Origin of the sequence: Thauera sp. 28 (assembly GCF_000310145.2) — a bacterium.
GTDB lineage: Bacteria > Pseudomonadota > Gammaproteobacteria > Burkholderiales > Rhodocyclaceae > Thauera > Thauera mechernichensis.
Genome location: NZ_AMXA01000012.1, coordinates 55,667 through 111,558, shown reverse-complemented (window position 1 = coordinate 111,558; position 55,892 = coordinate 55,667). Strand labels below are relative to the sequence as shown.

The following is a 55,892-nucleotide window of genomic DNA, read 5'->3' as shown; positions in this document are numbered from 1 at the left end:
CTGGTGCCAGAACTGCGCGCCTTCGCCCGGGCGGTGCAGCCCGACCAGAGTCTCGCCCGCCTCCACCGAGGGCAGTGCGCGCGCCAGGGCCTGGGCCCAGCGTGCCAGCTGCGCTTCATCCTCATAGCCGAGGCGACGCATCTCCCCCAGGCTGAGTTCGACCAGGCGCGCGGACGACACCGCCCGTGCGTAGCGGATCGACAACGCATGGTCCGCAGCCAGCACCTGCGCCACCTCGGCCTCGTCGTCCACTGGCTCGGCGGCTGCATCGGGCATCGCCCACAGCGCCGCATCGTAGAGCTTGAGGCCGAACCAGCGCAGCTCACCCTCGCCCACGCGCTGAAGGCCGCCCTGAAGCGCCGGCGGCAGCTCACGCGCGAAGGACGGCGCGGCAACGAGCAAGGCGCCGGCGAGCAGCAGGGGCGCCAGCCAAGGATCGAGTGCAGCGCGCGGGCGTGGCATCAGCGCCTCCCGCCCCCTGCATCCGCATGCGCGAACACATAGTGGTGGACGTCGATGTCGCCCGTCTCGAAGCCGGCCTCGCAATAGGACAGGTAGAAGCGCCACATGCGCATGAAGCGCTCGGGAAAGCCCTGCGCACGTACCGCAGCTGCCTGCGCCTCGAAGCTGCGCTGCCAATGCGCGAGCGTGCGCGCATAGTCGCGACCGAAGGCGAAGTCGCCGACGATGCCAAGCCCGGCGCGTTGCGCCTGCTGCGCCACCCTGCTCGGGCTGGGCAGCATGCCGCCGGGGAAGACGTGGCGCTGGATGAAGTCGGTGCCGCGCCGGTAACGAGCGAACAGTGCGTCGGCGATGGTGATGGCCTGCACCACACAGCGCCCACCCGGCTTGAGCAGCGCACCGAGCTGGCCGAAGTAGGTGGGCCAGAAGCGCTCGCCGACCGCCTCGATCATCTCGATCGACACGATGTGGTCATACTGGCCGCGCACGTCGCGGTAGTCGCACAGTTCGAAGTCCGCGCGGTCGGCAAAACCGCCGCGCTCGGCGCGCGCGCGCGCGAAGGCGAGCTGGGACGGCGACAGCGTGATGCCGAGCACCTTGCAGCCGAACTCTGTGGCGGCGACCTCGGCAAAGCCGCCCCAGCCGCAGCCGACCTCGAGGATCGTCTGCCCCGGCTGGGCGCCGAGCTCGCCGAGGATGCGGCGGTACTTGCGCAGCTGGGCATCGACCAAGGACTCATCGGGGGTCGCGAAGACCGCGGCCGAATAGGTCATCGTCGGGTCCAGCCAGAGCGCGTAGAAGTCGTTGCCGAGGTCGTAGTGGGCCTCGATGTTGCGCCGCGAGCCGGTGCGGGTGTTGGCGCGCAGCAGATGCTGCAGACGGTGGCCAAGCAGGCGGAACATGCGGCCGTAGATGGCGCCATGCAGCTGGTCGCGGTTGGCCGACAGCAGGCGCAACAGGCCGGTGAGGTCCTCGGTGTCCCACAGGCCGTCCATCCAGGCTTCGCCGAAGCCGATGTCGCCGCGCGCGAGCGCCTCGTCGAACACGGCGTGGTCACGCACCCGCAGGTGGGCCACGAGCGGACCGTGGCCAGCGCGCAGGCGCAGGCCGTCGGGCAGTTCGACGGCGAGCGCGCCACCCTGCAGGCGGTCGAGCATCTCCAGGGCGAGCCGGGTGGCGCGCGGGCGGCGACCGAGGCGCACGCTGGCCAGCGGCTGCAGGGCATGGTCGAGTGCGTTCATCAGGTGGTCTCCTCAAGCGGTGGCGCGGGCTTGCGATGGAAGCTCACCCGACGCAGGGCCAGGCGCAAGGCCTGCCAATGGATGCGGGCGACGACGCCCAGGGTCATGAAGGGTTGGCGGACCAGCCACTTGCGCATCGCGGAGCCGTCGAGCGCCTGGGCGCGACCGGACAGGCGGGTGCTCAGGCGCAGCGCGCCCTCGTCCCACAGGTCGACCGACACCGCGTGCACCTCGCCCTGGCGCTCGAAGCGGAAGCGGTACTCGCCGCGCACCGGGAAGAAGGGCGAGACGTGGAAGCACTTGCGCGCGCGCAACTCGTCGCCCGCCGCAATCGGGCGCAGGTCGGGGTGGTGCACCAGGTAGTTGTGACGCTCGCCGAAGGTGTTGTTGACCTCGGCAAGCACGACACGCAGGTTGCGCGCGTGGTCATGGCAGAACCAGAAACTGACCGGGTTGAAAACGAAGCCGAAGATGCGCGGCATGGTCTGCAGCACCACCTCGCCGTCGCACAGCTCGCCCAGGCCATGCCGGTCGAGCACGCCGCGAATCCATGGCAGCAGCGGGCTACCGTCGCGGGCGCCGTGGTCGCGGCTGTATATGGCGAACACGTTGGGGCGGTCGATGCCGAGCAGGGGCACCTGCAAGGTGTCGAGCCTGCCCAGCGGCAGGCGCAGGAAGGCTGTGGGGTAGATGAAGCGGTTGTGCGCCTGGACGTGGCGCTCATGCATCACCGCACCGAAGCATACGGCGGCGTTCATCAGGCCGCGAGCTCCAGCGCAGGCTCGACGGCCGTGACACGACCGCGCCGCCATGGCACCTCGACGCCCATTGCCTCGGCAACGGCCACCGCCGACTTGAGGCCATCTTCATGGAAACCGTAACCGGTCCAGGCCCCGGCGAACCAGCTGCGGTTGTTGCCCTGGATGGCCGGCAGCGCGGCCTGGGCGTCGATCGCGCCCTGGTCGAACACCGGGTGGGCGTAGTGGAAGCGGCCGATGACACGCTCACTGTCCGGCTCGAGGAAGGGGTTGAGCGACACCACCACCGGCGTCTCAAAGGGCAGCGGCTGCAGGCGGTTGATGAGATAGCTCACCGACACCGGGCGGTCGTCGGGCTCGCCCTCGCCGGACAGGTAGTTCCACGCCGACCACACCTTGCGCCGCTGCGGCAGCAGCGCGGGGTCGGTATGCAGAATGGCAAGGTTGTCCTGGTAGCGCACCGCGCCGAGGATGCGGCGTTCCTGCTCGCTCGCCCCCTCGCCCAGGATGGCGAGCGTCTGGTCGCTGTGACAGGCGAACACGACCTCGTCGAAGCGCTCGACGCCGGCACGCGTATGCACGCGCACGCCCAGCGCGTCGCGCTCGACGCGCAGCACCGGGTGGCCAACGCGCACATCGTCCAGGCGACCGAGCATGCGGCGCACGTAGCTGCGCCCACCGCCTTCGACCGTGAGCCAGCGCGGACGGTCGAGGACCTGCAGCAGGCCATGGTTGTGGCAGAACTGGACGAAGGTGGCGAGCGGGTAGTCGAGCATGGTGCGCGTCGGACACGACCAGATCGCGGCCGCCATCGGTAGCAGGTACCAGTCGCAAAAGGCCTGGCCGTAGCCCTCGAGCTCAAGATAGTCACCGAGCGAGATCGCCGGCATCCCACCTGCGGCCGCCAGACGCGTCGTCTCGCGGTTGAAGCGCATGATGTCGCGCACCATGCCCAGGAAGGCGGGGCGCAGCAGGTTGGCGCGCTGCGCAAACACCGTGTCCAGGTTGGTACCCGCCCACTCCAGCCCGGGGCCGGCGAGGCTGACGCCGAAGCTCATCTCGGTTTCCACCGCCTCGACGCCGAGCAGTGCGAAGAGCGCGCACAGGTTCGGGTAGGTGCGGCGGTTGAAGACCAGGAAACCGGTATCGACCGGATGGGTGCGCCCCTCGAGGGTGACGTCCACCGTGTTGGTGTGGCCGCCGACGTAGTCGCCCGCTTCGAACAGCGTCACGCGGTCGCGCTGTGCCAGCAGCCAGGCCGTGCCGAGGCCGGCGATGCCGCCGCCGACCACCGCCACCCGGCGCGTGTCACCCGCACCCAGGCGCTCGAGCTCACCCATCTTCATGACGTCACTCCGCCGCGTTCTCGCCCTCGATCAGGGCGTACGCGGAATGGTTGTGGATCGACTCGAAGTTCTCGGACTGCACCGACCACGCGGCGATGCGGGCGTCGGCGCGCAGGCGCAGTGCGATGTCGCGCACCAGATCCTCGACGAACTTGGGGTTGTCATAGGCGCGCTCGGTGACCCACTTCTCATCCGGGCGCTTGAGCAGGCCGAAGACCTCGCAAGACGCCTCCTCCTCGGCCATGCGCACCAGTGCGTCGATATCCAGGTCGCCACGCAGGCGAGCCTTGAGCGTGATGTGGGAGCGCTGGTTGTGCGCGCCATAGGCGGAGATCTTCTTCGAGCACGGGCACAGGCTGGTCACCGGCACGGTCACTTCGAGCGTCGTGGCCACCACGCCATCCTCCACGCGCTCGACCACCACGCAGGCGTCCATGTCGAGCAGGCTGGCCACGCCCGAGACCGGCGCGAGCTTGTTGATGAACCAGGGAAAGCGCGCCTCGATGCGCCCGCTGTCCGCCTCCAGGCGCACCAGCATGTCGGCGAACAGGCGACGCAGACCGGCGAGGTCGAGCGCCTCGCGCTCGGCCTCGAGCAGTTCGACGAAGCGCGACATGTGCGTGCCCTTGACGTCGGCCGGCAGGCCAACCGTCATCTCCAGCGTGACCACGGTGTGTTGCACCGAACCCGCACTATCGCGCAGGGACATCGGGTAGCGCAGGCCGCGCACGCCCACGCGCTGGATCGGGAGGGCGCGGTGGTCGGCACTGGCCTGCACGTCGGGCAGAAAGAACTTGTCAGGGGCGTTCATGAGCGTTCCTTGTGGCGGATGGCGCCGGGGTTGGCGATGGGGAGGGCGTCGGGTTGCGCGCTGGGCAGTGCAAGCGGTGCCGCGCGCACGGGCAGATCCGGGCGATGCATGAAGATGAGCAGATCGATCGGCACCGCCCTGGCGCCCTTTACGGGCATCGGCGCGCCGTCCTGGGTCACCACAGCGACCATGACCGGTGCCACCGCCAACGGCGCGCCCGGCGCGAGCCGCTCGGCTTGGGCGACATGAGGCAGCAGCGAACAGACGGCTGCGACCGACAGACCGCCGAGCCAGCGTGGGAGCGTCTTCTCGTTCATAGCTATGTCCTGGACAGAAGTAAGCGACGATCAAACGATAGGCCAGCCCATCGTAGATGTCAATGTTTTGTCCTGGACAAATAGAGTAAAGAACACAAGAACAAGTGCCCCAAGCCGCCCGGCGCGATGCTGCGCCGCGCTGTCCCCCGAGCAGCGCCGGCCAGCACGGGACGCCCTCGGCGGAACAAAGTCGCACCACAACCGGGGCTTGCGGTATTACGCTTGCGGTTCGCCGACACAAGATACGTAATCAAAGCGCGGAGACAGCCCCTGGATACCAACCCCATCAGCACCTTCGAGGTCGTCGCCGGCCTGCTCGGCGGCATCGGCCTGTTCCTGCTCGGCATGCACATGCTCACCGAAGGCCTCAAGCTGGCCGCGGGCCGCGCGCTCGAGGGCATGCTCGAGCGCGGCACGGCGACGCCGCTGCGCGGGCTGGCGGCAGGCATGACCATGACGGCCCTGGTGCAGTCCTCCACCGCCGTGACCGTTGCCAGCATCGGTTTCGTCAACACCGGCCTGCTGTCGCTCAAGAACGCGATCTGGGTGATCTTCGGCTCCAACGTCGGCACCACGCTCAATGCCTGGCTGGTAGCCGCGCTCGGCTTCAGCTTCAAGATCGACGCCTTCGCCCTGCCCTTCGTCGGCATCGGCGCCGCGCTCATGCTGGCCGGACGCAGCCTGCGCATGCGCGCACTGGGCCAGGCACTGGCCGGCTTCGGCGTGTTGTTCCTCGGCATCGACGTGCTCAAGGACACCTTTTCCGGCTTCGGCGCCGCGCTCAACCTGCAGGACTACATCAGCCCGGGGGTGATGGGCTGGATCATCCTGGTCGGCATCGGCACCTTGCTCACCGTGCTGATGCAGGCCTCGGGCGCAGTGATCGCGATCATCATCACCGCCGCTCAGGGCGGGCTGATGTCGGTGGAAGCGGCTTGCGCGATGGTCATCGGCACCAACATCGGCACCACCTCCACCGCCATCCTGTCGGCCATCGGCGCCACCTCCAATGCGCGCCGCCTGGCCGCCGCGCACGTGATGTTCAACCTCGTCACCGGCACCGTGGCGCTGCTGCTGCTGCCGCTGCTGATCACGCTGCTGGGCATGACGAGAGAATGGATGGAGCAGCCCGCCACGCCGGCGGTCACGATCGCCATGTTCCACACCCTGTTCAACCTGCTCGGCGTGCTGCTGATGGTGCCGCTGGCCGGCGGCATGCTGCGCCTGCTGTCGAGCCGTTTCCGCAGCCGCGAGGAAGAGATCGCCCGCCCACGCCACCTCGATGCCAACTCGCTCGCGGTGCCCGACCTGGCATTACGCGCACTCCGCCTGGAGCTGGGGCGCACGCAGAGTTTTGCGGTGACCGCGTTGACCGCGAGCACGCGTACGCCACCCGACGAACCCTGGATCGAACGCCAGGCCGGCGCACTCGACGCCCTCGGCCCTGCAATCGCCGCCTATGTGCGCAAGCTCAGCGTGGCAAGCCTGCCGCCCGCGCTGGTCGAGGCGCTTGCGCACAGCCTGCGCACACTGCAGTACCAGCAGAGCGCAGTCGGCGCCGCACGCCAGGCTTGCAGCCTGGGCACGGTACTGGGCCCGCCGTCCGAGCCCGAGCTGGTGGCTGCCGCCGATGCCTTCCGCCAGGCCGCGGCCAACCTGGCTGCCAGCGCAGACGCGAGCCAGACCGATTTCAACGCGGTCCGCGTGGAGCAGTTGCTGCTCGATACCGAGAACCGCTACCAGGCGCTCAAGGAGGCGCTGCTGCTGCAGGGCGCGCACGCGCGGCTGGACATCAACACCATGCAGGAGTGGCTGCGGCTGGCGAGCCTGCAGCGCCGGGCAGCGGAACAGGTCGCCAAGGGGGCACGCATGCTCGCAGTGCTCGATGGCGACCTGCTGCCGCACCAGGTCGAAGACGGTCCGGACACCGACAACGACGGTAACGGCGAGCCGGCACGCGTCCCCGCATAACGGCCGGCACCAGGGGAGCGGCTGCGCGCGCCTTCAGCTGTGTTGCGCGCGCCACTGCTGCAGCGCGGCCAGCGTACCGTCGAGATCGCCGACGACGCGGACGCCCGGCAGGCGCTTCTGTTTGTCGCGCACTGCGGCCCCGCCGGCCCAGATATCCACCGTCGTCGGCAGCATTTCGCGCAGCGCCAGCAAGCCCTCGATGGCCTGGCGCGCCGGGTAGGCAATGCTGAAGGACAGGCCGACGATGTCGAAGCCGCCCGCCACCGCCGCACTGCGGATGTCGGCAAGCGGCGTGCGCGTGCCGAGCGAGACACAGCAGGCGCCCTCGGGTACGAGCATGGCTTCGGCCATCAGCAGGCCGAGCACATGCTCCTCCTCGGGGAAGGTGGTGAGCAGCACACGCGGCCGGCCACCGCTTGCCGCCTGGGCACCAATCGCGCCGCGCAGCACGTTCTGCACCTGCTCGGTAAACAGGTGCTCCTCGGGGACGTCGACCTCGCCGCGCATCCAGGCCTCGCCCACTGCGGCCGCGAGCGGCGCGACCGTGTCGGCCACGAAACGCTGCAGGCCTTGCTTCATCAGCGCATGGCGCAAGGCCTGCGCAAGTTCGACGCTGCGATGCAGGCGCACGAGCTCGAGCAGGCTGCCGTCGCAGCCGGGCGCTGCCGCACTCGTGGCAAGGCACTCGTCGAGCATGCGCGCGAGTTCGTCCGCGCTCGCCCCCACGATGCGCGCAGGCCGTCGTCCGTGGTCTAGCAAACGACGGATCAGGCGCAGCTTATCGACCTGCTCGGGCGCGTACAGACGCTCGCCGTTGGCGTCACGCGCCGGCGTCGGAAAGCCGTAGCGTCGCTCCCACACCCGCAAGGTATCCTTCGCAATGCCGGTGTCGCGCTCGACGGCAGCGATGTTATGGACGGGTTCGAAACGGGCGATGTCGTTCATGGGCGGGCCGGACGTCCAGACTGGAACCTCGGGACGGGTTCCATCAGTGATGCGAATGTTAGGCAGCCCCCTCCGCTTTGTCCAGGACAAACTTAGATTTCGTCCACCCAACTCCCCTTCTCCCACCCCCCGTAGGAGCGACGCCAGTCGCGAGGGGTTGAAAGCGACAGGGCTCATCGCAAGCCCCGCAAAGCTCGCGGCTGGCGCCGCTCCTACGGCGGACTGACGTGCGCGGCGCTTCTCCTGTAGGAGCGACGCCAGTCGCGAGGGGTTGAAAGCGACAGGGCTCGTCGCAAGCCCCGCAAAGCTCGCGGCTGGCGCCGCCCCTACGGCGGACTGATGTGCGCGGCGCTTCTCCTGTAGGAGCGACGCCAGTTGCGAGGGGTTGAAAGCGACAGGGCTCGTCGCAAGCCCCGCAAAGCTCGCGGCTGACGCCGCTCCTACGGCGGACCGATGTGCGCGGCGCTTCTCCTGTAGGAGCGACGCCAGTCGCGAGGGGTTGAAGGCGACAGGGCTCGTCGCAAGCCCCGCAAAGCTCGCGGCTGGCGCCGCTCCTACGGCGGACCGATGTACGCGGCGCCTCTCCTGTAGGAGCGACGCCAGTCGCGAGGGGTTGAAGGCAATCGCGCCCAACCGTCTGCCCGGTCAGCGGCGCGGAGGCTAAAATGGCAGGATGCTCGAAGACCTCCCCTCCCAGCCGGCACGGACGCAGGCCCCAGCGCTGACGGCATCCGCCCCCGGTCATGATGACCCGTCACCCGCGCACCGCATCCTCGAGCACGTCTTCGGCTACCCCGCTTTCCGCGGCGAGCAGCAGGCCATCGTCGAGCATGTCGCCGCAGGCGGCGATGCGCTGGTGCTGATGCCCACCGGTGGCGGCAAGTCGCTGTGCTACCAGATCCCGGCACTGCTGCGCACCGGCACGGCAATCGTGGTGTCGCCGCTGATCGCGCTCATGCAGGACCAGGTCAGCGCGCTGGTCGAAGCCGGCGTCAACGCCGCCTTCCTCAATTCCAGCCTGGATATGGAGCGCGCCCGCGCAGTTGAGCGCGCGCTGTGGGACGGCACGCTCGAGCTGCTCTATGTCGCCCCCGAGCGGCTGATGACGCCGCGCTTCCTCGACCAGCTCGACCACCTGCGCGACACCGGCCGGCTGGCGCTGTTCGCCATCGACGAAGCGCACTGCGTGTCGCAGTGGGGCCACGACTTCCGCCCCGAGTACCTGCAGCTCTCGATCCTGCCCGAGCGCTACCCGTCGATCCCGCGCATCGCGCTCACCGCCACCGCCGACCGCCAGACCCGCGAGGAGATCGCCGAGCGCCTCAACCTGCGGCATGCGCGCCGCTTCGTCTCCAGCTTCGACCGCCCCAACATCCGCTACACCATCGTCGACAAGGACGACGCGCGCCGCCAGCTGCTCGCCTTCATCCGCGAGGAATGCCCGTCTGAAGCCGGCATCGTGTACTGCCTGTCGCGCCGCAAGGTCGAGGAAACGGCCGCCTGGCTGCAGGAACAGGGACTCAACGCCCTGCCCTACCACGCCGGCATGACCCAGGAGACGCGTGCCGAACACCAGACCCGCTTCCTGCGCGAGGACGGCCTGATCATGGTGGCGACGATCGCCTTCGGCATGGGCATCGACAAGCCCGACGTGCGCTTCGTGGCGCATCTGGATCTGCCGCGCTCGATCGAGGGCTACTACCAGGAAACCGGCCGCGCGGGGCGCGATGGCCTGCCCGCGCAGGCGTGGATGGCGTGGGGCGCACAGGACGTGGTGCAGCAGCGGCGCATGATCGACGAATCGGAGGCAAGCGAGGAATTCAAGCGCCTGGCGCGCAACCGCCTCGACGTGCTGGTCGGCCTGGTCGAGGCCACCACCTGCCGCCGTCAGCACCTGCTTGCCTACTTCGGCGAGGAGTCGGGCCCCTGCGGCAACTGCGACAACTGCCTCAATCCACCGCAGACCTGGGACGCCACCGAGGCCGCGCGCAAGGCGCTGTCCTGCGTATACCGCACCGGCCAGCGTTACGGCGCCGGCCACCTGATCGACGTGCTGCGCGGCGAACTCACCGACAAGGTGATCGAACGCGGCCACCAGGACATCACCACCTTCGGCATCGGCAGCGAGCTCGACGAGAAGCGCTGGCGCACACTCTTCCGCCAGCTGGTGGCGCGCGAGTTCGTCGCCGTCGACCACGAGCGCTACAACGCCCTGCGCCTCACCGACGCCGCCCGCCCGCTGCTGCGCGGCGAGGCCGAGTTCCACCTGCGCCTCGAGCGCGAACGCAGCCGCAGCCGCGCCAAGCGGCGCAGTGCCGCCCACCTCGAGATTCCCGACGGCATCCCCACCACCCTCTTCGATCGCCTGCGCGCCTGGCGCTTCGCCACCGCGAAGGAGCGCAACGTGCCCGCCTACGTGGTGTTCCAGGACGCCACCCTGCGCGAGATCGCCATCACCCGCCCACGCACCCTGACCGAACTCGGTCGCATCAGCGGCGTCGGCGATCGCAAGCTGGAGCACTACGGCGCGGCAATCCTCGAGCTCGTCACCGAGGCGGGCTGAGGCGGATCACGCCCCCGATCGGCCGGACCAAGCGGTCGGACCGGCGATTACAGGTAGTGGTCGGCCAGCAGCACCAGAAACAGCAACATCAGGTGGGTGATCGAGAAGCGGAAGGTTCGGATCGCGGTGTCGGCGCGCGGCGCGAACTTGAGCCGCCAGGCGTGGCGCAGGAACTGCAGGTTCAGCACCAGACTGCCCACCAGGTAGAACAGCCCGCTCATGCCGACCAGGTAAGGCAACAGGCTCACCGCCAGCAGCAGCACGGTATAGAGCAGTACCAGCGTGCGGGTGAAGGCGATGCCATGGGTCACCGGCAACATCGGCAGGCCGGCGCGACGGTAATCCTCCACGCGGTGGATGGCCAGCGCCCAGAAGTGCGGCGGCGTCCAGGTGAAGATGATCATCATCAGCAGCAGGGCTTCGGCGCCCACACTGCCGGTCATCGCCGTCCACCCCAGCACCGGGGGCAGCGCCCCTGCCACACCGCCGATCACGATGTTCTGCGGCGTCGCGCGCTTGAGGAACACGGTGTAGACCACCGCATAGCCGAACAGGCCGGCGAGCGTCAGCCACGCGGTCAGCGCATTGACCGCCACCAGCAGCAGGGCAAAGCCCGCGCCGGCAAGCGCAAATGCAAAGCTCACCGCCTGCACGCTGCTCAAACGCCCGGCCGGTAGAGGACGCATCCGCGTGCGCGCCATGCGGGCATCGATCTTCTGGTCGAGCACGTGGTTGAAGGCCGCCGCCGCACCCGACACCATGGCGATGCCCAGGCTCGCCAGCGCCATCAAGGCAAGATCGGGCAGCCCGGCGCTGGCAAGCATCATGCCCACCCAGGCCGTGAGCACCAGCAGCGCCACCACCCGCGGCTTGGTGAGCTGCCAGAACGCACGCCCGAGCGTGAGCGCCTCGCCCACGCTGGCTGCCACCGTCGGAATCCGCTTGTAGCCGTCCATGTCCGTACCCCCTGGCTCTGACACCCTGTATCTGATACCGATAGGCCGCCCCGTGCGCAACACCCGGCTCGGTGGCTAGCGCAGCTTCATCGGGCCTTGAACCGCCACCCCATAGGCCGCCCCCGGTCTTGCACGCCCTCGCGCATGCAAGGCCTGGCCCGACTGCACATGCAACTGGCGGACCAGCAGCACGAGCGCGGCAAGCAGGCATGCCGCTGTCATATTGTGGGCAACCGCATTGAAGAGCGGCACCTGCCCGACCACGTTGATCAAGCCAAGCGTCACCTGCAACACCAGCAATACCCCCACTGCCGCGGCAAGCCCGCGAAGGCGCGCACTCATGGCTCGGCGCATGCACAACAGCACCAGGCCGGCCAGCACGGCAGTGACGACCAGAGCCCCCATGCGATGCAACACATGAATGCTCATTCGCGCCTCGTAGGGCAGCACGCCATACTCATAGGTCTCATGTCCCAGCGGCAGGCTGAAAGCTGCGCGCAACGAGAACTGCGCATGCCAGCCGCCTTCGCAGAAGGGCAGCTGGTAGCACACAGCCGCGGCGTAGTTGGCCGAGGTCCAACCGCCAAGCGCAATCTGCGCCAGCAGCACGGCAAGGCCCAGCCAGGCGAGCGGCAGCAGACGGGTCAGCCGGGGCTCGACAGGGTCGGCAGGTCCGGCAGGGTCGCGGCCAAGCTCGACGCGCAGCAGCACCAGCATCGACAGCAGCGCGAAGCCGCCGAACAGGTGCGCCACCACCACCACTGGCATCAGGTTCATGGTGACCGTCCACATGCCGAGCGCGGCCTGGAACATCACCAGCGCCAGCAGCGCCGCGCTCAGGCCCCGGGCGCGACGCAGGCGCTGGGCGAGGATGAAGACCGCCAGCACGCACAGGCCGAGCAGGCCCGCGATGTAGCGGTGCATCATCTCATTGCGGGCCTTGAAGGGGTCTATCTGGGCGTCCGGAAAACGTGCCTGCGCGGCCTCGATGTGAACGTCCTTCACCGGAGGGGTGAGGCGGCCGTAGCAGCCCGGCCAGTCCGGACAGCCCAGGCCGGCATCGGTGAGTCGGGTGTAGGCGCCGAGCGCGATCACCATCAGGGTCAGCGCGAGAGTGAGATTGACCATCCAGGTGAAGCGCCTCATACCCCGCTCCTGTCGTAGTTGAGCAGACGCAGCAGGTCGCTACGGATGTCGGCGGCGACCTGGACCGCATGCGCCGGGTCACCGTCCACTGCATAGCGCAGCAAGGCCAGGCCCGCTCGATTGACGATCACGATGTGGCGCATGAGCGCGGCATCGGCGAGCGCTGCGGCCTCCCAGCGTACGCTCGGGAAGCGCTCGAGCACGGCCGGACTGGCGGCGGCGACAACAACCGGACGCACCTGTTCCTGCTTGCGGCCGAGCCCCGCATGCAGTTGCTGCAGGATGTGCAGGGCCGCTTCGACGGCGGCCTCGCAGGCGGCGTCACAGTCGCTTGGCTGCACGTAGGCCAGGCGCCAGTGGGCATCGCCCCCCGGCGATGCCGGCAGCACCTGCACCTCGTGGTCCAGCCATTGGCCGCGATTGCTGGCGTGGCCGGCAAACCAGCCCTGCGTCAGCGCCAGCCAGGCTGCGGCGAGCGGCAACAGCGCACAGAGCAGGAACAGGGCCAGGAACTTACGGCTGCTCATGCGGGCGCTCCTTGCACTGCCCCGCCGCCAGCGCGACAACGATCACCGCCAATGCCAGCAGCGCCCACTGCAGGGCATAGGCGCGATGGCGCTCGGCGGGCAGCACCACCGGCCGGTAGTGGATGTGAAAGGGCGAGCCCTGCTGCTGATGCACCAGACCTCTCACGAGCGCTACCGGCACCAGGGGAGAGAGCGCGTCCACATCGACCTGCTGTATGCGCATCGGCCAGCTGCCGCGGTCCTCGAGGTTGGTGCCGAGCAGCAGTCCCCCCACGTCGGTGCGGAAGATGCCCTGCACGCGCAGTTGCGTGGGGATGGCCGGCAATGGCAGGACATCGCGTGCGGCCGGCGCCTCTATCCAGCCGAGGTTGAGCAGCACGGCCAGCCCCGCAGCGCGCGGGTCGCTGCGATCGGCGACCGCAATCAGCACGTCGTAGCCGGCGCGCCCGTCGACGATGCGGTTGTCGATCAGCCACACGGCGGGCGCCAGCCAGCGCGCCTCGAAGTCTACCTGCAGGCCGTCGACCGCGCCCTCGCCCGCCCCAACGCCGGCCTGCACCAGATGCGCCAGCCGCGTCAGGCCGACCGCGCCCTGCGCCTGCCACGCCGCGATGCGCGCCAGCGTCTGCGTCTTCTCGGTAGCGCGCTGGAGCTGCCACATGGACAGGCTCGCCAGCAGCGCACTTGCCGCCAGGCTGACCAGGGCCCACTGCCAGCGAATGGTCCAGCGGCGCCCGAAGGCTGTTATCTTCATCGCCATCCCGCCTGCGGAGCCTCGCCATGTTCATCAAGATCCTGCTCGTCATCCTGCTCGCCGTGGTGATCGTCAGCCTGTTCCAGGCGCTCTACGTGATGCTGAAGAACGATGGCTCGCACACCCGCATGTCGCGCTATCTCGCCCGTCGCGTGTACTTCTCGGTGGCGGTGATGGCACTGCTGGTGGTGTTGCTCGCCACCGGGGTGCTGACCACCAATCCACGCCCCTACTGAACGCCGCCCCGCCATCCGGCGCCCGTTCAGAGCACGTACACGAAGATGAACAGGTTCAGCCACACCACGTCCACGAAGTGCCAGTACCAGGCCGCGGCCTGAAACCCGAAGTGCTTGTCGGCGGTGAAGTGGTCCTTGATCACGATGCGCAGCCAGATCACCAGCAGCAGGATGGCGCCGATGGTGACGTGCAGGCCGTGAAAGCCGGTGAGCAGAAAGAAGGTGTTGCCATAGATGCCCGAGTCCAGGCGCAGGCCAAGGTCGCGGTAGGCGTGCACGTACTCGTAGACCTGGAAGCCGAGGAACACCGCACCGAGCACGATGGTGAGCCCGAGAAAGACCTTCAGGCGCGCTCGGTTGCCGAGCTCGATGGCGGTGTGCGCGACCTGCAGCGTCACCGAGGAAGCGAGCAGTATCAGCGTGTTGATGAGCGGGATGCCCGACCAGGGCATAGGCTGCGTCTCGGTGCCACCCGGCGTCTTCAGCACCGGCCACACCGCGTCGAACTGCGGCCACAGCAGTTCGCCGGTCATCGCATTGTTGCCTGCTCCGCCCAGCCAGGGGACCGCGATCACGCGTGCGTAGAAGAGCGCGCCGAAGAAGGCGAGGAAGAACATCACCTCGGAAAAGATGAACCACGCCATGCACTGGCGGAAGGAACGGTCGAGCTGGTCGCTGTACAGGCCGCTGGTCGATTCGCGGATGACGGTGCCGAACCAGCCGAACAGCATGACCACCAGCAGCGCGATGCCAGCCCAGAAGATATAGACGCCATTGCCACCCTCGGGCTTGCCCGCCTGCGTCACCCACGATGCGGCCCCGTAGCCCACCAGCAACAGCGCGACCGCGCCGAAGATCGGCCAGCCGCTGTCGTGCGGCACGTAATACCTCTGATGCGTGGTACTCATGCTCATGCCTCCATTTGTGCGTGGGCCGCGGTGCGTGCGAGCCCGCCCGGATACGGACGCTCAGCGGCTGGCGGTGTGGGCGCTCTTGTACAGGCGATAAGACAAAGTCATGTTCCGAAAACGCTCGGGCAGTGCAGGATCGATGTAGAACTGCACCGGCATGGATCGCGTCTCGCCGGCGGCCAGTGCCTGCTCCTCGAAGCAGAAGCATTCGATCTTCTTGAAGTAGCGCGCAGCCTCGCCGGGTGATACCGAGGGCACGGCGGTCGCGACCAGGGCTTCGCCGCTGCGGTTCGCGACCTCGAACTCGACGATCTGCAGGTCACCCGGGTGGATCCTTACGCGCTCGGTCAGCGGCACGAAGGTCCACGGCATGTCGGCATCACTGCGCGCAAGGAACTCGACGCTGACCTCGCGCGACAGATCTACACCGGCGGGCTGCGCCGCGGCCACGCCCTCGGTCTTGCCATTGATGCCGGTGATGCGACAGAACACGTCGTACAGCGGCACCATCGCAAAGCCGAAGCCGAACATCGCGACGCACACCAGCAGCAGGCGCCGTACCAGGCTTGCGTTGCTCGTCATGATCCTTGCTCCTTGCTACTGGCGCCACACGCTCACTTGACGACCGGCGGCGTTTCGAAGGTGTGGTATGGCGCCGGCGAGGGGATCTCCCACTCCAGCCCCTGGGCACCCTCCCAAACCCGGTCGCTGGCCTTGTCGCCGACACCGCGCATGCAGCGCACCACGCCCCATACGAAGAGCAGCTGCGACAGGCCGAACAGCAGGCCACCGATGCTCATCAGGGCGTTGAGGTCGGCAAACTGCAGGGCGTAGTCGGGAATCCGGCGTGGCATGCCGGCCAGGCCAACGAAGTGCATCGGGAAGAACAGGATGTTGACCGACACCAGCGAGCACCAGAAGTGGGTCTGTGCCAGGCGCTCGCTGTACATCACGCCGGTCCATTTCGGCAGCCAGTAATAGACGCCGGCGATGATTCCGAACACCGCGCCGGTCACCAGCACGTAGTGGAAGTGGGCGACGACGAAATAGGTGTCCTGGTACTGGAAGTCGGCCGGCGTGATGGCCAGCATCAGGCCGGACAGGCCGCCGATGGTGAACAGCACGATGAAGGCGAGCGCAAACATCATCGGCACTTCGAAGGTCATCGAGCCGCGCCACATGGTCGCCACCCAGTTGAACACCTTCACCCCGGTGGGCACGGCGATCAGCATGGTGGCATACATGAAGAACAGCTCGGCCGCCACCGGCATGCCCACCGTGAACATGTGGTGGCCCCACACCAGGAAGGACAGGATGGCGATGCTGGCGGTGGCCACCACCATCGACTCGTAGCCGAACAGCGGCTTGCGTGCGAAGGTGGGGATGATTGCCGAGATGATGCCGAAAGCCGGCAGGATCATGATGTACACCTCGGGGTGGCCGAAGAACCAGAAGATGTGCTGGAACATCACCGGATCGCCGCCGCCTGCCGCATCGAAGAAGCTGGTGCCGAAATACTTGTCGGTCAGCACCATCGTCACCACGCCGGCCAGCACCGGCATCACCGCGATGAGCAGGAAGGCGGTGATGAGCCAGGTCCACACGAATAGCGGCAGTTTCATCCAGGTCATGCCCGGTGCGCGCATGTTGAAGATGGTGACGATGATGTTGATCGCGCCCATGATCGAGGACACGCCCATCAGATGCACCGCCAGCACGAAGAAGGCGGTGGAGTCGCTGCTGTAGGTGGTCGACAGCGGCGCGTAGAAGGTCCATCCGGCCGCCGGGGCACCCCCCTCCATGAACAGCGTGGACAGCAGGATGGCGAAGGCGCAGGGCAGGATCCAGAAGCTCCAGTTGTTGACCCGCGGCAGCGCCATGTCGGGCGCGCCGATCATCAGCGGCACCATCCAGTTGGCCAGCCCGACGAAGGCCGGCATCACCGCACCGAACACCATCACCAGCCCATGCACGGTGGTCATCTGGTTGAAAAAGTGCGGATCGACGAACTGCAGCCCGGGCTGGAACAGCTCGGCGCGGATCACCATCGCCAGGCTGCCGCCGATGAACAGCATCGCCAGCGAGAACAGCAGGTAGAGCGTACCGATGTCCTTGTGGTTGGTGCTGTAGAGCCAGCGCGTGATGCCGCGCGGCTTGTGCTCGTGGTCCAGATGCTCGCCGGGGTGCAGGGCACCGGTCTGTTCTGTGCTCATCGCTCACTCCCCTCCCTGGATCGCGGCGGCCACGTCGGCCGGCTGCACCATGTCTCCGGTGTCGTTGCCCCAGGCGTTGCGCTCGTAGGTGATCACGGCCGCCAACTCGCTGGTGCTCAACTGGCGGGCGAAGGCCTGCATCGCCGTACCCGCCTTGCCAAATACGACAATGCGGATGTGACCGGGAATGTCGGCGGTAACCATGGCGCTGCCCTTGAGGCCCGGGAACACGCCAGGCAGGCCCTCGCCGGAAGCCTGATGGCAGACGGCGCAGGCCGTGCCGTAGACCTTCTCGCCGAGCGTCATCAACTCGTCCATGCTCATCGGCGTCGCTGCCGCATCGGCCGTGCGCGCCGCCTCCTGCAGCGCGACCTGCTCGGCCGCCCAGGCTTCGAAGTCGGCCTCGCTCTTGACCTCGACCGCCACCGGCATGAAACCGTGGTCACGCCCGCACAGCTCAGCACACTTGCCGTAGTAGAGGCCGGGCTTGTCGACCCGCGTCCAGGTCTCGTTGATGAAGCCGGGGATCGCGTCCTTCTTGATCGCGAAATCGGGCACCCACCAGGAGTGGATCACGTCGTCGGCGGTGAGCAGGAAGCGCACCTTCTTGCCGGTGGGGATGACCAGCGGCTTGTCGACCTCGAGCAGGTAGAGCGCGTCCTTTTCCGCCTCGTTGGAGATCTGCGCCCGCGGGGTGGCGAGGACCGAGAAATACTCGATCGGGTAATCGAGATACTTGTAGTGCCACTTCCATTGCGAGCCGGTGACCAGCACGGTCAGATCGGACTCGGAAGCATCCTCCATCGCGATCAGGGCCTGCGTGGCCGGAATGGCCATGACGACGAGGATCACCACCGGAATCGCGGTCCACAGCAATTCGATCTTCATGCTGCCGTGGAACTGCGCAGGGACAGCGCCGGCCGACTTGCGATGGCGCACGATGGACCAGAACATCAGCCCGAACACGATGATGGCGATCACCACGCAAATGTAGAAGATCGTCATGTGCAGGCCATACACGCGCTGGCTGATCTCGGTCACGCCACGCGTCATGTTGTATCTGCTTTCCTGGGCAATTGCCGCCTGGCACAAGAACATGAACAAACCGCCAAGGCACAGCCGCGAATACCTTGCCGAATACAACGCGCTCAGGATGTGGTGTCTCACTGCACGACTCCTAATTATCGTTTGGGAGCTTGGCAACCCTGTAGGCGGAGGTCTGATGCAAAGGCCTTGGCGGACGCGTCGTGCACGCGGCCTGACGATTCACTATATGCAGGGAATCGGGAAACGCAAGAATCAGCGAGAACCTTAAGGAGAATTAGTCCAAGTTGAGAAAAAGCACAAAATCAATGGGCTACGGTCAATTGGGGATTACCTGCATGAGGCTGGTGCTCCGATGCTGCGACATCGCACCGCCCGGCTCGACTGATGGCATCAAAAATGGCGTGTGTCGGCTTTTTTTACACCCCGCACATGGCTGGATCATGGCGTTTGGCGATGAATGCGCGCGCACCCGCAAGAAGGGCGCGACCGTCAAGTTCCAGATCCGGCAGTCGGCGAATCATCCGTGACACACATCACAAATGAATGAGGGAACTGGGCGCTGTGTGAGCGCAAGAACACCCTGAAGAACGTCTCGCCGCGACGGAATCCTGCCTGGCACGGCTATTGCTTAGAGTCCTGCACTTAAAAACCGCTGCCTCGAAATCAGCAAAAAGCACAGCAGCCTTCTCCGCTGCTGGTCTGAACAGCCTCTGACGGAACGAAAGAAATGCTCAAGAAACTCGCGATTGCCCTTACCGCATCCATTGCCCTCGCCAGCAGCGCCAATGCTGCAGTGATCAACACCTTCAGCAATCTCGCAGCCTTCAGCGCAGCGGCAGGCACGACCGCGCTGGAAGACTTCAACGATAGCGCACTCGGGCGCTTCAGCTATGGCGTCGCCTACGACTTCGACGGTTTCACGCTGACTGCGGCAGCGAACCCGCGCGGCACGGGCCCCGGCGTCGGGATCGGGAACACGGCACGAAGCACGATCGACAACACGGCAAGACTGATCTGGGGCTCTCAGACCTTCGGCGCCAATGGCAGCGGCTGGGGTCCCCAGATCGAATTCATCTTCGACGCCCCGACCTACGCCTTCGGCTTCGACTGGCGCGACACGGACTCGACGGACTCCTACAAGCTGACCGTACTCGGCGTCGATTTCGGTGGCGCTACCACCGGTGGGCTCTTCCCGCGCAATGGCACGAGCACCTCCGGCTTCTTCGGCCTCGTAAGCGACACCGCATTCAGCTCGGTGCTGTTGCAGCAGGTTGCTCGAGGCGGCGTCCTCGACGATATGTCCATCGACAACGTGCGCTTCACCCCAGCGCCTGCCAGCGCGGTGCCCGAACCCACGGTACTCGCCCTGCTCAGCCTGGGCCTGCTCGGTCTTGGCGCGGTCCGCCGCAAGCAGCGCACCGCCTGAAGCTGAGTGCAAGCCACGAAAACGGCGACCCGCGGGTCGCCGTTTTCGTGCCAGCGCAGGCCCGGCTCAGCGCTTGAAGCGCTCCTCGGCAATTGCGTCAGCCACCTCGCCGGTCGGACGCTCCTCCTTGCGCGCGCGCTCGAAGACTTCCATGAGGTTGTCATGAATACCCTCAATGTGCTTGAGCAATGCGGCGCGATCGAAGCCGATGCGCTCGTGATAGACGTCGATGATGCCGCCGGCATTGATGACGTAATCTGGCGCGTACAGGATGCCACGCTTCATCAGTTCGACGCCGTGGCGCGGCTCGGCGAGCTGGTTGTTCGAGGCGCCCGCGACGACCTTCGCCTTCAACTGCGGAATGGTGCTGTCGTTGAGGATGGCGCCCAGCGCGCACGGTGCGAACACGTCGACGTCGAGGCCGAAGATCTCATCCGGCGCAACCACGGTCGCGCCCAGTTCCTTGCCCGCCTGCAGCAGCGGCTCGCGGTGGATGTCGGTGACCCACAGCTGGGCACCAGCCGCCTTGAGCTGGCGAGCGAGGTCGAAACCGACATTGCCGACACCCTGCACGGCGACGCGCAGGCCCTCGAGCGAATCGCGCCCGAGCTTCTCCTTCACCGCCGCCTTGATGCCGATGAAGGTCCCGTAGGCGGTGGCGGGCGAAGGATCCCCGCTGCGCGTGCCTTCGTCGGAGGGCTTGTCGTGAATGCCGGCCACATGCTGGGTAAATTGCGTCATGTACTTCATGTCGGCGACGCTGGTGCCGGAGTCCTCGGCGGCGATGTAGCGCCCGTTCAGCTGTTCGAGCGCGCGGGCGAAGGCGGCAAGCAGCTCGGGCGTCTTCTGCGTGCGCGGGTTGCCGATGATCACAGACTTGCCGCCACCGAGCTTCAGGTTGGCCATCGCCGACTTGTAGGTCATGCCGCGCGACAAGCGCAGCACGTCGCGGATCGCCTCCTCCTCGGAGGCGTAGGGCCACATGCGGCAACCTCCGAGCGCAGGGCCGAGGTTGGAATTGTGAACGGCGATGATCGCCTTCAGTCCGCTCTTGTCGTCGCTGACGAACACCACCTGCTCGTGGTCGGCGAAGTCGCTCAGGGAAAATACGGCCATGTTGTGTCTCCTTCCTTTTGGGAACGTGGGGATGAGCCGTCCCGCCGGCACCGCTCGTGGCGGGCCGGTGAGGCGGCGGGGGTAAGAAACGGGAGCGGGCTCAGCCCGGGATGATTGCGATCGTCTTGCGCACCTTGGTCGCCACCGGCGCGCTCACCGGGCGGCGGTGGCGGAAATCCTCGAGCAGCGCTGCCTGGCGCTTGCGGGCGCTGGCGACATAGCGCTCGCGGACATGACCAAAGCCGCGGACCTGGTCCGGAATGGCCGCCAGCTCGATGGCAGCCTCGACGTTGGCCTGGTCGAGATTGACCAGGATCTCCTCGACGATGCGCTCGTAGTCGGCGATCAGCTCGCGATCGAGCTTGCGGTCGTGGCTGCGCGCGAAGGGATCGAGCATCGAGCCGCGCAGATGGCGGAACTTTGCCAGCACACGCATCGCCTTGAGCATCCACGGGCCGTAGGCCTTTTTCTTGAGCTCGCCGGTCTGGGCATCCTTGTCTGCCATGGTCGGCGGTGCAAGGTGGAAGACGAGCTTGTAGTCGCCCTCGAACTGCTCGTCGACACGCTTGAGGAAGTCGCTGTCGGTGTAGAGGCGCGCCACCTCGTACTCGTCCTTGTAGGCAAGCAGCTTGTGATAGCCGCGTGCCACCGCCTCGGTGAGCAGGCTGATGCCGGGAGCAACCCTCGCCTCGGCAGCACGCACGCGCTCGACCAGCCTGGTGTAGCGCGTGGCGTAGGCCGCATCCTGGTAGTCGTTCAGATGCGCCTTGCGGCGGGCGATGACCTCATCGACGCTGGTCGACAGGCGGTGGTGCTCCGGCGTCCCAAGCTGCGGCTTGGCGGCCTCGACCACTGCCTTGAGATCCACCGCGGCACGGCGCCCCCACAGGAAGGCAGCCTTGTTGGCGTCGACCGCGGCGCCGTTGATCTCGATCGCGCGCTCGATCGCCTGCCGCGACAACGGCACCAGGCCGCGCTGCCAGGCAAAGCCAAGCATGAACAGGTTGGTCGCGATCGAGTCGCCCAGCAGGTCGGTCGCGAGCTTGGTGGCGTCGAGGAACTCGGCCTTGTCCGCACCCACCGCATCGACGATCTGCGCTTCCATAGGCTGCGCAGGGAACTGCGGATCCGGGTTGGCCCCGACGTCGCCACTGCGCGCCTGGGCGGCAAAACCACGCACGAACTCGCTGGTGTTGGTCTGGTCGCGGTTGATGACGACGCGCGTGAGCCTCTTCTGCATCTTGGCCAGCGACTCATCGCTGGCCGCCACCACCAGGTCGCAGCCAATCACTGCGTTGGCCTCGCCGGCGGCGACGCGCGCGGCGTGGAGCTGGTCCTGGCGGTCGGCGATGCGCACATGCGACCACACCGCGCCGCCCTTCTGCGCCAGGCCCGCCATGTCGAGTACGGAGATGCCCTTGCCCTCCAGGTGGGCGGCCATGCCGAGCAGGGCGCCGATGGTGACCACGCCGGTGCCGCCCACGCCGGTGATGAGGATGCCCCAGGGCGCGGCGGTATCGGGCAACTGCGGCTCGGGCAGATCGGCTGCCAGTCGACCGGGCGCGCTCGCGCCACTCGCCTTGCCACGCCTGAGCGCGCCGCCTTCGACGGTGACGAAGCTGGGGCAGAAGCCCTTCACGCAGGAATAGTCCTTGTTGCACGACGACTGGTCGATGAAGCGCTTGCGGCCGAACTCGGTCTCCACCGCACCCACCGACATGCAGTTCGACTTGTCGCTGCAATCGCCACAGCCCTCGCACACGAGGTCGTTGATGACCACCCGCTTGGCCGGGTCGGGGAACTTGCCGCGCTTGCGGCGACGGCGCTTTTCGGCTGCGCAGGTCTGGTCATAGATGATCGCTGTCACGGCCGGCACCGTGCGCAGCTCACGCTGCACGGCGTCGAGCTCGTCGCGGTGACGCACGCCGACGCCGTGCGGCAGGTCGGCCGGACCATAGGCACGCGGCGTGCCGTCATTGACCACCACCACCGTGCCCACACCTTCGGCCAGCAGCTGGCGGGCGATGATCGGCACCGACAGCGTGCCGTCGTGCGGCTGGCCGCCGGTCATCGCGACTGCATCGTTGTAGAGGATCTTGTAGGTGATGTTCACCTTGGCCGCCACCGCCGCACGGATGGCGAGGATGCCCGAGTGCATGTAAGTGCCATCACCCAGGTTGGCGAACACGTGCGGTGTGGCGGTGAAAGGCGCCTGGCCGATCCAGGGCACGCCCTCGCCGCCCATCTGGCAGAAGGTCTGGGTGTGCTCGGGCGACAGCCAGGTCGCCATGTAGTGGCAGCCGATACCGGCGATGGCGCGCGAACCTTCCGGCACCTTGGTCGAGCTGTTGTGCGGACAGCCCGAGCAGTAGTGCGGCACGCGCTGGATGGACAGCCGCGGCTTGGCAAGCGCCGCCTCCTTGGCCTCGATGAAGGCGAGCCGCGCCTTGATGCGGTCGGAGGTGTAGAAGCGCGCGATGCGGCCGGCGATGGCACGGGCGATCATCGCCGGGGTGAGCTCGCCGGCAGCGGGCAACAGCCATTCGCTGTGCGGCAGGGCCCACTCGCCCTTGTCATCGAACTTGCCGATCACGCGCGGGCGCACCTCGTCCTTCCAGTTGTAGAGTTCCTCCTTGAGTTGGTACTCGAGGAACTGGCGCTTTTCCTCGATCACCAGGATCTCATCCAGCCCTTCGGCGAACTTGCGCACGCCTTCGGCCTCCAGCGGCCACACCATGCCGACCTTGTACAGGCGCAGGCCGATGGCGGCCGCCTTCGCCTCGTCGATGCCGAGGTCGTCCAGCGCCTGGCGCACATCGAGGTAGCTCTTGCCGCTGGTGATGATGCCGAGCTTCGCGTTCGGGCTGTCGATGATGGTGCGGTTGAGCTGGTTGAGCCTGCAGTAGGCGAGCGCAGCATAGAGCTTGTGATGCAGCAGGCGCTTCTCCTGCACCAGCGGCGGGTCGGGCCAGCGCAGGTTGAGCCCGTCCTCGGGCAGCGGAAAGTCCGCGGCAGTCGGGATCAGCGTCTGCACCTGGAACGGATCGACATTGACCGACGAGGACGTTTCCACCGTGTCGGTCAACGCCTTGAACGCCACCCAGCAGCCCGAATAGCGCGACAGCGCAAAGCCGTGCAGGCCGTACTCCAGGTACTCCTGGATACCGGCCGGCGCCAGCACCGGCATCATCAGGCCCTTGAACACATGCTCGGTCTGGTGCGGCAGCGTGGAAGACTTGGCGGCATGGTCGTCACCGGCGATCACCAGCACGCCGCCGTGCTTCGAGGTGCCGGCAGCATTGGCGTGGCGGAAAACATCGCCCGTGCGGTCGACGCCAGGGCCCTTGCCGTACCAGATCGAGAATACGCCGTCGAACTTGGCATTCGGATCCAGGTTGACCTGCTGCGTGCCCCACACCGAGGTCGCCGCGAGATCCTCGTTGAGGCCGGCCTGGAAGCGGATCTGCATCGGCTCGAGATACTTCTTCGCCTTCCAGAACTCCTGGTCGACGTTGCCGAGCGGCGAGCCGCGGTAGCCGGTGACGAAGCCGGCGGTATTGAGGCCAGCGGCTTCGTCGCGCATCTTCTGCATCATCGGCAGGCGCACCAGAGCCTGGATGCCGGTCATCCAGGCGCGGCCGGTCTTGAGGGTGTATTTGTCGTCGAGGCTGACGGGGGGCATGGTGTTCGACATGGTGGTGTGAACTGCCGCCTGGCGGTGAGCGGCGCGCGGTTGGCGCGGGCTTCCGGCGGGCCGGCGTTGTCTCCTCTGCATTAGGGGTTGTGGGCGCGTCACTCTGGCCACCGCAGGACGAATCGCTCCCCGTCCCACAGCGGCTTACGAACCGAATGCTAGAACGAAGTCGAGAAAAGAAATTCCGCATTCGGCCTGGATTCGGTCGATATAAGAAATATTTTTCCGCTCATCAGCACTTACGATCCGCGTCATCCTGACCGCACACCACGGCCACGGATACGACATGGCACGGTGCCGGGTCGAGCCGCCTGCGTGCCAGCACTGGCCGCAGCCCGCCAACAAGCCTAGAATCCGCGGCTTTGCCCGGGCCAGAGGCCCACCGCGCCACAAGCGCAGAAAACTCGAGGAGACCAAAATGAACCATCACGCCGCCAGCGGCGGGCAGCCCATCCGGCAGCCGCGCCCCTGCATCGCCGCACGCCCCACTGCACCCGATCACGCTTTGCCGGGAGCGTACTGACATGCAGAAGACGCACACCCACGGCCAGTGGACCTCGCGCATGGGCTTCGTGCTCGCGGCCACCGGTTCGGCAGTCGGCCTCGGCAACATCTGGAAGTTCCCCTACATGATCGGCCAGAGTGGCGGCGCAGCCTTCGTGCTGGTCTACCTGCTCTGCATCGCACTGATCGGCCTGCCGATCCTGGTCGCCGAATGGATGATCGGGCGCCGCGGCCAGAAGAATCCGATCAGCACAATGGGTGAACTGGCGAAGAAGAACGGCCGCAGCGGCGCCTGGGCGCTGATCGGCTTCACCGGCGTGCTCGGTGCCTTCCTCATCCTGTCCTTCTACAGCGTCATCGGCGGCTGGGCGCTGTCCTATACCGGTGATGCGATCACCGGCGGCTTCACCGGCATGGACAAGGATGCAGTGGGCAATGCCTTCACCGTCTTCCTGGCCAATGCCGGCAGCCTGCTGACCTGGCACACCGTGTTCATGGCGCTGACCGTGGGTGTGGTGGCCATGGGCGTCGCAGGCGGCCTCGAGCGTGCCTCCAAGCTGCTGATGCCCTCGCTGGGCGTGCTGCTCTTCATCCTCGTCGGCTACGGCATGACCACCGGCGGCTTCGGCCAGGCCATGGCCTACCTGTTCAACCCGGACTGGAGCAAGCTCACCGGCGACGTCGTGCTGGCTGCGCTCGGCCACGCCTTCTTCACCCTGTCGCTGGGCATGGGCATCATGATGGCGTACGGCTCCTACCTCGGCGAGGACGTCGACCTGCTGCGTACCGCGCGCACCGTGGTGATCATGGACACGGTGATCGCGATCGCCGCCGGCCTGGCCATCTTCCCGATCGTCTTTGCCAACGGTCTCGACCCTGCCGCCGGCCCCGGCCTGATCTTCGTCACCCTGCCGATCGCCTTCGGCAACATCACCGGGGGCGTCATTCTCGGCACCCTTTTCTTCGTGCTGCTGACCTTCGCCGCGCTGACCTCGGCGATCTCGCTGCTGGAGCCGGTGGTGGAACTGGTCGAGGAGCGCACGCCGCTGTCGCGTGCAGGCGCGACCTTCGTCGCCGGTATCGCCACCTGGGCGCTGGGTATCGCCGCGCTGCTGTCCTTCAACCACTGGAGCGACGTGACGATCATCGGCCTCAACATCTTCGACCTGCTCGATCAGCTCACCAGCAAGTTCATGCTGCCACTGACCGGACTGGGCGCCATCCTGTTCGCCGCCTGGTGCCTGGACCGTGACAGCGTGCGCAAGGAGCTGGGCCTCGGCGAACTGGGTTTCAGTGTGTGGAACGTGGTGGCGCGCTTCGTGGCACCGGTGGGCGTGCTGATCGTCTTCGTCAGCAACCTCTGATCATCGCGTGCGCCGCACAGGCGCGATGAAGGCGAAAACGGCCCTGACCGCTTAAAGCGGCAGGGCCGTTTCGTTCTTGATCTCGCGCAACGCCACCGCGGAGTGGGTGACGTCGATCTCCGGAATCTTGAGCAGGAAATCGTGCATGAAGGAGGACAGCGCCTCCAGATTGGGCAGGTAGAGCTTGAGCAGACAGTCGGTCTCGCCGAGCAGTTCGTAGCATTCGACCACCTGCTGGCAGCCCTTCACCACGCGCTCGAAGCGCTCGAGCACGTCTGCGCTGTGCTGCTTGAGCTTGACCCGCACCCAGACACAGGTGCCCAGACCGACCTTGTGGCGGTCGACGAGCGCCACGTAGCCGCTGATCACCCCCGCCTCCTCCAGCTCCTTCACCCGCCGCCAGCAGGGCGTCGGCGACATGCCGACGCGCTCTGCAAGCACCTGGGTGCTGAGCGTGGAGTCCCGCTGCAGCAGGCTCAGGATATGACGCTGGGCCGGATCGAGTTTCATCGCGCGCCCGGCTCAGATCACCTTGAGCAGTTCAACCTCGAACACCAGCGTCGCATTGGGCGGGATCACACCGCCGGCGCCGCGCGCACCATAGCCAAGCGCCGGCGGAATGGTGAGCTTGCGCTTGCCGCCTTCCTGCATGCCTTCGACGCCTTCGTCCCAGCCGCGGATGACATGGCCGGCGCCGAGCGGGAAATTGAACGGGTCGTTGCGATCCTTGGACGAGTCGAACTTGCGACCGTCGGTCAGCCAGCCGGTGTAATGCACCGACACCATCTTGCCCTTGACGGCGGTCTCGCCGGTACCAACCTCGAGTTCATCGATGACGAGGCCGCTGGCTGTGGTGGTCTGGGTCATGCGCTTCTCCTGTGTGCGTGCAAAGGCGGCATTCTACCTGCCACTTCCGCGCCGGCGCTCGGCGAGTTTGGCGCGGTACTTGGCAATCTTGGGCGCCACCACGTACTGGCAGTAGGGCTGATCGCTGTTGTTCATATAGTAGTCGTGATGCTCGGCCTCGGCCGGCCAGAATACCGGCGCCCGCTCCACCCGCGTCACGATCGCCTTCGGGTAGACGCGCTGCTCGCCGATGTCCTCGATCAGCGCGAGCGCATCGTGCAGTTGTGCATCGCTGGTGACGAAGATCACCGAGCGGTACTGCGGGCCGACATCATTGCCCTGACGGTCGACCGTGGTCGGATCATGGATCAGGAAGAAGATCTCGAGCAGTTCGCGATAGCTCACCCGCGCCGGATCGAAATCGACCTTCACCACCTCCGCATGGCCCGTGCCGCCGGTGCACACCTGACGATAGCCCGGGTTATCGACGTGCCCGCCGCAGTATCCCGGCACCACCGACTCGACCCCATCGACGAGGTCGAACACGGCCTCCAGGCACCAGAAACAGCCTCCTCCGAGGATGGCGGTCTCGAGCACGGGGCCCTTCGCTTCTTCAGTCATTCATCCACTCCCTACAAGGAAATGCAGCACTTGCTGCAGACCACGGACAGCCTCATTCATTCCCCATGCGGCCGGCTCGGCATCACTGCGGCTCAGCGGAAGGAGAAGCCGTAATGCAGATCGACCGAGGTGTCGGTCCCGCCACGCGCCACGAGCGACAGCCGGCGCGAGAGCTGGTAGCTCAGCTTGACCAGTGTGGCCGCCCCGCCCAGGCTCTGCTCGAAGGACAGGAACAGGTCGGGTCCAAGGCGCTTGCCCAGGCTGAGCACCTGGCCGGACACGGTGGGGCCGCTGGCAACCGTCGAGCCACTGCCGAGCACCCGGCTGCTTTGCGTGCGCGAGGTGCTGGTGAGCTCGCCCTGGCCAATGGAGAATGCGTCGAAGCCGAGGCTGCGCGAGAGCTCCTCGGTCATGCCGCCCCCCGGGCCGCCGAGCAACGCCGCGGCCGCCGGCAGCAACAGGCCCAGATCGGCCCCCGAAGCAGCGTCCGGGGCACGGCCAAGGACGATCCACGACAGCTTGGCGGGGTCGGGCACGTTGGGCTCGGACACCAGGCGCACCTGAGGGCGCTTGGCGCTGCCGGTGACGGCGACCCCAGCCTCCACCTCGAGCCCCTTGCGCAGTGCGACGATATTGAGCCCGGGCGCATCGAGCGGCCCCTGGAAGTTGACGACCCCGCGCTCGATCACCAGGTTCTGGCCATAGCCGCGGTAGCTGCCCCCTACGGTCGATACGGTACCGACGGCCGACAGCGCACGTCCGGGCTGCAGGCGGATACGCAGATCGCCAGCAAGGCGGGTCTCCAAACCCATCGCGGACAGGTATAGCGCATCGCCCAGTCCGACGCGGACATCGGCAGTGACGGCAAAGGCGCCGGCCTCGGCCACCTCGTCGCGGCCGAGCACCACCACGTCATCCGACAGGCTGGGGGGCATCGCCTCGGCGAACTCGATGTAGCCGGCATCGGCACGGAACTCGGCGTCGAGCGCCAGCGACGACCAGGTGCTGCGCGCACTCCCCTGGCCCGACAACAGCATCCAGCGGTCGTCACGCTGGAGTAGCGGCAGCCGATCGGCGGCAAAACGGAAGCGGCCGGCGCCGTTGTCGAGCGCCACCTCGCCGCTGGCCTCGAAACGCCCCGGACTGGCCGTCAACGCGGCCACCGGGATGCGTCCATCACGTGGCTGCACCCGGTTCGGCGATACGAACTCGAGGCGCAGAAGGCGCACGCGCTCTTGATCGAAGGCGAGATCGAGCTCGCCACCGGACAGCACCAGGCCCTGATCGACCAGCGTGAAGCCCAGCTCGCGTCCATTGATCGTGCCGCTCGCACGCGGCGCAGCCAGTGTCCCGGACACGGCGACCGCCCCCCCGATGCGTCCGGCGGTTTCCACATTCTCGCGCACGAGCCGGCCGAGCCAGGTGATCGACGGCATGTCCAGCCTGGCCGACGCACTGAGGGCCGTATCCGGCGGCAGGCTCCAGATGCCTTCGGCACTGCGCCGCGCACGCACGCTCGCTTCACCGGCGAGACTGCCGAATTCGCTGCCGCGCACGTCGAGCGCAAGCTCGAGACGGTCTCCGCGTGCCCGCAGGACGGCGTCGAGACGCTCCAGCCCCAGCCGGGTGCGCAACTCCCCTTCCAGGCGCACATCGCCCGCCTCGCGAAAGACCCGCGCTTCGCCGTCGAGCGTGCGGCCGACGCTCAGATCCCAGCGCGCGCCCAGCACCAGCGGGTCGGCGCCACGCCGGCGCTGGCCATCGGCGCGCCGCGGCTCGAGTTCGAGCACGAGCCCGCTGAGCTCGCCACGCAGCACGCTGCGGGTCGGCGACCATGCCGTCTCGAGCAAGCGGATGCGGCCCTTGTCTCCGGCATTGAATTCGGCCGCACCCAGGCGTACCGCATCGGGCGCGAGCTCGAGGGCCACCGGGGCCAGCAGGCGCGCCGCCACGCGCCCAGTCGTCTGCAGCGCCGACAACTCGCCGCGCCAGCGCAGCGCAGTCCCTGCTGCCAGTCCGCCCTTCAACCCGAGCTCGAGGGCATCGGCTTCAACACCGGCCGGCGCCACGTTCCCACCGGCAATTGCAGCAAGCTCGATACGGTGGCTGGCGCGCGTACCCTCGGCCGCCAGGCGCAGGCTGGACACCCAGTCGGACTGCGGCCGGCCGTCCTCATCCGGCGCGCTGCTGCCAAGCCCGCTCACGCCGAGTGCGAGCGCGAACGGCCCGTCGGTGCCAGCATCGAGCTGTACGACACCGTTGACGCCGCCGATGCGCACCTCGCCCGGCAGGCGCAGGCCCTCGCCGAAGAACTGCACGCGCCCCACGGGCGCTGCAAGCGCGCCACCGATCGAGCCCTCTGCCGAGGCCCGCCCGCCGAGGCCCAGGCCAAGCGCTTCGAGCGCCGGCGCATCGAGACGCAGCGCGAGACGATCCTGTGGTGCGCCCAGCGCCCCCTCGGCAACCAGGCTGTTGCCCGCCAGCTGCACATCCAGTGCGAGTTCGGGCAAGCGCTCACCCTCAACCCTGAGCTGGCCCTTGCCGCGCAGCGGCAGACCTTCGAGCAGGCTGTCGAGGATGTCGAAACGCAGCGCCACGGACAGCGGCTCGTCGGCCACCGGCAGCGCGCCTTCGGCATGCAGGTCGAGATCGAGGCGCGCCGACGGCGCCTCGGCCACAAACGCACGCGGGTCGGCCCCGCGCAGACGGGCACTCAGTTCGAACACCTGGCGGCCGGCCGCAGCGGGTCCTGCCGATGTACTGCCGCCGGACTCGGTCTCCGCCGCGGCAGCGTCGGCAGTCACTGCCATGCCTTGCAAGAGCGCCTGGATGTCGATGCGGGCGCTCCCCGCCTCGAGCGCAACACGCGCCTGCTGCCGGGCCTCGTCGCCCTCGGCGTCGATACGCCCCGCCAGCCGTTGCCGCGGCAGGCGACTGTCGAGCAAGCCCGGGTCTATGGCATCGAGCTCGAGCGCGGCATGGATGCGACCGAGGCCCCCCTCGCGGCGCGCATCGTCATCAGCCTGACCGCCGCGCTGCCACGCCACGCGACCGCCGATGCGCCCCGCGCCGGGCAGGCGCAGGTCGAGCGCATCGACGGCGAGGCCATCGTCCCGCCAGTCCAGGCGGCCATCGAGACTGAGCAGCGGAATACCCCCCTGGTCCACCGCCTGCGGCAGGCGATTGGTGACACGAATCGGCCCGGCAAGCAGGCTCGCCGCATCGGGCGTCGCCGCGAGTTCGGCCTCGAGGCTGAGCGCGGCGCGCGGCGCCCCGTCCACGAACGCAGCCGGGTCGATCTCGCCCGCCTTGACCGAAAGCCGACGCAGCGGCATCGCCGCCAGGCTCTCCGCCTCGACCTCGACCCGGGCGGTCAGCCCCTCGCCCTGGGCGTCGATGCTCAGATGGGGCTCGAGCAGGGTGTTGGTGGCGCCAAAGCGTGCGACCACGGCACGCCCGTCGATGACACCATCGAAGCGGCCCTCGCCATCGAGCGCGTGCGGTGCGGCGCCTTCGACACCCAGCGCGAGCTGCAGTCGTCCCTGGGGCAAGCTGAGCGCGAGCGTGCGCAACCGATGCCGACGGCCATCGCTGTCGAACGCGGCCTCGAGTTCGGTAAACAACGGTTGCGCGGCGTGATGCCCGGCACCGGAGCGGGCATCGAGATCGGCAGCGCCGCCATCCCCGGCCGGCTCGCCGGCACGCTCGTCGGCCTGGCCATGCGCCTCCTCTTCACCCAGCGTACGCATGACGAAAGCGCCCAGCACGAGGCTGCGCAGCTCGATGGCCAGCGGCACGGCGAGAGAGTCCGGCAGGGTGGTGGGGGCCGCGGGCGCAGTGTCGTCCGTGCTTGCCCTGGCGAGCTCGACGTGTGCCGCCGCGAGACGCTCGACCAGAAGGCGGCGCTCGAACAGCGCAGCAGGCTTCCATTCGAGTTCGAAGTCACGTACCTCGAGTTGCAGCCCGGGGGTTTCATAGCGCAGCACGTCGAGCTCGAAACCGCCGAGCACACGGCCTCGCGGACGCTCCGCATGCAGCGCGCCATCGGTGAGGCGGGTGCCGAGCGCCAGCGCGGTCTCAAGTCCGGACTGGGTACCGAGCAGCCAGGCCCCCAGTCCGGCAGCGCCCACAAGCGGCAGCAGCAGCGCGGCAGCCAGGCCTCGCAGCCAGCGGCGCCCACGTAGCTCGGGCGGGCGTGTTGCGGGAGTGGCCGGATGCGCCGTCATTGCGCTCGATCAGCCGCCGAACAGGGCCTTGAGCTCCAGGCCCGGATCCGGCGCACGCATGAAGGCCTCGCCAACGAGGAAGGTATGCACGCCCTCACCCTGCATCAGCGCAACATCCTCGGCACGCAGGATGCCCGATTCGGTGACGACGATGCGACCGGCGGCGCCACTGGCAATGCGCGGCAGCAGGTCGAGCGTGGTCTGCAGCGAGACCTCGAAGGTGCGCAGGTTGCGGTTGTTGATGCCGATCAGCGGTGTCTGCAGCTGCAGTGCCTGCTCGAGCTCGGCGCCGTCGTGGACCTCGACCAGCACCGCCATGCCCAGCGCCTGGGCGATCGCCTCCATGTCGCGCATCTGCGCAAGGTCGAGGCAGGCGGCGATGAGCAGGATGGCGTCTGCCCCCATCGCGCGCGCCTCGAAGACCTGGTAGGGATCGACCAGGAAGTCCTTGCGCAGCACCGGCAGCGCGCAGGCCGCACGTGCCGCCTGCAGGTATTCGGGGGCGCCCTGGAAGAAGCCGCGATCGGTCAGCACGGACAGGCAGGCGGCGCCGGCCGCCTCGTAGCTGGCGGCGATGGCGGCCGGGTCGAAGTCGGCACGGATCACGCCCTTGGAAGGGCTGGCCTTCTTGATCTCGGCGATCACCGCGGGCAGGCCACCCGCATGGCGGTTACGAATGGCGGCAACGAAACCACGTGCAGGGGGCTCGGCCTCGGCCAGCGCGCGCACGACGACGAGCGGTGCCGCAGCCGACGCGGCCGCGACCTCCTCGACCTTGACTGCACAGATCTTCTGCAGGATGTCGCTCATGCTGCGGCTCCGAACTGGCGGGTGAACCGTACGAAGGCATCGAGCTTGGCACGTGCCGCGCCGCTCTCGATCACCTCGCGCGCGCGCGCCACGCCAGCGCCGATCGACTCGACCAGGTTGGCGGTGTAGAGCGCGACCCCCGCGTTCAGGACGACGATCTCGCGCGCTGGCCCGGCACGGTTTTCCAGCGTAGCGAGCAGCACGGCGCGGGATTCGTCGGCATCTGCGACGCGCAGGTTGCGCGTACCGGCCATCTGCAGGCCGAAGTCCTCCGGGTGGATCTCGTACTCGCGCACCACGCCGTCCTTGAGCTCGCCGACCAGGGTCGAGGCACCGAGGCTGACCTCGTCCATGCCGTCCAGGCCATGCACGACCAGCACATGGTTGGCGCCCAGGCGCTCCATGACGCGCGCCTGGATGCCGACGAGGTCGGGATGGAACACCCCCATCAGGGTGTTGGGCGCGCCCGCTGGATTGGTGAGCGGACCGAGGATGTTGAAGATGGTGCGCACGCCCATCTCGCGCCGCACCGGCGCGACGTTCTTCATCGCACTGTGATGGTTGGGCGCGAACATGAAGCCGATACCGGTCTCCTCCACGCAGGCGGCAACCTGCTCGGGCGTAAGGTCGAGCCTGACGCCGAGCGCCTCGAGGACGTCGGCCGCACCGGACTTGGACGACACGCCACGCCCGCCGTGCTTGGCCACGCGCGCACCGGCCGCGGCAGCGACGAAGATGGTGGCGGTCGAGATGTTGAAGGTGTGCGTGCCGTCGCCACCGGTACCGACCACATCGAGGAAGTGGTCGTGCGGCGGCTTGACCACCACCTTGGTGGACATCTCGCGCATCACGGTGGCAGCTGCGGTGATCTCGCCGATGGTTTCCTTCTTGACGCGCAGTCCGGTGAGGATGGCCGCGGTCATCAGCGGCGAAACCTGGCCCGCCATGATCTGGCGCATCAACGACAGCATCTCGTCGAAGAAGATCTCGCGGTGCTCGATCGTGCGTTGCAGGGCTTGCTGGGCGGTAATCGTCATGTCGTGTTCTCCGACCGGTACTCAGGCGGCAGCCGGCAGTCGCGCGTCGCGGTCGAGGAAGTTCCTCAACAGCTCGTGGCCGCATTCGGTGAGGATGGACTCGGGGTGGAACTGCACGCCCTCGACGTCGAGCGTGCGGTGGCGCACACCCATGATCTCGCCGTCGTCCGTCCATGCGGTCACTTCAAGACAGTCGGGCAGGCTTGCGCGTTCAATGGCCAGCGAGTGGTAGCGCGTGCAGGTGAGCGGATTGGGCAGGCCGCGGAACACCCCTGCGTCGAGGTGGTGCACCGGCGAGGTCTTGCCGTGCATGAGCTTTCGCGCATGCACGATGCGCCCGCCGAAGGCCGCGCCGATGCTCTGGTGGCCAAGGCAGACGCCGAGGATGGGCAGCTTGCCGGCAAAGGCCTTGATTGCCGCCACCGAGATCCCGGCCTCGGCCGGCGAGCACGGCCCCGGGGAGATGACGAGCTGGTCCGGCTGCAGGGCCGCGATCTGTTCGAGCGTGATCTCGTCGTTGCGGAACACCTTCACCTGTGCCCCGAGCTCGCCGAAGTACTGCACGAGGTTGTAGGTAAAGCTGTCGTAGTTGTCGATCATCAGCAGCATGGTCTTCCCTTCGCGAAGGCCGGCCGCGGCCGGCTTCGTCAACATGAACGGCGCCGAGGCGCTCAGACGCGGGTGTCGAGCCCGCCTTCGGCCATTTCGGCAGCGCGCAGCATGGCGCGCGCCTTGCTCTGGGTTTCCTGCCATTCCGACTCGGGGTCGGAATCGGCGACGATGCCGGCACCGGCCTGGACGTGGATCTGACCATCCTTGACCACCGCGGTGCGGATCGCGATGGCGAGGTCCATGTCGCCATGAAAGCCCAGGTAGCCCGCCGCCCCGGCATAGATGCCGCGCTTGACCGGCTCGAGCTCGTCGATGATCTCCATCGCGCGCACCTTTGGGGCCCCCGACACAGTGCCGGCCGGGAAGGTGGCGCGCAGCACGGCGAGCGCGTTGAGACCTTCCTTGAGCCGGCCCTCGACGTTGGAGACGATGTGCATCACATGCGAATAGCGCTCGATGGTGAAGCGCTCGGTGACCTTGACGGTACCGGTCTCGGAGACGCGACCGGCGTCGTTGCGGCCAAGGTCGAGCAGTTGCAGATGCTCGGCACGCTCCTTCTCGTCGGCGAGGAGCTCCTGCTCGAGCGCGAGGTCCTCGGCCACCGTGGCGCCGCGCTTGCGCGTGCCGGCGATCGGGCGCACGGTAACGACCTCGTCCTCGAGCCGGGTGAGGATCTCGGGCGAGGCGCCGACGACGTGGAAGTCCTCGAAGTTGAAGTAGAACATGTAGGGCGAGGGGTTGAGCGAGCGGATCGCTCGGTACAGCGCCATCGGGCTGGCGGCGTAGGGCTTGCTCATGCGCTGCGACAGCACGACCTGCATGACGTCGCCATCGACAATGTACTGCTTGGCGCGCCGCACCGCGTCCTTGAAGGCGTCCTCGCCAAAGCTCGACACCGCCGCGGCCGGTTCGGCACGCACCTCGTCAGGGATCTGCACCGGCGCACGCAGACGGGCGAGGAGTTCGCGCAGGCGCTTCTGCGCACGCTTGTAGGCACCGGGCACCTCAGGCTCGGCGTACACCACGAGGGTGAGCTTGCCGCTGAGGTTGTCGACGATGGCGACCTCCTCCGAGAGCAGGAGCAGGATGTCGGGCGTGCCGACCGGATCGGGCTTGTCGGCCTTGGCGAGCTTGGGCTCGATATAGCGCACCGTGTCATAGCCGAAGCAGCCCACCAGGCCGCCCGCAAAACGCGGCAGGTGCTCGCGCGGCGGCACCTTGATACGGTTCATGAACTCGGCGACGAAGTTGAGCGGGTCACCATAGTCGCGACGCTCGACCAGGCGATTGCCGGTGAGCAGCAGCGCAGAGCGCTCATAGACCTCGATACGGGTAGGCGAGGACAGGCCGATGAAGGAGTAGCGCCCGAAGCGCTCGCCGCCCTGCACGGATTCGAGCAGATAGGTGTAGGGCTCGTTGGCGAGCTTCAGGTAGATGGACAGCGGGGTGTCGAGATCGGCAAAGGTCTCGAGCGTCAGCGGGATACGGTTGTAGCCCTCGGCGGCGAGGGCATTGAACTCTTGTTCGAGCATGGCGGCTCCACGTGCAGCAGATTGTTCTTCGGACGGTGCAGCGAATGCGGGGACAGGTTGGCGACAGGGTGCAGGCTGGCCTGCAGCGTGCGCCGCCCCGCGACAGGGTTGGCGTTCAGTGGCCCAAAGGCCAACGCCAAGCGCCGCGCCAGCAGGACTGGACGGTGAGGCAGGTGGCGGATGCGGAGCTGACCCTGTGTGCGAGCGTCACGATGGCGATCTGTCGTGGAGGTGAATGATGAGGGGGCGCAGCCCCTGTATTCATGCCGTAGCGATGTATTGCAGCGCCTCGGTGGCGATCGATAGTAGCCCATCGCATTCGATGGTGTCCACCGGCACGCCCTCGCTATAGCCATAGGTCACCAGCAGCACCGGCATACCCGCAGCCTGTGCGGCAAGCGCATCGTTGGCCGAGTCGCCGATCATCAGTGCGTCGGCCGTTGCAACACCGAGTCGCTCGCAGGCCAGCCTGACCACGGCGGGGTCCGGCTTCTTCACGTCAAGCGTGTCGCCACTGATGACGGTATCGAAATGGTGCGCGATGCCCATGCGCTCGAGCAGCGGCAGGGAGAAGGCCTCGGCCTTGTTGGTGACCACTGCCAGCTTGAGTCCAAGTGCACGCATCGCATCGAGGGTATCCGTTATACCCGGGTAGATGCGCGTACGCGCACCATTGACCACCGCGTAGTGGCGGCGAAACACGCCGATGGCGACGTCGATCTCGGCATCGCTGGCCTGCGTGCCCTCGGTCATGCAGCGCCGCACCAGGTTCGGGATGCCCTTGCCGACGAAGCTGTGGATCTCGTCCTGGCTGCGCAACGGGCGCCCGAGCTCGGCGAGGGTGAGGTTGGCGGCATCCGCAAGGTCGGTAATGGTGTCAAGCAGGGTGCCGTCGAGATCGAAGAGCACTGCGCGGGCGGCAAAGCGCGGCCGCGCGCTCATGCCGCCACCCCCGCGAGCTCGCTGCGCAGCGCACCGATGATCGAGTCGTAGCGATGCGGGTCACTGTCCTTGCCGGCACCGAACACGGCCGATCCGGCAACGAAGGTGTCGGCGCCGGCACGGGCGATCTCGGCAATGTTGTCGGTCTTCACCCCGCCATCGATCTCAAGCAGGATGCGCCGCCCGCTGCGCGCCGCGTAGGCGTCGATCTTCTCGCGCGCTGCACGCAGCTTGACGAGCGTCTCAGGGATGAACTTCTGCCCGCCGAAGCCTGGGTTGACGCTCATCAGCAGCACCACATCGAGCTTGTCCATGACGTGGTCCATGTGGTGCAGCGGCGTGGCCGGGTTGAACACCAGCCCGGCCTGACAGCCGGCATCGCGGATCAGGCCCAGGCTGCGGTCGATGTGTTCGGAGGCCTCGGGATGGAAGGTGATGACATTGGCGCCGGCCTTGGCGAAGTCGGGGATGATGCGATCGACCGGTTTCACCATCAGATGAACGTCGATCGGCGCCGTGGTATGCGGGCGGATGGCCTCGCACACCAGTGGTCCGATGGTGAGATTGGGGACGTAGTGGTTGTCCATCACGTCGAAGTGAATCCAGTCGGCGCCAGCGGCGATGACGTTGCGGACCTCTTCGCCGAGGCGGGCAAAGTCGGCGGACAGCAGGCTGGGGGCGATACGGTACATGGCGAACTCCGGGAGGGCTGAGGGCAGCCCCGATTCTACCCGCCTCGGTGCGCCCGGCACCCGCCGCGCGTCAGCGCACGCAGACCTTGCGCACCTGGCGAATGTCGGTGATGCCGGCCAGGATTTTCTCGATGCCATCCTGGCGCAGCGTGCGCATGCCCTCGGCAAGTGCCTGACCAAGCACCTGCTCGACGCGACCACGCTCCTGGATCAGGCGCTTGATCGCATCCGAGCCAAGCATCAGCTCATGCAGACCAACGCGCCCCTTGTAGCCCTCGGTGCAATGCTCGCAGCCAACCGCCCGGTAGAGCGTGAAGCGCCCCTCCTTGTCCGCGAACTCCGCCCGCCAGCGCTCGAGAACCTGCTCACGAGCGCGCTCCGGGTCTGCGCTGAACGCGGGCGTCAGGTGCATGTCCTCGCAGTACTCGTCGAGCAGATGCCCGATCTCCGCCGCTTCCGGCTCGTAGCGCTCGCGGCATTTGCCACAAAGGCGCTTTGCCAGGCGCTGGGCGAGCACGCCAAGGAGCGCATCGGAGAAATTGAACGGATCCATGCCCATGTCGAGCAGACGCACCACCGACTCGGGCGCACTGTTCGTATGCAGGGTGGAGAACACCAGGTGGCCGGTGAGCGAGGCTTCGATACCGACCGATACCGTCTCGTGATCGCGCATCTCGCCGACCATGATCACATCGGGATCGGCGCGCAGGAAGGCGCGCATCATGGTCGCGAAGTCGATCCCTGCCTTGCGGTTGACCTGCACCTGGCGCAGTCCCTTCTGGGTGATCTCCACCGGATCCTCGACCGTCCAGATCTTGGTGTCCGGCGTGTTGATGTGGCGCAGGATCGAATGCAGCGTGGTGGTCTTGCCCGAGCCGGTGGGGCCGCACACGAAGAAGATGCCATAGGGCTTGGCGATCGCAGCCTTGAGGCGCTCGAGATTGAACGGTAGCAGGCCAAGCTGATCGAGCGGAATGGGCTCGTTGCTCGCCAGCAGGCGCATCACCACGTCCTCCATGCCGCCCTGGGTAGGCAGGGTGGCGACCCGCAGCTCGATATCGAGCGGCGCGAACTTGCGGAACTTGATCTTGCCGTCCTGCGGGCGGCGGCGCTCGGCGATGTCCAGGTCGCACATGATCTTGATGCGGGTGATCAAGGGGTTGCGATAGCTGGCCGGAACCTCGATGTAGGGCACCAGCGAGCCGTCCTTGCGGAAACGGACCAGGGTCTTCTCGCGCCCCGGGCGAGGCTCGACATGGATGTCCGAGGCGCCCTGCCGGTATGCGTCGATGATGATCTTGTTGACCAGCTTGACCAGTTCATTGTCGGCCGCTGCCGTGACATCGTCCTTGAGCGACGGACCATCGTCATCGTGTTCCCCGAGGTCGGACAGCAGGTCGGTGACCGAGGCGTCATCGAGGGTGGCCCCGAAATACTGCTCGACCGTACGCTCGAAGTCATGCGTCGTCGTCACCCGGAAACTCAGGCGCTTCTTGAGCAACACGTTCTGCGCCACCCCGGAACTGCGCACCTGCTCGGGGTCGACGCACAGCACGACCACGCCCTCGTTGCTCTCCTCGTAAGGCAGCCACAGCATCTGCTCGACGTACTCGCGCTTGATGTTGCGCAGCAGGTCCATTGGCTTGACATGATTGGCCACGAAGGGCTGGTAGGGCACGCCGAAGAAGCGCGCCGCAGCGGCACCGAGCTCGGCGTAGGACAGGCCGAACTGCTCGACGAGCAAGGTCTCCACCGACGTGCCGCTCGCCCGCCCCTCGCGCGTCGCATCGGCGAACTCCTCGGCGGTGATGCGGCCGTCGGCAACCAGCGCATCGAAGCGCGAACGCAAGCGTGCGGGCTGTCGCGTATGCCTGAGAAACGCGACGCCGAGCGTCTGCGCCAGTCCGAGCACGCCCTCCTCGGCCACCTTGGAAAAAGGCTGGCCGTTTCGCGTGTTGATCAACTGCACCACGCCAAGGAGGCTGCCTGTGTCGGGATCACGTATCGGCGCCACCAACATCTGCCGCGAGTGAAAACCAGTGCTCGCGTCGACTTCGCGCCGCAACTTCAGCCCGGGCGAAATCGCACGCAGCTCGGAGTCGTCGTACACATCGCGCACGTTGACGAGCTCGCCGCTCAGCGCGACGTAGCCCGCGATGCTGTTCTCCCCGATCGGCAGGCGGATGCTCTGCACCCCGCTCAACCCGGTCTTGACCCGGGTCACGATCGAGCCCCCACCCTCCTCCACCGCGTAGATGGTGAAGCGCTCGGCCTCGAACAGCTCGCACAACTGCGGCGCCAGCTCGAGCATGATCTCCTCGACATCCTTGCTGGCATGGATGCGGTTGGTCAACGCCTGCAGGCCCTTGAAAAAGGAGAGACGGCCGGACACGGCACGACCCTGCGTCGTTGCAGCAGAGGATTCGCTCATGGTTTTCAGCTCATTCAGCGATTGGTCGGCGACTGCACGCCCGCACGACGATGACGGGCAGCAAGAAGCTAGAACTCCAGCACATCGCCCTGCTCGAGGCGGCGAGGCGCGAGTGCTGGAAGGCCTGCGCACAATTCTTCCATGATGCGCGAACTGCCGCCAGGCTTCAAATGGCTGATATGAACGACCGGTGCGACGTTCAGTTCCGCAAGCACAGTCAGCGACATGCTCGGGCACAGGTGGCGCGACGCCAGCGCAAGCCCGTGCTGTTCGTCGGCAAACGCCGTCTCCAGGATCAAGTGGCGGAGCTGCGGCTGGGCGTTGATCGCGTCGATCAACTCGGGACAGTAGGCGGTATCGCCGGAAAACACCAGCTGCCCGCTACCGCTGTCGAGGCAGAAGGCGACCGCCGGTACCGTATGCCGCGCTGGCAGCGCGGTGATCCGACGTCCCCTCAGGTCGACATGCTCACCCACCATCATGGGCTGGAAACGCATGAAGGGTTGGTGTTGGTCCGGGATGGCCGAGAAATCCGGCCAGACGAGCCAGTTGAAGATATGAGAATGCAGGATGCGGATCGTCTCTGGTGTCGCGTGCACCAGCAGTGGCTTGCTGCGCAGCTCACCGACCGAATCAATGAGGAGCGGCAAGGCCGCGATGTGATCCAGATGGGCATGCGTCAGGAAGACGTGGTCGATACGGGACAGGACCTCGAGCGGCAGATCGCCCACGCCCGTGCCACAATCGACGAGGATGTCATCGTCGACAAGGAAGGAGGTGGTCCGCGACTGCGACCCCCCGATTCCACCACTGCAGCCGAGTACTCTGAGCTTCATCACCCCGTCCACCCGAATCGCCGGCCGCCTCCGCGCGCTGCGAGTCGATTCCTCATGACTGCAAAACGTAACACCGCGCACCGCCCCTGCGCGCGGAATAAAATCACGTCAGTAGACCGACTCAGGTGCGCAGGAAGAACTCCATCTTCACCCCGGCCAGTTCGATGATGTCATGATCATCGAGATGGCGGGCCTGCGCATCGATCGCCTTGCCATTGACGAGCGGAAAACTCGCACCCTCGACATGGGTGATGAAATAGCCATGCGGCCGACGGGTGATGACGGCGACCTGGCGACCTGGCTTGCCGAGTGTGGTCATCGACTTGGTCAGCTCCAATTCGCGGCCGGCATTCGCACCACTGAGCACCTGAATCACGCCGACGAGATCGGTCGCGGCGGCTTGGGGTGTGCCTGGCTGCTGCCGCGCAGCGGCAGCCACAACCTGGGTTTCCGTCGGCGCCGGTCCGGCCGGCGCGGCAGTCACATCGGTGCTCACGCCCGGCATCTCGAAGGCCTTGAGCGCCGCGGTATCGACCATCTCCGACTGCGATGTGCCCGGCTTGGCATCGTCGGCGATGAACTTGATCCTGTACTTGCCTAGCTCGATGACGTCGTTGGCGCGCAGCACGTTCTTCTTGACTGGCTGACCATTGAGGTAAGTACCGTTGGTGCTGTTCTGGTCCTCGAGAAAGGCATCGCCGGTGATGCAGGTGATCACCGCGTGATGACCGCTGATGGCCAGGTTGTCGATCTGGATGTCGTTGTCGGGCTTGCGCCCGATGGTGGTGCGCTCCTTGTTGAGCGTCATCTCCTTGAGCACCAGACCATCCATGCTGAGGACCAGTTTCGGCATGCACCTACCCGTTCAATGATTGCTTCGACGACACCCGCGCGGCCTTGTGCCGGCGCGTGATCAACCTGCTCATTCTAACGCTGTCCCAAGGCGGGTTAACAAAAAAGGCGCCGGACCAGCCGGCGCCTTCGTGCAGGGACCCTGCAATGGATCAGAGCATGGCCTTGAGCAGCTTGGCCATCTCGGACGGGTTGCGCGTGACCTTGAAGCCGCACTCTTCCATGATGGCGAGCTTGGCGTCTGCGGTGTCAGCACCGCCGGAGATCAGCGCACCGGCGTGGCCCATGCGCTTGCCAGCCGGGGCGGTGACGCCAGCGATGAAGCCGACGATCGGCTTCTTCATGTTTTCCTTGCACCACAGCGCGGCTTCCGCCTCGTCCGGGCCACCGATCTCGCCGATCATGATGACCGCGTCGGTATCAGGATCGTCGTTGAACATGCGCATCACGTCGATGTGCTTGAGACCGTTGATCGGGTCGCCGCCGATGCCGACCGCCGAGGACTGGCCCAGGCCAATTTCGGTGAGCTGGGCAACGGCTTCATAGGTCAGCGTGCCAGAACGCGACACGACGCCGATGCGGCCCTTGCGGTGGATGTGGCCGGGCATGATGCCGATCTTGATCTCGTCGGGCGTGATCAGGCCGGGGCAGTTGGGGCCCAGCAGCAGGGTTTCCTTGCCGCCAGCGGCGACCTTCTGCTTCATCTTGTTGCGCACGACCAGCATGTCGCGAACCGGGATGCCTTCGGTGATGCAGATCGCCAGGTCGAGATCGGCCTCGCAGGCTTCCCAGATGGCATCGGCAGCACCCGCGGGCGGCACGTAGATGACCGACACGGTAGCACCGGTCTCGGCGGCGGCTTCCTTGACCGAGGCGTAGATGGGGATGTCGAAGATCTTCTCGCCGGCCTTCTTCGGGTTAACGCCGGCAACGAAGCAGTTCTTGCCGTTGGCGTACTCCTGGCACTTCTCGGTGTGGAACTGACCGGTCTTGCCAGTGATGCCCTGAGTGATGACCTTGGTGTCTTTGTTGATCAGGATGGACATTCGAAGCTCTCCTTACTTGACCGCAGCGACGATCTTGGTCGCAGCTTCCGCCATCGTGTCGGCGGTGATGATCGGCAGACCCGACTCGGCGAGGATCTTCTTGCCGAGGTCTTCGTTGGTGCCCTTCATGCGCACCACGAGCGGGACGGAGAGATGAACTTCCTTGGCTGCAGCGACCACGCCGGTGGCAATGGTGTCGCAGCGCATGATGCCACCGAAGATGTTGACCAGGATGCCCTTGACCTTGGGGTTCTTGAGCATGATCTTGAAGGCTTCGGTGACCTTCTCGGTGGTTGCGCCGCCGCCGACGTCCAGGAAGTTGGCCGGCTCTGCGCCGAACAGCTTGATGGTGTCCATGGTGGCCATGGCCAGGCCGGCACCGTTGACCAGGCAGCCGATGTTGCCATCGAGGCTGATGTAGGCCAGGTCGAACTTGGAGGCTTCGATCTCGTCGGCATCCTCTTCGTCGAGGTCGCGGTAGGCGACGATCTCGGGGTGACGATAGAGCGCGTTGGAATCGAAGTTGAACTTGGCGTCGAGCGCCTTCACCGTACCGTCACCCTCGTGGATCAGCGGGTTGATCTCGGCCAGCGAGGCGTCGGTTTCCATGTAGCAGGTGTAGAGCTTCTTGAGCGCATCCACGGCCTGGGCAGCCGAAGCCTCCGGCATGCCGATGCCCTTGACCAGCAGCAGCGCCTGCTCGTCGGTGAGGCCGACCAGCGGATCGACGAAGACCTTGATGATCTTCTCGGGCGTGTTGTGAGCGACTTCCTCGATGTCCATGCCGCCTTCGGACGAGGCCATGATGGCGACCTTCTGCGTGGCACGGTCAGTCAGGGCAGCGACGTAGTATTCGTGCTGGATGTCGGCGCCTTCCTCGATCAGGAGGTTGCGCACCTTCTGGCCTTCGGGGCCGGTCTGGTGGGTGATCAGTTGCATGCCGAGGATCTGGGACGCGTACTGGCGCACTTCGTCCAGCGACTTGGCGACCTTGACACCACCGCCCTTGCCGCGACCGCCAGCGTGGATCTGGGCCTTGACCACCCAGATCTTGCCGCCGAGCTCCTGTGCTGCCTTGACCGCGTCATCGACGCTGGTGCAATGGATGCCTCGCGGCGTGACGACACCGTACTTTCTCAGTACTTCTTTTGCCTGATACTCATGAATCTTCATGGTTGCCCTTCGTTCTAAGTCGCGACGGCCGACCCGCCGCAAACAGGTTGATGGCATGCTTCGGAGCGCGCGCTCCACGACCGGCGCCGTCTCCCTCGACCGTCGCCCGCCGCCAAGAATCGGGACCCCCCGACCCGACCCGCGGCACGCACGCAACACACGCGCCACGCCCGCAAGACTCCATAATTATAACCAGTTTTGCGCAGTGCACAGGGCCGGCCGGCGTACGGCCGCTCAGCCCCCTGCCCGCTCCTTGCCGGGCTGAGCACGGTACCACCTGGGATAGTAGGCGCGGACCGCTGCCGCCGAGGTCTCGAGCGCATGACAACGATCGAGCTGGAAGGGCTTCACACCGTCATCCTCGTTATCGCGCCGGAAGGTTGCAAAGGTCTGGATTGCCGCGGTCGGCAAGGACAGAAGCATTTCGGTTAGATGAGTACAGCCGCGCACGTCGGCGAACATTTCGCCCACCGTGCGACGAAAGCCGCGCACCAGGTTCAGGCCGATCAAGCCGCGATAGACAGGCCCGATCGTGTCGCACATCCCCGGGTAGGGCACGCCGTCCGAACAGGCCTCGGCATCGACGATGTCGAAACTGTGGTCGATGGTGATGCGCACACGCATCAGATGCACCGGCTCGCCAGCCGGGCGCAGACCGGACGCAATCGGGTAATCGACATCCTTGACGTCGGTCAGCGAGGCCTCGAGTTCGTACAGGCCGTCGTCTCGCAAGAAGCCTTCGACTTCGATGCGCCGGGTGTGAAGGCGCCTGCGCGGCACCGCGGGGGCATTAAGGGGCATTGCGGTCCTCAGCGTACGCTAGCGTATGGATTGCCGCATCTTAAACCATTTCGCCGCACACCCGGAGCCAGGCCGCGGGCGACCTCGCAGCGGTCGAATCAAGCGCGCAACCCCCCAAAACATCACGTCTTGGCACATTTCTTCATACCCTGCGTGACGGCGACGCTGGAACACATACCAAGAGTCTGTTACAACCCCGGAATCGATCTCCCGCCGGATGCGCGGAACATGAAGACCCAACGTACGACTCTCGCTCTCGTCATCGCCCTCGCCCTGACCGGCATTGCACCAGCACATGCCTTTGTCCTCGGCGAACCCCAGGCACTCTCCGCAATCGGGGAACCCTTCAGGGTGGAGATCCCGCTCAGCGGCCAAGGGCGCGATGCCGCAGGCTGTTTTCAGGTCGCTGCGGCGACGGGGGCCTCATCCGAGTTGCCGCAGTTGACCGGGGCACGGACCGCAGTCGCAGGCACGGGCGCAAGCGCACGACTGGTCGTGACGCGCAACCGCCCCGTCAACGACCCCATCGTCACCCTAGTAATCGAGAACGTGTGCGAATCGCGCCTGCGCCGCGAGTACACCCTGCTCCTGCCGTATCCTTCCAGCGCGATCAGCCCTGCACAGATCACGCCCGCAGCGCCCCCGCCCTCCGTGCAGACAGCCCGCCCGGCCCGTCCCGCAGCCGTCGCGCCCGCCAACGTGCGCACCTGGAACACGGCGCCTGGAGAGTCGCTCGAGTCACTTGCCAACGCACTCTATCCGGACGACACCGGAGCGCGCAGCCGTTTCATCCGCGCTACTGCGGGCGCAAACCCCGACCTGTTCCCCGACGACGCCTCGCGACGACGCCCCCTGCCGACAGGGACGGCTGTCCTGGTTCCGGACCTTCGCCGACTCTCGGGCTCCGCCCCCTCCACCCCCCCCAAGGCAGCGGCAGCCCGCGCACCTCGGCCCGCCGCCGCGAGCAGTGCTGCACGCGTGGCGCAGGATCGCGTCGAAGTCGACAAGGCGGTGTCCCCCGGGGCTCAGCGCGAGACCGCCACGGGCGGGACCGCAGTTCCTCTCGACGTACAGGCGCGCGAGCGCGAACTTGCCGCGGCGATCGACCGCAGCATCATCGTCGAGATGGAGTTGCTGGCGCGGATCAAGGAGCTTGAAGAGCTGCAGGCGCGCCTGGAGGCACGCATCCGCGCGCTCGACACCGCTCCCGTGGCTGCACCACAGCCCCCGGCGCCGCTGGTGGCACCGCCGGCAGTGGCCGCGACGCCGGCCGTAGCGGCCACTGCCCCTGCAGCGCCGCCTTCACCCCCCTTGGCGCCCGTTGCCGACCCGAACCAAGACCGTTACCTCATCGGCGGACTCGCGCTCGCGGCCCTGCTGCTGACCCTGGCCCTGCTGCGCCGCCGACGCACGCCCGCGTCAACCGTCGGCTCGCCGCATACAGCCATCCACACCCAGGCGCCCGCGGCCGACGCCGCACTCGCGCGCCTGCAGGCCAGAACCGCGGACAGCCCACCGCCAACGGTGGCCCCGTCCGTACCAGAAGGTCCCATGAGCCTGGTCGATTGGAACCCGCACGCAGTCGTCGAGCAGTCGATCGGCACGAAAGTGGACTCCAACCTGGACCTGAACGACGAGCACAAGTCGGCCGTCGAACTCGCCGACATCATGATGAGCTTCGGCCGCCTTCACGGCGCTGCCGAAACCCTGGCCGAGTTCATCCGCGGTAACCCGAAGCAGGCCATCACGCCCTGGCTCAAGCTGCTCGAGGTCTATCGCGCGGCCGGTCTGCGCGCCGAGTTCGACGCGATCGCGAACGAGCTGCACCGCACCTTCAACGTCAATACCGTGTATTGGCAGAACTACGACGCCTTGCGCGCCGTTGAAGCGAGCCTAGAAGATTACCCGCACATCGCCACCAAGCTCGAGAAGTCATGGCGCACGCCTGAATGCCAGCAGTTCCTCGAGGTTCTGCTGCGCGACAACCGGGATGGCAGCCGTAACGGCTTCCCGTTCCCGGTCATCGACGAGATCCTGCTGCTGTCGGCGATCCTCGAAGACGAGCTCGGCCCGTTCCGCCCGCCTCCCCCCTCAGCCGAATGACGCTTGCGACGCCGAGCGCCACGAACTGAGCGCTCAGACGGGATTGTCGAGATCGACGAAATCCGCCGTCAGCCCCGGCAGGGCGCTCAGGTGCGCGGCAATCGCACGCGCACCATAACGCTCGGTGGCATGGTGTCCTGCGGCGATGTAGGGCACGCCCGACTCGCGCGCAAGATGCACGGTCTGCTCGGAAATCTCGCCGGATACAAAAACATCTGCCCCCGCGAGGATCGCCTGCTCGAAATAGCCTTGCGCCCCTCCGGTGCACCAGGCGACACGGCGAACGATACGCTCGCCATCCCCCACCAGCAGCGGCAAACGCCCCAGCCTGTGCGCGATCTCGCGCGCCAGCACAGATGCACCGACCGGCCCCTGGGGGGGCGCGACACGGCCGATCCACCCCAGATCCTGGTCGGCAAACCGACCTTCGGCCTGCCACCCCATGATCTGCGCCAGCTGGGCGTTGTTGCCCAGCTCCGGATGAACATCAAGCGGCAGGTGATAGGCAAAGAGGCTTACATCGTTTGCCAGCAGGGTACGCAGGCGCTGACGGCGGATCCCGCAGATCCGGCCGTCCTCGCCCTTCCAGAAGTATCCATGATGGACGAACACCGCGTCATATCTACCCGCCACCGCGTGGTCCAGCAGCGCCTGGCTGGCGGTGACGCCGCACAGCACGCGTGCGACCTCGGCGCGTCCTTCCACTTGCAGACCGTTTGGGCAATAATCCTTCAGCCGCGGCGCATCGAGCAGGGTATCGAGGTAATCCCTGAGCTCCGACAGTTGCATGCAATCTCCTTTGGTGGAAGGGGCTGGCCAGCGCCCCCACCACAACCGTCCCGGCCTCCAGGAGGCCGTCGTTCCAAGAGTCTCAATTATGCGCCGCTTGTGGCTCATTTTCGCCCAGGCCGTGACCATCAGCGTCGCGGTCCTGTTCGTCCTCAACACGCTCAAGCCCGAATGGCTGCGCGGCGCGACGCCTGCCTCCGTGATCGCGATCCTCGAGGCACCGAGCACAGGCGAGCGCACGCCAGCCACCGGCTCGTATGCCCAGGCCGCACAGCAATCGATGCCTGCGGTGGTCCACATCTTCACCAGCAAGGCTGGGCGCAGCCAACGCCATCCCCTGTTCGACGATCCCCTGTTCCGTCATTTCTTCGGCGAGCGCCCGGGCAACAGCCCAAACCAGCGCGAGTCAGGCCTTGGCTCGGGGGTGATCGTCAGCCCTGACGGCTACGTGCTGACCAATAACCACGTTATCGAAACCGCCGATGCGATCGAGGTCGCGCTCAACGATGGCCGCAAGTATCCGGCCCAGTTGATCGGCCGTGACCCCGAAACCGACCTCGCCGTGTTGCGCGTCGACACCGGCGGGCAGCTACCCGCCATCACCCTGTCGGCCAGCGACAGCCTCAGCGTGGGTGATGTCGTGCTGGCGATTGGCAACCCCTTCGGCGTCGGCCAGACCGTAACCATGGGCATCGTCTCGGCACTCGGCCGCAGCCAGCTCGGCATCAACACCTTCGAGAACTACATCCAGACCGACGCGGCCATCAACCCGGGCAACTCGGGCGGCGCACTGGTCGACAGCGCCGGCCACCTGGTCGGCATCAACACGGCCATATACTCGCGCTCGGGAGGCTCGCTCGGCATCGGCTTCGCCATCCCGGTATCGATCGCACGCAACGTCTTGACGCAGATTGTTTCCACGGGGGAGGTCATTCGCGGCTGGGTCGGCGTGGAAATCCAGGACCTTACCCCCGAGCTGGCCGAATCCTTCGGCTTTGCGGACGCGCGTGGCACGCTGATTGCCGGTGTACTGCGGGGCAGCCCGGCCGAGCGCGCAGGCATACGCCCGGGTGACGTGCTGATCGAGCTGGACGGTGCCGCAGTGCGCGATCCGAAGACCATGCTCGACATGGTTGCCGCACTGCCGCCGGGACGTGAGGCCACGTTCCGCATCCGCAGGGGCGGCCAGGAGATCGAGCTTGGCGTGGAGATCGGCCGCCGGCCGACACCACAGCCCAGTCGCTGAGAACTTTCAGCGTCCTGGCTGGGCGGGGTGTGCAGCCCGGATCAACCCTTGTCGCGCTCGCCGTCCTTGGCCTCGATTCGGCCCACCTCGCTGTCCCCGCCCGCAATCGACGGCGGCACGTAATCCGCTGCGGCTGCGGCCTGCGGCGAAGATTTGCTCATCCAGCCGGCGAGGATGATCCCGAGTTCGTAGAGCAGGCACATCGGCACTGCCAGCATGAACTGCGAAATCACATCGGGCGGCGTGACGATCGCTGCGATCACGAACGCGCCCACGATGACATAGGGGCGGGCCTCCTTGAGCTTGGCGACGTCCACAATGCCGGCCTTCACCATCAGGATCACCGCCACCGGCACCTCAAAGGTGATGCCGAAAGCGAGGAACATCGACATCACGAAGGACAGGTACTGTTCGATGTCCGGCGCGGGCACGATGCTCTTCGGCGCAAACTCGGCGATGAACTTGAACACCATGCCGAACACGAAGAAGTAGCAGAACGCCATGCCGATGAGAAACAGCAGCGTGCTACCCAGCACCAGAGGCAGCGCCATGCGCTTTTCATGCGCATACAGGCCCGGGGCGATGAAGGCCCACGCCTGATAGAGCACCCATGGCAGTGCAAACACGAAAGCGACCATCATCGTCACTTTCACCGGAACGAAGAACGGCGTGACCACGCCGGTGGCGATCATGTTGGTCCCCTCAGGGAGGGTATTCATCATCGGTCGCGCGAGGATGTCGTAGATGTCTCCCGCCCAGGGCATCAGGCAAACGAAGACGACGATCACCGCAAGCAGCGCGCGGATCAGCCGGTCGCGCAGCTCGATGAGGTGGGCGATGAAAGTTTCCTGTTGTGCGCTCATGCCTTTGTCTTGTCTGCGTTGGCTGACTCACGCGCTGCGGCATCCAGGCCAAGCTCGAGTTGCGGTCCGGCCTCTGCACCCGCGACAGGCGACGTGTCACCGCCGGCCACCGATGGCGGCGCTGTCGCGCTGTCCGCAGGCGCCACCGGATTGCCGTCGGGCAGCATCGTGCGCAACTCCTCCGCGGTACGCCCGACCTCGGACTCGACACCCGCGACCCCGGAGCGCACCGAGGACTCGAGCTCCTGCGCCTGCTGCTTGACCTGCTCCTGCAGCTTCTTGAGCTCCTCGAGCTGCATTTCGCGCTGTATGTCGGATTTCACGTCCGACACGTAGCGCTGCACTCGTCCGAGCACATGACCCGCCGTGCGCGCGACCTTGGGCAGGCGCTCAGGCCCGACCACGACCAGCAGCACGACGCCGATCACCATGAGTTCAGTAAAACCGAAATCGAACATGTCCGCCCGCTCGATACGCGGCGCACCGGATGCGCACCGCAGTAAAACGAAGGGGCGCTCCCGTCAGGGCGCCCCTCCTGCTTCGAGTCGCGAAGCTCAGGACTGGGTCTTGTCGACCTTCTCCCGCGCTTCGCCTTCTATCGTCCTGCCATCGCCAGCAATCTTCTGCTGCGAAGCTGCGTCGGCATCGCCTTCCTTCATGCCGTCCTTGAAGCCCTTGACTGCCCCACCGAGATCAGAGCCGATGTTGCGCAGCTTCTTGGTGCCGAACACCAGCAGGACGATGACCAGCACGATCAGCCAGTGCCAGATGCTGAAAGAACCCATACCGCTCTCCTTAACGCTTCAACATGGGCGGCAGGGGATCCGCGCCGCCCAGAATATGAAGGTGCAGATGATACACCTCCTGCAAACCAACCCTTCCGGTGTTGATGATGGTCCGGAAGCCGTCGGTGCATCCTTGATCACGGGCAATCTGCCCGGCCGCAACCATCAGACGCCCCATTGCCACCTCATGTTCCGCCGTCAGGTGGGCCATGGAGTCGACATGCTGCTTCGGGACGACCAGAACATGCACGGGAGCAACCGGATTGATGTCGTGAAAGGCGTAGACGTGCTCGTCTTCATACACCTTCTTCGACGGAATCTCGCCGCGGACGATACGGCAGAAGATGCACTCGCTCATCGCGCCCCCTCAAGCCGTCCGCGACTTCTTCTCGTCGATGCCGGACACGCCCTCGCGACGACGGAACTCGGCGAGCACGTCGTCCACGGACAGGCCGTTGTGGGCAAGCAGGACCATGGAGTGGAACCACAGGTCGGTCACTTCCCAAACAAGGTGCAGCATGTCCTTGTCCTTGGCCGCCATGATGGTCTCTGCAGCCTCCTCGGCAACTTTCTTGCAGATCGCATCCGTCCCTTTCTGGTACAGGCTGGAGACGTAGGAGGAGTCAGGATCGGCCTTCTTGCGCGCGGCCAGGGTGTCGGACACACGATGCAGCACTTCGATATCGATCATTTGTAGATCTCCTGCGGGTCTTTCAAAACCGGTTCGACAGCCTCCCAGCGGCCATCTGCGAAATACTTCTGGAAGAAGCAGCTGTGCCGGCCGGTATGGCAAGCGATCCCGCCAACCTGCTCGATCTTCAACAACACGACGTCGTTGTCGCAATCGATGCGGATGTCGAGCACCTTCTGCACATGCCCGGACTCTTCCCCCTTGTGCCACAGCTTACGGCGCGAACGTGACCAGTAGATGGCTTCGCCGGTCTCCGCGGTACGCTGCAGCGCTTCGCGGTTCATCCAGGCGAACATCAGCACGTCGCCCGTTGCGGCCTCCTGGGCGATCACCGGCACCAGGCCATGCTCATCCCACTGCACCTCGTTCAACCAGCGCGTGTGCTCACTCACAGTCTCACCTCGATACCTCGCGCACGCATCAATTCCTTGGCCTCGCGCACGGTGTGCTGTCCGAAATGGAAGATGCTCGCCGCCAGCACCGCATCCGCACGCCCCTCGGAAACGCCCTCGGCAAGGTGCTCGAGACTGCCGACGCCTCCGCTGGCGATCACCGGAATGCGGACCGCATCGGACACTGCCCGTGTCAAGGCCAGATCGAAGCCGCTCTTGGTGCCATCGCGGTCCATGCTGGTGAGCAGGATCTCACCCGCCCCCAGGGCCTCGACCTTGCGCGCCCATTCGATGGCGTCCAGCCCGGTGTTGTTGCGCCCGCCATGGGTGAACACTTCCCATCTGCCCGGCGCCGTCTGCTTGGCGTCGATTGCGACCACGATGCACTGGCTGCCCACCTTGCTCGAAGCGTCGTGCACGAGCTGGGGGTTGTTGACGGCCGCAGTGTTCATGCTCACCTTGTCGGCACCGGCATTGAGCAAGCGACGCACGTCCTCGACCACACGTACACCGCCGCCGACAGTGAGCGGAATGAACACCTGCTCTGCGACCTGCTCGACGACGTGGAGAATGATGTCGCGATCGTCGGAACTGGCCGTGATGTCGAGGAAGGTGATCTCGTCCGCGCCTTGCTCGTCGTAGCGGCGGGCGATCTCGACAGGATCGCCTGCATCGCGCAGCTCAACGAAATTTACGCCCTTGACCACACGCCCGGACTTCACGTCCAGGCAGGGAATGATGCGCTTGGCCAACATCAGCTGCGCTCGCTCGGAAGAATCATTCGGTCACACCGTTGAGCTCGTCTGCACGCGCCTGGGCGGCAGCGAAGTCGAGCGTGCCTTCGTAGATCGCCCGCCCGGTAATGGCGCCGAGGATGCCTTCCTCCTCGACCGCACACAGCGCATCGATGTCGCGCATGTCGGTGATGCCGCCGCTGGCGATGACCGGTATGCGCAGCGCACGTGCCAACCGCACGGTGGCCTCGATATTGACGCCCGACAGCATGCCGTCGCGGCCGATGTCGGTGTAGATCACCGACTCGACACCGTAGTCCTCGAACTTCTTCGCCAGATCGACGACGTCGTGCCCCGTGAGCTTGGACCAGCCGTCGACCGCCACCTTGCCGTCCTTGGCATCCAGACCGACGATGATGTGCCCTGGAAAGGCACTGCAGGCGTCGTGCAGAAAACCGGGATTCTTGACCGCGGCAGTGCCGATGATGACGTAGCTGATGCCGTTGTCGAGGTAGTGCTCGATGGTATCGAGATCACGAATCCCACCCCCGAGCTGCACGGGAATGTCTTCGCCGACCACGTCGGTGATCGCACGAATCGCAGCGCCGTTCTTGGGCTTGCCGGCAAAGGCGCCGTTGAGGTCCACCAGGTGCAGACGACGGGCACCGGCGTCGAGCCAGTGGCGCGCCATGGCGCCCGGATCTTCGGAGAAGACCGTGGCGTCGTCCATTTCGCCTTGCTTCAGGCGCACGCAGTGACCGTCCTTGAGGTCGATGGCGGGAATGAGCAGCATACCGGGAGATATAGTGTGACTGAAAGTGGGTCGGATCCGGCGCTCAGGGCTGCCAGCGGATGAAATTGGCGAGCAGGCGCAAGCCCGCTGCGGCGCTCTTTTCCGGGTGGAACTGGGCGGCGAAGATATTAGCCCGCGCTACCGCACTGGTAAAGCGAAGGCCGTAATCGGTCTGGGCAGCAACGATGTCGTCATCGGCCGGCGCAACGAAATAGCTGTGCACGAAATAGAAGCGCTCACCATCGGGAATGCCGTCCCACATCGGGTGCGGCTGGCGCTGCCAGACCTCGTTCCAGCCCATGTGCGGAACCTTCAGGCGCAAGCCGTCCGCCCCCTGCATGGCCGCATCGGGAAAGCGGACGACCTCGCCGCGCAGAATGCCGAGCCCAGGGACGTCGCCTTCCGCGCTGTGATCGAACAACATCTGCTGGCCGATGCAGATCCCCAGGAAGGGCTTGCTGGCAGCAGCCTGCATCACCGCGGGACGCAAACCGCGGGCATCCAATTCACGCATGCAATCGGGCATGGCTCCCTGACCGGGAAAGACGACGCGCTCTGCAGCAGCGACGCGCGCGGGATCGGACGTAACGAAGACTTCATGGCCGGGCGCCACATGCTCGATCGCCTTGGCGACGGAGCGCAGATTACCCATGCCGTAATCGAGGATGGCCACGATGGTCATCGGTTTGACTCGCAGTTGAACGGGTGGGCGGCCGCTGCCGTGGGCCGCGAAGCGATGCGAAAGCGACTCAGAGCGCGCCCTTGGTCGAGGGAATGGTGCCGGCGGCACGCTCGTCGTGCTCGGCTGCCATGCGCAGGGCACGCGCAAAGGCCTTGAACACGGTCTCGCACTGATGGTGGGCGTTGTCGCCACGCAGGTTGTCGATGTGCACCGTGACCCCGGCATGATTGACGAAGCCCTGGAAGAACTCGCGCGCCAGATCCACATCGAAGTTGCCGATGCGGGCACGGGTGTACTCGACGAAGTAGTGCAGCCCCGGGCGCCCGGAGAAATCCACCACCACGCGCGACAAGGCCTCATCCAACGGCACGTAGGCGTGCCCGTAGCGACGCAACCCCTTCTTGTCACCCAGCGCCTTGGCAAAGGCCTGGCCGAGCGTGATACCGACATCCTCGACGGTGTGGTGGTCGTCGATATGGGTATCGCCTTCGCAATGGATGTCGAGATCGATCAGGCCATGGCGCACGATCTGGTCGAGCATGTGATCGAAGAAGGGCACGCCGGTGTCGAGCTTACCCTTGCCGCTGCCATCGAGGTCGATGCGCACGGTGATCTTCGTTTCGAGTGTATTGCGAGTGACTTCGGCTTGCCGCATGACTGACTGGAGGCTGGAGAATGTAAGGTTCGGAGCATGATAACATCGCCCGACAACTTGGCTGCAATGCACAATCCATCGCCGTGATGGCGCCTGGCTATGGCAGACGCAGCCAGACGCAGCCCAATCCGCCCGCAGATCCAACAGGCTTGCCGCCTGCACCGAGCCCAATCCGCATGAGCCGCTTCTGGAGCGCCGTCGTCCACGGCCTGACCCCCTACGTTCCGGGCGAACAGCCCAAGCTCGACAACCTGGTCAAGCTCAACACCAATGAGCATCCCTACGGCCCCTCACCCAGGGCGCTGGAGGCGATCCGCGCGGCGACCGGCGACGGCCTGCGCCTCTACCCCGACCCCAACAGCGATGCGCTCAAGTCGGCGCTCGGCCGTCGTCATGGCGTGCAGCCGCAACAGATCTTCGTCGGCAACGGCTCGGACGAAGTGCTGGCACACGCTTTCATGGCGCTGCTCAAGCACGAGCGCGCGCTGTGGTTCCCGGATATCACCTACAGCTTCTATCCGGTGTATTGCGGGCTGTATGGCATCGCACAACGCACCATCCCGCTTGCTGACGATTTCTCGATCCGAGTCGAGGACTACCTGCCCCAGGGCGACGAGCGTCCGGGAGCAATCATATTCCCCAACCCCAATGCACCCACCGGCATGCCGCTCGCACTCGTCGACGTCGAGCGCATCGTCGCCGGCAACCCGGACGTCGTGGTGGTCGTGGACGAAGCCTATGTGGACTTCGGCGGCGAGAGCGCGATCACGCTGATCGACCGCCACCCCAACCTGCTCGTCACCCACACCTTCTCCAAGAGCCGCTCTCTGGCAGGCCTGCGCGTCGGCTACGCCGTAGGCCATGTCGACCTGATCGAGGGCCTGGAGCGGGTCAAGGACAGTTTCAACTCCTACCCGCTCGACCGCCTGGCGACGGCGGGCGCAGTGGCATCGGTAGCGGACGAGGCCCACTTCCAGGACAGTTGCGCCAAGGTGATCGCAACTCGCGAGAAGCTGGTGGCCAGCATGCAGGCACTGGGCTTCGAGGTGCTGCCATCAGCGGCGAACTTCATCTTCGCCCGCCATCCCGGTCGCGACGGCGCCGAGCTGACCGCGGAGCTACGCAAGCGCGCAATCATCGTGCGCCACTTCAAGGCTGCGCGCATCGATCAGTTCATGCGCATCACGATCGGCACGGACGAACAGTGCGGTATTCTGGTCGACGCGCTGAGGGACATTCTCGGCCGCTGAAGCGGCCCTGAACCAGGCCGGCGGCCTGGAGCCGCCGCCGGGGTCAAACCTTCAGCCGCATCTCCGCCGAGCGCGCATGCGCCTGCAGGCCTTCGCCATGAGCAAGAATGGACGCGACCTTGCCCAGGTGCTGCGCCCCGGCCT

General features: G+C 66.4%; 54 protein-coding genes (2 of these 54 running past the window's edge). 9 read left to right on the top strand and 45 right to left on the bottom strand.

Annotated elements, in window-relative coordinates:
• The 6 genes in view from C662_RS10810 to C662_RS10785 are tightly spaced (at most 4 nt apart) and all read right to left on the bottom strand, a layout consistent with a single transcriptional unit that may run on beyond the window.
• Positions 1-462, bottom strand: partial view of a chalcone isomerase family protein gene (locus C662_RS10810; RefSeq protein WP_002928683.1) — the 5' portion only. It extends 129 nt beyond the left edge of the window; only the first 462 of its 591 coding nucleotides appear in the window; its start codon is at positions 460-462; its stop codon lies off the left edge, out of view.
• Positions 462-1,703 carry an SAM-dependent methyltransferase gene (locus C662_RS10805; protein ID WP_002928682.1) on the bottom strand — a complete coding sequence of 414 codons (1,242 nt, stop codon included), beginning with the start codon at positions 1,701-1,703 and terminating at the stop codon, positions 462-464. The genes C662_RS10810 and C662_RS10805 overlap by 1 nt, the downstream gene beginning before the upstream one ends.
• On the bottom strand, positions 1,703-2,461 hold the full coding sequence (locus C662_RS10800; RefSeq protein WP_002928681.1) for a DUF1365 domain-containing protein: 759 nt from the start codon (positions 2,459-2,461) through the stop codon (positions 1,703-1,705). The genes C662_RS10805 and C662_RS10800 overlap by 1 nt, the downstream gene beginning before the upstream one ends.
• Entirely contained in the window at positions 2,461-3,807 is a 1,347-nt protein-coding gene (locus tag C662_RS10795) for an NAD(P)/FAD-dependent oxidoreductase (protein ID WP_002928679.1), read from the bottom strand. The genes C662_RS10800 and C662_RS10795 overlap by 1 nt, the downstream gene beginning before the upstream one ends.
• A gap of 4 nt (positions 3,808-3,811) precedes the next feature.
• Positions 3,812-4,618, bottom strand: a complete 807-nt coding sequence (gene folE2 / locus C662_RS10790) for a GTP cyclohydrolase FolE2 (RefSeq protein ID WP_002928678.1) — start codon at positions 4,616-4,618, stop codon at positions 3,812-3,814.
• Positions 4,615-4,935, bottom strand: a complete 321-nt coding sequence (locus C662_RS10785; RefSeq protein ID WP_002928677.1) for a hypothetical protein — start codon at positions 4,933-4,935, stop codon at positions 4,615-4,617. The genes folE2 and C662_RS10785 overlap by 4 nt, the downstream gene beginning before the upstream one ends.
• A gap of 351 nt (positions 4,936-5,286) precedes the next feature.
• Here C662_RS10785 and C662_RS10780 point away from each other — a divergent pair, with 351 nt between their 5' ends.
• Positions 5,287-6,906 (top strand): Na/Pi cotransporter family protein, encoded by a 1,620-nt coding sequence (locus C662_RS10780; RefSeq protein ID WP_051018564.1) that lies wholly within the window; start codon positions 5,287-5,289, stop codon positions 6,904-6,906.
• A 33-nt stretch (positions 6,907-6,939) separates the two neighbouring features.
• On the opposite strand, the gene C662_RS10775 is transcribed toward C662_RS10780, so the two are convergent.
• Complete coding sequence (locus C662_RS10775) at positions 6,940-7,851, bottom strand: MerR family transcriptional regulator (RefSeq protein ID WP_002928667.1); 912 nt, start codon at positions 7,849-7,851, stop codon at positions 6,940-6,942.
• Between the two features lie 673 nt (positions 7,852-8,524).
• Here C662_RS10775 and recQ point away from each other — a divergent pair.
• Entirely contained in the window at positions 8,525-10,414 is a 1,890-nt protein-coding gene (gene recQ, locus C662_RS10770; protein WP_002928664.1) for a DNA helicase RecQ, read from the top strand.
• Between the two features lie 47 nt (positions 10,415-10,461).
• Here the strand turns inward: recQ and cyoE are convergent, their stop codons facing one another.
• The 4 genes from cyoE to C662_RS10750 form a co-directional block, all read right to left on the bottom strand.
• Positions 10,462-11,370 carry a heme o synthase gene (gene cyoE / locus C662_RS10765; RefSeq protein ID WP_002928662.1) on the bottom strand — a complete coding sequence of 303 codons (909 nt, stop codon included), beginning with the start codon at positions 11,368-11,370 and terminating at the stop codon, positions 10,462-10,464.
• 75 nt (positions 11,371-11,445) lie between these two features.
• Positions 11,446-12,516 (bottom strand): COX15/CtaA family protein, encoded by a 1,071-nt coding sequence (locus C662_RS10760; protein ID WP_002928653.1) that lies wholly within the window; start codon positions 12,514-12,516, stop codon positions 11,446-11,448.
• On the bottom strand, positions 12,513-13,043 hold the full coding sequence (locus C662_RS10755; RefSeq protein WP_002928652.1) for a hypothetical protein: 531 nt from the start codon (positions 13,041-13,043) through the stop codon (positions 12,513-12,515). Before C662_RS10755 ends, C662_RS10760 begins: the two co-directional genes overlap by 4 nt.
• Positions 13,030-13,797 carry an SURF1 family protein gene (locus C662_RS10750; RefSeq protein WP_002928651.1) on the bottom strand — a complete coding sequence of 256 codons (768 nt, stop codon included), beginning with the start codon at positions 13,795-13,797 and terminating at the stop codon, positions 13,030-13,032. The genes C662_RS10755 and C662_RS10750 overlap by 14 nt, the downstream gene beginning before the upstream one ends.
• A 26-nt stretch (positions 13,798-13,823) precedes the next feature.
• Here C662_RS10750 and C662_RS10745 point away from each other — a divergent pair, with 26 nt between their 5' ends.
• Entirely contained in the window at positions 13,824-14,033 is a 210-nt protein-coding gene (locus tag C662_RS10745; RefSeq protein ID WP_002928648.1) for a DUF2909 domain-containing protein, read from the top strand.
• Between the two features lie 26 nt (positions 14,034-14,059).
• On the opposite strand, the gene C662_RS10740 is transcribed toward C662_RS10745, so the two are convergent.
• The 4 genes from C662_RS10740 to coxB are packed head-to-tail and all read right to left on the bottom strand — an operon-like array spanning position 14,060 to position 18,324.
• Positions 14,060-14,941, bottom strand: a complete 882-nt coding sequence (locus C662_RS10740; RefSeq protein WP_002928647.1) for a cytochrome c oxidase subunit 3 — start codon at positions 14,939-14,941, stop codon at positions 14,060-14,062.
• A gap of 60 nt (positions 14,942-15,001) precedes the next feature.
• Complete coding sequence (locus C662_RS10735) at positions 15,002-15,526, bottom strand: cytochrome c oxidase assembly protein (RefSeq protein WP_002928643.1); 525 nt, start codon at positions 15,524-15,526, stop codon at positions 15,002-15,004.
• Positions 15,527-15,558: 32 nt separating this feature from the next.
• Positions 15,559-17,157 carry a cytochrome c oxidase subunit I gene (gene ctaD / locus C662_RS10730; RefSeq protein ID WP_002928641.1) on the bottom strand — a complete coding sequence of 533 codons (1,599 nt, stop codon included), beginning with the start codon at positions 17,155-17,157 and terminating at the stop codon, positions 15,559-15,561.
• 3 nt (positions 17,158-17,160) lie between these two features.
• Positions 17,161-18,324: a cytochrome c oxidase subunit II gene (gene coxB, locus C662_RS10725; protein WP_232433257.1), complete on the bottom strand. Its 1,164-nt coding sequence runs from the start codon at positions 18,322-18,324 to the stop codon at positions 17,161-17,163.
• A 215-nt stretch (positions 18,325-18,539) separates the two neighbouring features.
• On the opposite strand from coxB, the gene C662_RS20305 reads away from it, so the two are divergent.
• On the top strand, positions 18,540-18,731 hold the full coding sequence (locus tag C662_RS20305) for a hypothetical protein (RefSeq protein WP_002928634.1): 192 nt from the start codon (positions 18,540-18,542) through the stop codon (positions 18,729-18,731).
• Between the two features lie 200 nt (positions 18,732-18,931).
• Complete coding sequence (locus tag C662_RS10720; RefSeq protein ID WP_002928629.1) at positions 18,932-19,630, top strand: PEP-CTERM sorting domain-containing protein; 699 nt, start codon at positions 18,932-18,934, stop codon at positions 19,628-19,630.
• Between the two features lie 66 nt (positions 19,631-19,696).
• On the opposite strand, the gene C662_RS10715 is transcribed toward C662_RS10720, so the two are convergent.
• Positions 19,697-20,746 carry a Glu/Leu/Phe/Val dehydrogenase dimerization domain-containing protein gene (locus C662_RS10715; RefSeq protein WP_002928627.1) on the bottom strand — a complete coding sequence of 350 codons (1,050 nt, stop codon included), beginning with the start codon at positions 20,744-20,746 and terminating at the stop codon, positions 19,697-19,699.
• A 100-nt stretch (positions 20,747-20,846) separates the two neighbouring features.
• Entirely contained in the window at positions 20,847-24,440 is a 3,594-nt protein-coding gene (locus tag C662_RS10710) for an indolepyruvate ferredoxin oxidoreductase family protein (RefSeq protein ID WP_002928615.1), read from the bottom strand.
• Between the two features lie 524 nt (positions 24,441-24,964).
• Between C662_RS10710 and C662_RS10705 the strand changes: the two genes are divergently transcribed.
• Complete coding sequence (locus C662_RS10705) at positions 24,965-26,308, top strand: sodium-dependent transporter (protein WP_002928613.1); 1,344 nt, start codon at positions 24,965-24,967, stop codon at positions 26,306-26,308.
• Between the two features lie 51 nt (positions 26,309-26,359).
• Here C662_RS10705 and C662_RS10700 read toward each other — a convergent pair whose 3' ends face one another.
• The 16 genes from C662_RS10700 to C662_RS10620 form a co-directional block, all read right to left on the bottom strand.
• Positions 26,360-26,818, bottom strand: a complete 459-nt coding sequence (locus C662_RS10700) for an Lrp/AsnC family transcriptional regulator (protein ID WP_002928610.1) — start codon at positions 26,816-26,818, stop codon at positions 26,360-26,362.
• Positions 26,819-26,830: 12 nt separating this feature from the next.
• Positions 26,831-27,175: an FKBP-type peptidyl-prolyl cis-trans isomerase gene (locus tag C662_RS10695; protein WP_002928608.1), complete on the bottom strand. Its 345-nt coding sequence runs from the start codon at positions 27,173-27,175 to the stop codon at positions 26,831-26,833.
• A 33-nt stretch (positions 27,176-27,208) separates the two neighbouring features.
• The gene (gene msrA / locus C662_RS10690) at positions 27,209-27,775 is read right to left on the bottom strand and encodes a peptide-methionine (S)-S-oxide reductase MsrA (RefSeq protein ID WP_002928607.1); all 567 of its coding nucleotides are present in this window, start codon (positions 27,773-27,775) and stop codon (positions 27,209-27,211) included.
• Positions 27,776-27,867: 92 nt separating this feature from the next.
• Positions 27,868-32,001 carry a translocation/assembly module TamB domain-containing protein gene (locus C662_RS10685; protein ID WP_002928605.1) on the bottom strand — a complete coding sequence of 1,378 codons (4,134 nt, stop codon included), beginning with the start codon at positions 31,999-32,001 and terminating at the stop codon, positions 27,868-27,870.
• A 9-nt stretch (positions 32,002-32,010) separates the two neighbouring features.
• Positions 32,011-32,811, bottom strand: a complete 801-nt coding sequence (trpC, locus tag C662_RS10680) for an indole-3-glycerol phosphate synthase TrpC (protein WP_002928602.1) — start codon at positions 32,809-32,811, stop codon at positions 32,011-32,013.
• Positions 32,808-33,848, bottom strand: a complete 1,041-nt coding sequence (gene trpD, locus C662_RS10675; protein ID WP_002928598.1) for an anthranilate phosphoribosyltransferase — start codon at positions 33,846-33,848, stop codon at positions 32,808-32,810. The genes trpC and trpD overlap by 4 nt, the downstream gene beginning before the upstream one ends.
• 21 nt (positions 33,849-33,869) lie before the next feature.
• A complete protein-coding gene (locus C662_RS10670; RefSeq protein WP_002928596.1) occupies positions 33,870-34,457 on the bottom strand; it encodes an aminodeoxychorismate/anthranilate synthase component II in 588 nt (195 codons plus the stop codon).
• 62 nt (positions 34,458-34,519) lie between these two features.
• Positions 34,520-35,992: an anthranilate synthase component I gene (gene trpE, locus C662_RS10665; RefSeq protein WP_002928589.1), complete on the bottom strand. Its 1,473-nt coding sequence runs from the start codon at positions 35,990-35,992 to the stop codon at positions 34,520-34,522.
• Positions 35,993-36,253: 261 nt separating this feature from the next.
• Positions 36,254-36,934: a phosphoglycolate phosphatase gene (locus tag C662_RS10655; RefSeq protein ID WP_002928588.1), complete on the bottom strand. Its 681-nt coding sequence runs from the start codon at positions 36,932-36,934 to the stop codon at positions 36,254-36,256.
• Positions 36,931-37,626, bottom strand: coding sequence for a ribulose-phosphate 3-epimerase (gene rpe, locus C662_RS10650; RefSeq protein WP_002928586.1), 696 nt, complete (start codon positions 37,624-37,626; stop codon positions 36,931-36,933). The genes C662_RS10655 and rpe overlap by 4 nt, the downstream gene beginning before the upstream one ends.
• A gap of 70 nt (positions 37,627-37,696) precedes the next feature.
• Positions 37,697-40,057, bottom strand: a complete 2,361-nt coding sequence (locus tag C662_RS10645) for a GspE/PulE family protein (protein ID WP_002928582.1) — start codon at positions 40,055-40,057, stop codon at positions 37,697-37,699.
• Positions 40,058-40,125: 68 nt separating this feature from the next.
• Complete coding sequence (locus C662_RS10640) at positions 40,126-40,893, bottom strand: MBL fold metallo-hydrolase (protein ID WP_002928572.1); 768 nt, start codon at positions 40,891-40,893, stop codon at positions 40,126-40,128.
• A gap of 121 nt (positions 40,894-41,014) precedes the next feature.
• Complete coding sequence (locus C662_RS10635) at positions 41,015-41,746, bottom strand: FHA domain-containing protein (RefSeq protein WP_002928571.1); 732 nt, start codon at positions 41,744-41,746, stop codon at positions 41,015-41,017.
• Between the two features lie 151 nt (positions 41,747-41,897).
• On the bottom strand, positions 41,898-42,791 hold the full coding sequence (gene sucD, locus C662_RS10630; protein WP_002928570.1) for a succinate--CoA ligase subunit alpha: 894 nt from the start codon (positions 42,789-42,791) through the stop codon (positions 41,898-41,900).
• A gap of 12 nt (positions 42,792-42,803) precedes the next feature.
• Positions 42,804-43,964: an ADP-forming succinate--CoA ligase subunit beta gene (gene sucC, locus C662_RS10625; protein ID WP_002928569.1), complete on the bottom strand. Its 1,161-nt coding sequence runs from the start codon at positions 43,962-43,964 to the stop codon at positions 42,804-42,806.
• A gap of 234 nt (positions 43,965-44,198) precedes the next feature.
• The gene (locus C662_RS10620; protein WP_002928568.1) at positions 44,199-44,765 is read right to left on the bottom strand and encodes a DUF2889 domain-containing protein; all 567 of its coding nucleotides are present in this window, start codon (positions 44,763-44,765) and stop codon (positions 44,199-44,201) included.
• A gap of 228 nt (positions 44,766-44,993) precedes the next feature.
• Between C662_RS10620 and C662_RS19780 the strand changes: the two genes are divergently transcribed.
• Positions 44,994-46,868: a type IV pilus assembly protein FimV gene (locus tag C662_RS19780; RefSeq protein WP_002928567.1), complete on the top strand. Its 1,875-nt coding sequence runs from the start codon at positions 44,994-44,996 to the stop codon at positions 46,866-46,868.
• 33 nt (positions 46,869-46,901) lie between these two features.
• Here C662_RS19780 and C662_RS10605 read toward each other — a convergent pair whose 3' ends face one another.
• Positions 46,902-47,657 (bottom strand): Nif3-like dinuclear metal center hexameric protein, encoded by a 756-nt coding sequence (locus tag C662_RS10605; protein ID WP_002928566.1) that lies wholly within the window; start codon positions 47,655-47,657, stop codon positions 46,902-46,904.
• Positions 47,658-47,745: 88 nt separating this feature from the next.
• On the opposite strand from C662_RS10605, the gene C662_RS10600 reads away from it, so the two are divergent.
• Positions 47,746-48,903 carry a Do family serine endopeptidase gene (locus C662_RS10600; RefSeq protein WP_002928564.1) on the top strand — a complete coding sequence of 386 codons (1,158 nt, stop codon included), beginning with the start codon at positions 47,746-47,748 and terminating at the stop codon, positions 48,901-48,903.
• Between the two features lie 41 nt (positions 48,904-48,944).
• Here C662_RS10600 and tatC read toward each other — a convergent pair whose 3' ends face one another.
• From tatC to hisB, 10 genes are all read right to left on the bottom strand, one after another.
• Positions 48,945-49,766 carry a twin-arginine translocase subunit TatC gene (tatC, locus tag C662_RS10595; RefSeq protein WP_002928562.1) on the bottom strand — a complete coding sequence of 274 codons (822 nt, stop codon included), beginning with the start codon at positions 49,764-49,766 and terminating at the stop codon, positions 48,945-48,947.
• On the bottom strand, positions 49,763-50,224 hold the full coding sequence (gene tatB, locus C662_RS10590; protein WP_002928560.1) for a Sec-independent protein translocase protein TatB: 462 nt from the start codon (positions 50,222-50,224) through the stop codon (positions 49,763-49,765). The genes tatC and tatB overlap by 4 nt, the downstream gene beginning before the upstream one ends.
• A gap of 96 nt (positions 50,225-50,320) precedes the next feature.
• Positions 50,321-50,551, bottom strand: a complete 231-nt coding sequence (gene tatA / locus C662_RS10585) for a Sec-independent protein translocase subunit TatA (protein WP_002928559.1) — start codon at positions 50,549-50,551, stop codon at positions 50,321-50,323.
• 10 nt (positions 50,552-50,561) lie between these two features.
• Positions 50,562-50,909, bottom strand: coding sequence for a histidine triad nucleotide-binding protein (locus tag C662_RS10580; protein ID WP_002928558.1), 348 nt, complete (start codon positions 50,907-50,909; stop codon positions 50,562-50,564).
• A 9-nt stretch (positions 50,910-50,918) separates the two neighbouring features.
• Positions 50,919-51,242 (bottom strand): phosphoribosyl-ATP diphosphatase, encoded by a 324-nt coding sequence (locus C662_RS10575; RefSeq protein WP_002928557.1) that lies wholly within the window; start codon positions 51,240-51,242, stop codon positions 50,919-50,921.
• A complete protein-coding gene (gene hisI / locus C662_RS10570) occupies positions 51,239-51,634 on the bottom strand; it encodes a phosphoribosyl-AMP cyclohydrolase (protein ID WP_002928556.1) in 396 nt (131 codons plus the stop codon). The genes C662_RS10575 and hisI overlap by 4 nt, the downstream gene beginning before the upstream one ends.
• A complete protein-coding gene (hisF, locus tag C662_RS10565; protein WP_002928554.1) occupies positions 51,631-52,389 on the bottom strand; it encodes an imidazole glycerol phosphate synthase subunit HisF in 759 nt (252 codons plus the stop codon). The genes hisI and hisF overlap by 4 nt, the downstream gene beginning before the upstream one ends.
• Before the next feature lie 22 nt (positions 52,390-52,411).
• The gene (gene hisA, locus C662_RS10560; RefSeq protein WP_002928550.1) at positions 52,412-53,161 is read right to left on the bottom strand and encodes a 1-(5-phosphoribosyl)-5-[(5-phosphoribosylamino)methylideneamino]imidazole-4-carboxamide isomerase; all 750 of its coding nucleotides are present in this window, start codon (positions 53,159-53,161) and stop codon (positions 52,412-52,414) included.
• 43 nt (positions 53,162-53,204) lie between these two features.
• Positions 53,205-53,843, bottom strand: a complete 639-nt coding sequence (gene hisH / locus C662_RS10555; RefSeq protein ID WP_002928544.1) for an imidazole glycerol phosphate synthase subunit HisH — start codon at positions 53,841-53,843, stop codon at positions 53,205-53,207.
• 67 nt (positions 53,844-53,910) lie between these two features.
• Positions 53,911-54,498, bottom strand: coding sequence for an imidazoleglycerol-phosphate dehydratase HisB (gene hisB / locus C662_RS10550; protein ID WP_002928543.1), 588 nt, complete (start codon positions 54,496-54,498; stop codon positions 53,911-53,913).
• Between the two features lie 176 nt (positions 54,499-54,674).
• Here hisB and hisC point away from each other — a divergent pair, with 176 nt between their 5' ends.
• Entirely contained in the window at positions 54,675-55,748 is a 1,074-nt protein-coding gene (gene hisC / locus C662_RS10545) for a histidinol-phosphate transaminase (protein WP_002928540.1), read from the top strand.
• A gap of 43 nt (positions 55,749-55,791) precedes the next feature.
• On the opposite strand, the gene hisD is transcribed toward hisC, so the two are convergent.
• Positions 55,792-55,892: the end of a histidinol dehydrogenase gene (gene hisD, locus C662_RS10540; protein ID WP_002928535.1), read on the bottom strand. The gene runs 1,207 nt beyond the window's last position; only the last 101 of its 1,308 coding nucleotides appear in the window; its start codon lies off the right edge, out of view; the stop codon is at positions 55,792-55,794.

What these genes read in the sequence shown, in the direction of transcription:
- C662_RS10805 (WP_002928682.1), bottom strand. Translation starts at nt 1,703, where the DNA reads ATGAACGCACTCGACCATGCCCTGCAGCCGCTGGCCAGCGTGCGCCTC.
- C662_RS10800 (WP_002928681.1), bottom strand. Translation starts at nt 2,461, where the DNA reads ATGAACGCCGCCGTATGCTTCGGTGCGGTGATGCATGAGCGCCACGTC.
- C662_RS10795 (WP_002928679.1), bottom strand. Translation starts at nt 3,807, where the DNA reads ATGAAGATGGGTGAGCTCGAGCGCCTGGGTGCGGGTGACACGCGCCGG.
- folE2 (WP_002928678.1), bottom strand. Translation starts at nt 4,618, where the DNA reads ATGAACGCCCCTGACAAGTTCTTTCTGCCCGACGTGCAGGCCAGTGCC.
- C662_RS10785 (WP_002928677.1), bottom strand. Translation starts at nt 4,935, where the DNA reads ATGAACGAGAAGACGCTCCCACGCTGGCTCGGCGGTCTGTCGGTCGCA.
- C662_RS10780 (WP_051018564.1), top strand. Translation starts at nt 5,287, where the DNA reads ATGCTCACCGAAGGCCTCAAGCTGGCCGCGGGCCGCGCGCTCGAGGGC.
- C662_RS10775 (WP_002928667.1), bottom strand. Translation starts at nt 7,851, where the DNA reads ATGAACGACATCGCCCGTTTCGAACCCGTCCATAACATCGCTGCCGTC.
- recQ (WP_002928664.1), top strand. Translation starts at nt 8,525, where the DNA reads ATGCTCGAAGACCTCCCCTCCCAGCCGGCACGGACGCAGGCCCCAGCG.
- cyoE (WP_002928662.1), bottom strand. Translation starts at nt 11,370, where the DNA reads ATGGACGGCTACAAGCGGATTCCGACGGTGGCAGCCAGCGTGGGCGAG.
- C662_RS10760 (WP_002928653.1), bottom strand. Translation starts at nt 12,516, where the DNA reads ATGAGGCGCTTCACCTGGATGGTCAATCTCACTCTCGCGCTGACCCTG.
- C662_RS10755 (WP_002928652.1), bottom strand. Translation starts at nt 13,043, where the DNA reads ATGAGCAGCCGTAAGTTCCTGGCCCTGTTCCTGCTCTGTGCGCTGTTG.
- C662_RS10750 (WP_002928651.1), bottom strand. Translation starts at nt 13,797, where the DNA reads ATGAAGATAACAGCCTTCGGGCGCCGCTGGACCATTCGCTGGCAGTGG.
- C662_RS10745 (WP_002928648.1), top strand. Translation starts at nt 13,824, where the DNA reads ATGTTCATCAAGATCCTGCTCGTCATCCTGCTCGCCGTGGTGATCGTC.
- C662_RS10740 (WP_002928647.1), bottom strand. Translation starts at nt 14,941, where the DNA reads ATGAGTACCACGCATCAGAGGTATTACGTGCCGCACGACAGCGGCTGG.
- C662_RS10735 (WP_002928643.1), bottom strand. Translation starts at nt 15,526, where the DNA reads ATGACGAGCAACGCAAGCCTGGTACGGCGCCTGCTGCTGGTGTGCGTC.
- ctaD (WP_002928641.1), bottom strand. Translation starts at nt 17,157, where the DNA reads ATGAGCACAGAACAGACCGGTGCCCTGCACCCCGGCGAGCATCTGGAC.
- C662_RS20305 (WP_002928634.1), top strand. Translation starts at nt 18,540, where the DNA reads ATGAGGCTGGTGCTCCGATGCTGCGACATCGCACCGCCCGGCTCGACT.
- C662_RS10720 (WP_002928629.1), top strand. Translation starts at nt 18,932, where the DNA reads ATGCTCAAGAAACTCGCGATTGCCCTTACCGCATCCATTGCCCTCGCC.
- C662_RS10715 (WP_002928627.1), bottom strand. Translation starts at nt 20,746, where the DNA reads ATGGCCGTATTTTCCCTGAGCGACTTCGCCGACCACGAGCAGGTGGTG.
- C662_RS10710 (WP_002928615.1), bottom strand. Translation starts at nt 24,440, where the DNA reads ATGTCGAACACCATGCCCCCCGTCAGCCTCGACGACAAATACACCCTC.
- C662_RS10705 (WP_002928613.1), top strand. Translation starts at nt 24,965, where the DNA reads ATGCAGAAGACGCACACCCACGGCCAGTGGACCTCGCGCATGGGCTTC.
- C662_RS10700 (WP_002928610.1), bottom strand. Translation starts at nt 26,818, where the DNA reads ATGAAACTCGATCCGGCCCAGCGTCATATCCTGAGCCTGCTGCAGCGG.
- C662_RS10695 (WP_002928608.1), bottom strand. Translation starts at nt 27,175, where the DNA reads ATGACCCAGACCACCACAGCCAGCGGCCTCGTCATCGATGAACTCGAG.
- msrA (WP_002928607.1), bottom strand. Translation starts at nt 27,775, where the DNA reads ATGACTGAAGAAGCGAAGGGCCCCGTGCTCGAGACCGCCATCCTCGGA.
- C662_RS10685 (WP_002928605.1), bottom strand. Translation starts at nt 32,001, where the DNA reads ATGACGGCGCATCCGGCCACTCCCGCAACACGCCCGCCCGAGCTACGT.
- trpC (WP_002928602.1), bottom strand. Translation starts at nt 32,811, where the DNA reads ATGAGCGACATCCTGCAGAAGATCTGTGCAGTCAAGGTCGAGGAGGTC.
- trpD (WP_002928598.1), bottom strand. Translation starts at nt 33,848, where the DNA reads ATGACGATTACCGCCCAGCAAGCCCTGCAACGCACGATCGAGCACCGC.
- C662_RS10670 (WP_002928596.1), bottom strand. Translation starts at nt 34,457, where the DNA reads ATGCTGCTGATGATCGACAACTACGACAGCTTTACCTACAACCTCGTG.
- trpE (WP_002928589.1), bottom strand. Translation starts at nt 35,992, where the DNA reads ATGCTCGAACAAGAGTTCAATGCCCTCGCCGCCGAGGGCTACAACCGT.
- C662_RS10655 (WP_002928588.1), bottom strand. Translation starts at nt 36,934, where the DNA reads ATGAGCGCGCGGCCGCGCTTTGCCGCCCGCGCAGTGCTCTTCGATCTC.
- rpe (WP_002928586.1), bottom strand. Translation starts at nt 37,626, where the DNA reads ATGTACCGTATCGCCCCCAGCCTGCTGTCCGCCGACTTTGCCCGCCTC.
- C662_RS10645 (WP_002928582.1), bottom strand. Translation starts at nt 40,057, where the DNA reads ATGAGCGAATCCTCTGCTGCAACGACGCAGGGTCGTGCCGTGTCCGGC.
- C662_RS10640 (WP_002928572.1), bottom strand. Translation starts at nt 40,893, where the DNA reads ATGAAGCTCAGAGTACTCGGCTGCAGTGGTGGAATCGGGGGGTCGCAG.
- C662_RS10635 (WP_002928571.1), bottom strand. Translation starts at nt 41,746, where the DNA reads ATGCCGAAACTGGTCCTCAGCATGGATGGTCTGGTGCTCAAGGAGATG.
- sucD (WP_002928570.1), bottom strand. Translation starts at nt 42,791, where the DNA reads ATGTCCATCCTGATCAACAAAGACACCAAGGTCATCACTCAGGGCATC.
- sucC (WP_002928569.1), bottom strand. Translation starts at nt 43,964, where the DNA reads ATGAAGATTCATGAGTATCAGGCAAAAGAAGTACTGAGAAAGTACGGT.
- C662_RS10620 (WP_002928568.1), bottom strand. Translation starts at nt 44,765, where the DNA reads ATGCCCCTTAATGCCCCCGCGGTGCCGCGCAGGCGCCTTCACACCCGG.
- C662_RS19780 (WP_002928567.1), top strand. Translation starts at nt 44,994, where the DNA reads ATGAAGACCCAACGTACGACTCTCGCTCTCGTCATCGCCCTCGCCCTG.
- C662_RS10605 (WP_002928566.1), bottom strand. Translation starts at nt 47,657, where the DNA reads ATGCAACTGTCGGAGCTCAGGGATTACCTCGATACCCTGCTCGATGCG.
- C662_RS10600 (WP_002928564.1), top strand. Translation starts at nt 47,746, where the DNA reads ATGCGCCGCTTGTGGCTCATTTTCGCCCAGGCCGTGACCATCAGCGTC.
- tatC (WP_002928562.1), bottom strand. Translation starts at nt 49,766, where the DNA reads ATGAGCGCACAACAGGAAACTTTCATCGCCCACCTCATCGAGCTGCGC.
- tatB (WP_002928560.1), bottom strand. Translation starts at nt 50,224, where the DNA reads ATGTTCGATTTCGGTTTTACTGAACTCATGGTGATCGGCGTCGTGCTG.
- tatA (WP_002928559.1), bottom strand. Translation starts at nt 50,551, where the DNA reads ATGGGTTCTTTCAGCATCTGGCACTGGCTGATCGTGCTGGTCATCGTC.
- C662_RS10580 (WP_002928558.1), bottom strand. Translation starts at nt 50,909, where the DNA reads ATGAGCGAGTGCATCTTCTGCCGTATCGTCCGCGGCGAGATTCCGTCG.
- C662_RS10575 (WP_002928557.1), bottom strand. Translation starts at nt 51,242, where the DNA reads ATGATCGATATCGAAGTGCTGCATCGTGTGTCCGACACCCTGGCCGCG.
- hisF (WP_002928554.1), bottom strand. Translation starts at nt 52,389, where the DNA reads ATGTTGGCCAAGCGCATCATTCCCTGCCTGGACGTGAAGTCCGGGCGT.
- hisA (WP_002928550.1), bottom strand. Translation starts at nt 53,161, where the DNA reads ATGCTGCTCATTCCCGCCATCGACCTCAAGGACGGTCACTGCGTGCGC.
- hisH (WP_002928544.1), bottom strand. Translation starts at nt 53,843, where the DNA reads ATGACCATCGTGGCCATCCTCGATTACGGCATGGGTAATCTGCGCTCC.
- hisB (WP_002928543.1), bottom strand. Translation starts at nt 54,498, where the DNA reads ATGCGGCAAGCCGAAGTCACTCGCAATACACTCGAAACGAAGATCACC.
- hisC (WP_002928540.1), top strand. Translation starts at nt 54,675, where the DNA reads ATGAGCCGCTTCTGGAGCGCCGTCGTCCACGGCCTGACCCCCTACGTT.